Annotated in this window: 56 protein-coding genes (1 of these 56 running past the window's edge); 22 read left to right on the forward strand and 34 right to left on the reverse strand. The window is 46.1% G+C overall.

The window, feature by feature from the left end:
* Positions 1-162 precede the first annotated feature (162 nt).
* From acpS to rpoE, 11 genes are all read right to left on the reverse strand, one after another.
* A complete protein-coding gene (gene acpS / locus AEA42_RS00825) occupies positions 163-546 on the reverse strand; it encodes a holo-ACP synthase (RefSeq protein WP_037415612.1) in 384 nt (127 codons plus the stop codon).
* Complete coding sequence (gene pdxJ / locus AEA42_RS00830; RefSeq protein WP_037415609.1) at positions 546-1,283, reverse strand: pyridoxine 5'-phosphate synthase; 738 nt, start codon at positions 1,281-1,283, stop codon at positions 546-548. Before pdxJ ends, acpS begins: the two co-directional genes overlap by 1 nt.
* Positions 1,284-1,372: 89 nt before the next feature.
* Positions 1,373-2,074: a DNA repair protein RecO gene (recO, locus tag AEA42_RS00835; RefSeq protein ID WP_037427573.1), complete on the reverse strand. Its 702-nt coding sequence runs from the start codon at positions 2,072-2,074 to the stop codon at positions 1,373-1,375.
* Positions 2,075-2,123: 49 nt separating this feature from the next.
* Positions 2,124-3,143 (reverse strand): GTPase Era, encoded by a 1,020-nt coding sequence (era, locus tag AEA42_RS00840; protein ID WP_037427575.1) that lies wholly within the window; start codon positions 3,141-3,143, stop codon positions 2,124-2,126.
* A complete protein-coding gene (gene rnc / locus AEA42_RS00845; protein WP_037427576.1) occupies positions 3,140-3,820 on the reverse strand; it encodes a ribonuclease III in 681 nt (226 codons plus the stop codon). Before rnc ends, era begins: the two co-directional genes overlap by 4 nt.
* Position 3,821: 1 nt before the next feature.
* On the reverse strand, positions 3,822-4,739 hold the full coding sequence (gene lepB, locus AEA42_RS00850; RefSeq protein ID WP_037415598.1) for a signal peptidase I: 918 nt from the start codon (positions 4,737-4,739) through the stop codon (positions 3,822-3,824).
* Between the two features lie 179 nt (positions 4,740-4,918).
* The gene (lepA, locus tag AEA42_RS00855; protein ID WP_037415595.1) at positions 4,919-6,709 is read right to left on the reverse strand and encodes a translation elongation factor 4; all 1,791 of its coding nucleotides are present in this window, start codon (positions 6,707-6,709) and stop codon (positions 4,919-4,921) included.
* A 167-nt stretch (positions 6,710-6,876) separates the two neighbouring features.
* Complete coding sequence (locus AEA42_RS00860) at positions 6,877-7,350, reverse strand: SoxR reducing system RseC family protein (RefSeq protein ID WP_055646698.1); 474 nt, start codon at positions 7,348-7,350, stop codon at positions 6,877-6,879.
* An 11-nt stretch (positions 7,351-7,361) separates the two neighbouring features.
* Positions 7,362-8,294 carry a MucB/RseB C-terminal domain-containing protein gene (locus tag AEA42_RS00865; RefSeq protein ID WP_037427579.1) on the reverse strand — a complete coding sequence of 311 codons (933 nt, stop codon included), beginning with the start codon at positions 8,292-8,294 and terminating at the stop codon, positions 7,362-7,364.
* A gap of 12 nt (positions 8,295-8,306) precedes the next feature.
* The gene (locus AEA42_RS00870; protein WP_055646699.1) at positions 8,307-8,918 is read right to left on the reverse strand and encodes an RseA family anti-sigma factor; all 612 of its coding nucleotides are present in this window, start codon (positions 8,916-8,918) and stop codon (positions 8,307-8,309) included.
* A 41-nt stretch (positions 8,919-8,959) separates the two neighbouring features.
* On the reverse strand, positions 8,960-9,538 hold the full coding sequence (gene rpoE / locus AEA42_RS00875; RefSeq protein WP_037415584.1) for an RNA polymerase sigma factor RpoE: 579 nt from the start codon (positions 9,536-9,538) through the stop codon (positions 8,960-8,962).
* Between the two features lie 189 nt (positions 9,539-9,727).
* On the opposite strand from rpoE, the gene nadB reads away from it, so the two are divergent.
* The gene (gene nadB / locus AEA42_RS00880) at positions 9,728-11,341 is read left to right on the forward strand and encodes an L-aspartate oxidase (protein WP_037415581.1); all 1,614 of its coding nucleotides are present in this window, start codon (positions 9,728-9,730) and stop codon (positions 11,339-11,341) included.
* 115 nt (positions 11,342-11,456) lie between these two features.
* Here the strand turns inward: nadB and AEA42_RS22790 are convergent, their stop codons facing one another.
* The 10 genes from AEA42_RS22790 to rppH all read right to left on the reverse strand — a co-directional run bounded on the left by AEA42_RS22790 (position 11,457) and on the right by rppH (position 20,177).
* Positions 11,457-11,897 (reverse strand): protein YgfX, encoded by a 441-nt coding sequence (locus AEA42_RS22790; RefSeq protein ID WP_082389595.1) that lies wholly within the window; start codon positions 11,895-11,897, stop codon positions 11,457-11,459.
* Positions 11,878-12,126 (reverse strand): succinate dehydrogenase assembly factor 2, encoded by a 249-nt coding sequence (locus AEA42_RS00885; RefSeq protein ID WP_088586970.1) that lies wholly within the window; start codon positions 12,124-12,126, stop codon positions 11,878-11,880. Before AEA42_RS00885 ends, AEA42_RS22790 begins: the two co-directional genes overlap by 20 nt.
* Before the next feature lie 84 nt (positions 12,127-12,210).
* Positions 12,211-13,119 carry a transcriptional activator NhaR gene (nhaR, locus tag AEA42_RS00890; protein WP_037415659.1) on the reverse strand — a complete coding sequence of 303 codons (909 nt, stop codon included), beginning with the start codon at positions 13,117-13,119 and terminating at the stop codon, positions 12,211-12,213.
* Positions 13,120-13,213: 94 nt separating this feature from the next.
* Complete coding sequence (locus tag AEA42_RS00895) at positions 13,214-13,600, reverse strand: hypothetical protein (RefSeq protein WP_037415577.1); 387 nt, start codon at positions 13,598-13,600, stop codon at positions 13,214-13,216.
* Positions 13,601-13,602: 2 nt separating this feature from the next.
* Positions 13,603-14,772, reverse strand: a complete 1,170-nt coding sequence (gene nhaA / locus AEA42_RS00900) for a Na+/H+ antiporter NhaA (RefSeq protein WP_055646701.1) — start codon at positions 14,770-14,772, stop codon at positions 13,603-13,605.
* Positions 14,773-14,889: 117 nt separating this feature from the next.
* Positions 14,890-15,684 (reverse strand): thymidylate synthase, encoded by a 795-nt coding sequence (gene thyA, locus AEA42_RS00905; protein WP_055646702.1) that lies wholly within the window; start codon positions 15,682-15,684, stop codon positions 14,890-14,892.
* Entirely contained in the window at positions 15,684-16,490 is an 807-nt protein-coding gene (gene lgt, locus AEA42_RS00910; RefSeq protein WP_037415571.1) for a prolipoprotein diacylglyceryl transferase, read from the reverse strand. The genes thyA and lgt overlap by 1 nt, the downstream gene beginning before the upstream one ends.
* A gap of 45 nt (positions 16,491-16,535) precedes the next feature.
* A complete protein-coding gene (locus tag AEA42_RS00915) occupies positions 16,536-17,336 on the reverse strand; it encodes a sulfite exporter TauE/SafE family protein (RefSeq protein ID WP_037415568.1) in 801 nt (266 codons plus the stop codon).
* A 58-nt stretch (positions 17,337-17,394) separates the two neighbouring features.
* The gene (gene ptsP / locus AEA42_RS00920) at positions 17,395-19,629 is read right to left on the reverse strand and encodes a phosphoenolpyruvate--protein phosphotransferase (protein WP_055646703.1); all 2,235 of its coding nucleotides are present in this window, start codon (positions 19,627-19,629) and stop codon (positions 17,395-17,397) included.
* A gap of 23 nt (positions 19,630-19,652) precedes the next feature.
* Positions 19,653-20,177 (reverse strand): RNA pyrophosphohydrolase, encoded by a 525-nt coding sequence (rppH, locus tag AEA42_RS00925; RefSeq protein WP_037415562.1) that lies wholly within the window; start codon positions 20,175-20,177, stop codon positions 19,653-19,655.
* A 690-nt stretch (positions 20,178-20,867) separates the two neighbouring features.
* On the opposite strand from rppH, the gene mutH reads away from it, so the two are divergent.
* A complete protein-coding gene (gene mutH, locus AEA42_RS00930) occupies positions 20,868-21,539 on the forward strand; it encodes a DNA mismatch repair endonuclease MutH (RefSeq protein ID WP_037427588.1) in 672 nt (223 codons plus the stop codon).
* 123 nt (positions 21,540-21,662) lie between these two features.
* Positions 21,663-22,730: an adenylate/guanylate cyclase domain-containing protein gene (locus tag AEA42_RS00935; RefSeq protein ID WP_037415556.1), complete on the forward strand. Its 1,068-nt coding sequence runs from the start codon at positions 21,663-21,665 to the stop codon at positions 22,728-22,730.
* Between the two features lie 29 nt (positions 22,731-22,759).
* On the opposite strand, the gene oxyR is transcribed toward AEA42_RS00935, so the two are convergent.
* The 3 genes from oxyR to AEA42_RS00950 form a co-directional block, all read right to left on the reverse strand.
* A complete protein-coding gene (oxyR, locus tag AEA42_RS00940; protein ID WP_050991326.1) occupies positions 22,760-23,671 on the reverse strand; it encodes a hydrogen peroxide-inducible genes transcriptional activator OxyR in 912 nt (303 codons plus the stop codon).
* A gap of 229 nt (positions 23,672-23,900) precedes the next feature.
* Positions 23,901-24,266 (reverse strand): Hpt domain-containing protein, encoded by a 366-nt coding sequence (locus AEA42_RS00945; RefSeq protein ID WP_037415552.1) that lies wholly within the window; start codon positions 24,264-24,266, stop codon positions 23,901-23,903.
* Between the two features lie 185 nt (positions 24,267-24,451).
* Positions 24,452-25,381 (reverse strand): TIGR01212 family radical SAM protein, encoded by a 930-nt coding sequence (locus AEA42_RS00950; protein WP_055646725.1) that lies wholly within the window; start codon positions 25,379-25,381, stop codon positions 24,452-24,454.
* 587 nt (positions 25,382-25,968) lie between these two features.
* Here AEA42_RS00950 and gltB point away from each other — a divergent pair.
* The 8 genes from gltB (at position 25,969) to AEA42_RS00995 (ending at position 35,910) form a co-directional block, all read left to right on the forward strand.
* The gene (gltB, locus tag AEA42_RS00955) at positions 25,969-30,417 is read left to right on the forward strand and encodes a glutamate synthase large subunit (RefSeq protein WP_055646704.1); all 4,449 of its coding nucleotides are present in this window, start codon (positions 25,969-25,971) and stop codon (positions 30,415-30,417) included.
* A gap of 6 nt (positions 30,418-30,423) precedes the next feature.
* On the forward strand, positions 30,424-31,830 hold the full coding sequence (locus tag AEA42_RS00960) for an FAD-dependent oxidoreductase (RefSeq protein ID WP_047537757.1): 1,407 nt from the start codon (positions 30,424-30,426) through the stop codon (positions 31,828-31,830).
* 247 nt (positions 31,831-32,077) lie between these two features.
* A complete protein-coding gene (locus tag AEA42_RS00970; RefSeq protein ID WP_055646706.1) occupies positions 32,078-32,788 on the forward strand; it encodes a 5'-methylthioadenosine/adenosylhomocysteine nucleosidase in 711 nt (236 codons plus the stop codon).
* A 31-nt stretch (positions 32,789-32,819) separates the two neighbouring features.
* Positions 32,820-33,809: a cobalamin biosynthesis protein gene (locus tag AEA42_RS00975; RefSeq protein ID WP_055646707.1), complete on the forward strand. Its 990-nt coding sequence runs from the start codon at positions 32,820-32,822 to the stop codon at positions 33,807-33,809.
* 55 nt (positions 33,810-33,864) lie between these two features.
* On the forward strand, positions 33,865-34,242 hold the full coding sequence (locus AEA42_RS00980; RefSeq protein WP_037415657.1) for a DUF2721 domain-containing protein: 378 nt from the start codon (positions 33,865-33,867) through the stop codon (positions 34,240-34,242).
* Positions 34,239-34,865 (forward strand): trimeric intracellular cation channel family protein, encoded by a 627-nt coding sequence (locus AEA42_RS00985; RefSeq protein WP_037427599.1) that lies wholly within the window; start codon positions 34,239-34,241, stop codon positions 34,863-34,865. Before AEA42_RS00980 ends, AEA42_RS00985 begins: the two co-directional genes overlap by 4 nt.
* Position 34,866: 1 nt before the next feature.
* The gene (locus AEA42_RS00990; RefSeq protein WP_037415527.1) at positions 34,867-35,358 is read left to right on the forward strand and encodes a nuclear transport factor 2 family protein; all 492 of its coding nucleotides are present in this window, start codon (positions 34,867-34,869) and stop codon (positions 35,356-35,358) included.
* Between the two features lie 123 nt (positions 35,359-35,481).
* A complete protein-coding gene (locus AEA42_RS00995; protein WP_037427601.1) occupies positions 35,482-35,910 on the forward strand; it encodes a hypothetical protein in 429 nt (142 codons plus the stop codon).
* Positions 35,911-36,075: 165 nt separating this feature from the next.
* Here AEA42_RS00995 and tyrS read toward each other — a convergent pair whose 3' ends face one another.
* Positions 36,076-37,272 carry a tyrosine--tRNA ligase gene (tyrS, locus tag AEA42_RS01000; protein ID WP_011626902.1) on the reverse strand — a complete coding sequence of 399 codons (1,197 nt, stop codon included), beginning with the start codon at positions 37,270-37,272 and terminating at the stop codon, positions 36,076-36,078.
* 126 nt (positions 37,273-37,398) lie between these two features.
* On the opposite strand from tyrS, the gene AEA42_RS01005 reads away from it, so the two are divergent.
* From AEA42_RS01005 to AEA42_RS01025, 5 genes are all read left to right on the forward strand, one after another.
* Positions 37,399-38,796, forward strand: a complete 1,398-nt coding sequence (locus AEA42_RS01005) for a peptidoglycan DD-metalloendopeptidase family protein (protein WP_055646708.1) — start codon at positions 37,399-37,401, stop codon at positions 38,794-38,796.
* Positions 38,797-38,816: 20 nt separating this feature from the next.
* A complete protein-coding gene (locus AEA42_RS01010) occupies positions 38,817-39,926 on the forward strand; it encodes an anhydro-N-acetylmuramic acid kinase (RefSeq protein ID WP_055646709.1) in 1,110 nt (369 codons plus the stop codon).
* Between the two features lie 407 nt (positions 39,927-40,333).
* Positions 40,334-41,029, forward strand: a complete 696-nt coding sequence (gene aqpZ / locus AEA42_RS01015; protein ID WP_055646710.1) for an aquaporin Z — start codon at positions 40,334-40,336, stop codon at positions 41,027-41,029.
* Positions 41,030-41,185: 156 nt separating this feature from the next.
* Positions 41,186-41,566, forward strand: a complete 381-nt coding sequence (locus tag AEA42_RS01020; protein ID WP_037415505.1) for a DUF2750 domain-containing protein — start codon at positions 41,186-41,188, stop codon at positions 41,564-41,566.
* Positions 41,567-41,585: 19 nt separating this feature from the next.
* A complete protein-coding gene (locus AEA42_RS01025) occupies positions 41,586-42,041 on the forward strand; it encodes a hypothetical protein (RefSeq protein ID WP_037415501.1) in 456 nt (151 codons plus the stop codon).
* A gap of 104 nt (positions 42,042-42,145) precedes the next feature.
* Here AEA42_RS01025 and erpA read toward each other — a convergent pair whose 3' ends face one another.
* Positions 42,146-42,496, reverse strand: a complete 351-nt coding sequence (erpA, locus tag AEA42_RS01030; protein WP_011071517.1) for an iron-sulfur cluster insertion protein ErpA — start codon at positions 42,494-42,496, stop codon at positions 42,146-42,148.
* Positions 42,489-43,295: a DUF6776 family protein gene (locus AEA42_RS01035; protein ID WP_047537771.1), complete on the reverse strand. Its 807-nt coding sequence runs from the start codon at positions 43,293-43,295 to the stop codon at positions 42,489-42,491. The genes erpA and AEA42_RS01035 overlap by 8 nt, the downstream gene beginning before the upstream one ends.
* 74 nt (positions 43,296-43,369) lie before the next feature.
* On the opposite strand from AEA42_RS01035, the gene AEA42_RS01040 reads away from it, so the two are divergent.
* The 3 genes from AEA42_RS01040 to hemL all read left to right on the forward strand — a co-directional run bounded on the left by AEA42_RS01040 (position 43,370) and on the right by hemL (position 47,643).
* Positions 43,370-45,094 (forward strand): chloride channel protein, encoded by a 1,725-nt coding sequence (locus tag AEA42_RS01040; RefSeq protein WP_055646726.1) that lies wholly within the window; start codon positions 43,370-43,372, stop codon positions 45,092-45,094.
* 210 nt (positions 45,095-45,304) lie between these two features.
* Positions 45,305-46,324, forward strand: a complete 1,020-nt coding sequence (locus tag AEA42_RS01045; protein WP_037415482.1) for an aspartate carbamoyltransferase — start codon at positions 45,305-45,307, stop codon at positions 46,322-46,324.
* Positions 46,325-46,350: 26 nt separating this feature from the next.
* Complete coding sequence (gene hemL, locus AEA42_RS01050; protein ID WP_055646711.1) at positions 46,351-47,643, forward strand: glutamate-1-semialdehyde 2,1-aminomutase; 1,293 nt, start codon at positions 46,351-46,353, stop codon at positions 47,641-47,643.
* Between the two features lie 87 nt (positions 47,644-47,730).
* Here hemL and AEA42_RS01055 read toward each other — a convergent pair whose 3' ends face one another.
* Positions 47,731-47,928 carry a hypothetical protein gene (locus AEA42_RS01055; protein ID WP_037415478.1) on the reverse strand — a complete coding sequence of 66 codons (198 nt, stop codon included), beginning with the start codon at positions 47,926-47,928 and terminating at the stop codon, positions 47,731-47,733.
* Positions 47,929-48,460: 532 nt separating this feature from the next.
* On the opposite strand from AEA42_RS01055, the gene nhaD reads away from it, so the two are divergent.
* Positions 48,461-49,708, forward strand: coding sequence for a sodium:proton antiporter NhaD (gene nhaD, locus AEA42_RS01060; RefSeq protein ID WP_037427613.1), 1,248 nt, complete (start codon positions 48,461-48,463; stop codon positions 49,706-49,708).
* Positions 49,709-49,763: 55 nt separating this feature from the next.
* On the opposite strand, the gene AEA42_RS01065 is transcribed toward nhaD, so the two are convergent.
* Positions 49,764-50,876, reverse strand: coding sequence for a general secretion pathway protein GspB (locus tag AEA42_RS01065; protein WP_037427614.1), 1,113 nt, complete (start codon positions 50,874-50,876; stop codon positions 49,764-49,766).
* Positions 50,876-52,543 (reverse strand): AAA family ATPase, encoded by a 1,668-nt coding sequence (locus AEA42_RS01070; RefSeq protein WP_037427616.1) that lies wholly within the window; start codon positions 52,541-52,543, stop codon positions 50,876-50,878. The genes AEA42_RS01065 and AEA42_RS01070 overlap by 1 nt, the downstream gene beginning before the upstream one ends.
* A gap of 174 nt (positions 52,544-52,717) precedes the next feature.
* Between AEA42_RS01070 and AEA42_RS01075 the strand changes: the two genes are divergently transcribed.
* On the forward strand, positions 52,718-53,968 hold the full coding sequence (locus tag AEA42_RS01075) for a multifunctional CCA addition/repair protein (protein ID WP_037427618.1): 1,251 nt from the start codon (positions 52,718-52,720) through the stop codon (positions 53,966-53,968).
* Positions 53,969-54,203: 235 nt separating this feature from the next.
* Positions 54,204-54,470 (forward strand): Lpp/OprI family alanine-zipper lipoprotein, encoded by a 267-nt coding sequence (locus tag AEA42_RS01080; RefSeq protein ID WP_007650000.1) that lies wholly within the window; start codon positions 54,204-54,206, stop codon positions 54,468-54,470.
* A gap of 610 nt (positions 54,471-55,080) precedes the next feature.
* Here the strand turns inward: AEA42_RS01080 and AEA42_RS01085 are convergent.
* The 4 genes from AEA42_RS01085 to folB all read right to left on the reverse strand — a co-directional run.
* Positions 55,081-55,920, reverse strand: coding sequence for a putative RNA methyltransferase (locus AEA42_RS01085; protein ID WP_037427620.1), 840 nt, complete (start codon positions 55,918-55,920; stop codon positions 55,081-55,083).
* A gap of 84 nt (positions 55,921-56,004) precedes the next feature.
* Positions 56,005-56,805 carry an undecaprenyl-diphosphate phosphatase gene (locus AEA42_RS01090; RefSeq protein WP_037415463.1) on the reverse strand — a complete coding sequence of 267 codons (801 nt, stop codon included), beginning with the start codon at positions 56,803-56,805 and terminating at the stop codon, positions 56,005-56,007.
* 18 nt (positions 56,806-56,823) lie between these two features.
* Positions 56,824-57,327: a 2-amino-4-hydroxy-6-hydroxymethyldihydropteridine diphosphokinase gene (folK, locus tag AEA42_RS01095; RefSeq protein WP_037415460.1), complete on the reverse strand. Its 504-nt coding sequence runs from the start codon at positions 57,325-57,327 to the stop codon at positions 56,824-56,826.
* Between the two features lie 48 nt (positions 57,328-57,375).
* Positions 57,376-57,671: the 3' portion of a dihydroneopterin aldolase gene (gene folB / locus AEA42_RS01100; protein ID WP_055646712.1), read on the reverse strand. It continues 55 nt past the right edge of the window; the window shows 296 of its 351 coding nt (coding positions 56-351); the start codon falls outside the window, past its right edge; its stop codon occupies positions 57,376-57,378.

The following is a 57,671-nucleotide window of genomic DNA, read 5'->3' on the forward strand; positions in this document are numbered from 1 at the left end:
AATGCACGGAAATTTAAGCTGGATGGTAAACGGGAAAGGGCATATCCACGAGTCCTTAAAATGAGCAAAAACAAGTTTCCGGTTAGACCAAAGAAAAATGCCGTTCACTCTTAAGTGAACGGCATTAAGCTTAAAGCTCCCTTTTTCGTACAAGGTAAGAGACTAGCGAGACTCGAGGATCACTGTCGCAATGGCATAGGATTTTTCATCTGCGATTGAAATGTGCCCAATCACACCATTGAGCAAAGCTAAACGTTGCAGCGCACCTTCAGTAAAATCAATTGTCGGCGCACCATCAGTCGTATTGCCAATGTGGATATGCTGAAAAGATACGCCACGACCAATCCCCGTCCCCAAAGCTTTAGCGGCGGCTTCTTTGGCGGCAAAGCGTTTAGCTAAATAGCGGCTCGGTTGGCTATGCTGTTGATAGATATCGAACTCAGCCTCTGTCAGTACGCGTTTAGCCAGCTTATCGCCGGAACGTGCCACATGAGCCGTGATACGCTCGATTTCAACTATGTCAGTGCCAAGCCCAACGATTGCCATTATTCGCCTCGACGACCTTCTAACATCAGCGCTTTCATATCTTTAACCGCTGTCGCTAAGCCATCAATGGCCGCACGCGCGACAATGGCATGGCCGATGTTGAGCTCATACAGCTCAGGGATTGCCGCAATCGGCTTAACATTGTGATAATGCAGCCCGTGGCCCGCATTCACCACCAACCCTTTGCCGTGGGCGTATTTTGCCATTTCGCTGATACGCGCAAGCTCTTTGGCCTCATCCTCAGCCGTTTTGGCATCGGCATAGCAACCGGTATGGATTTCGATAAGTGGCGCGCCAGAGGCGACTGCTGCATCGATTTGCGTCTTATCGGCATCGATAAACAGTGACACTTGAATACCATTGGCGGCTAAACGGCTTACCGCGGCAGTGATTTTATCGAGTTGACCAGCCACATCTAAACCACCTTCAGTCGTCACTTCTTGGCGTTTTTCAGGGACTAAGCAAACGTAGGTCGGTTTAACTTCGCAGGCGATGTTGAGCATTTCTTCAGTCACGGCACACTCAAAGTTCATCCGCGTCTTTAAGGTTTTTGCCAGCAGATACACATCGCGGTCGATAATATGACGTCTGTCTTCCCGTAAATGAATCGTGATACCGTCGGCTCCCGCATGCTCGGCAACCGCCGCCGCATGGACAGGATCAGGATAACTGGTGCCACGGGCCTGACGCAGGGTCGCAATATGGTCGATATTAACACCCAATAAGATACGGCTCATCGGGAACTCCTTTATGTTTGTAAGGCTAGAATTAACGCTAATTTGCGCCCTATTGTACTGGGACAGACAGTAAAAAACAGGAGCTAGGGCTAATTATTCCCATCTCTGTTAGAGGCTGTCGCTTGAATAAACAACTGCCGACTCACCAGCGGCTTGTTTCCGAGCAGGGGTTGCAGCATGGACCGCATCAACCGTTTAGCCTCTAAAAACTGCTCTTGCAACAATTGATTATCGTTAAGCGCGGTTAACATCGCCCCTTGATAGGTATGCTTTGCCCTGCTGTTCAACACAAATTGAAAACCCAGTTCTGGCACGAGTTGATAGTAATGTTCAGGGATCAGCGGTTCACCTTGGGTATCGCGAATAAGGGATGGCATGGCCCCAAGTTCCCGCAAAAGCGCTAGCTCAAGGTATCGCAGCTTCGATTCACAAAACTGCGCCGCAAGTCCTACCAAGGCTTGGTGGTAGATGAGAAATAACGCCTCGGCATTATGGTGAACCGACAGAGTACGCATCAGCAACTCATTGATATACATGCCGGCATACAGGCTATAACCCGATAAAGGCACGGCTGGCGCGGCCGCTTCAATTTGGCTGATGTTTTTGAGTTCTGATTTACCGCTAAATTCAAAAATCAGCGGTTGAAAAGGTTGAAGGATACTTTTGATGGAGCGTTTACCGCTCCCGACACGCGCAACGGCATCGACACGCCCAATCCCGTCGACCAGGAGATTGACCAGCGCGCTAGACTCCCGATAGGGGCGATGATGCAAAACATAACCCCGTTTCATCAATCTGCGCGCTCGTTCATGGTCAGGCTAGGCCTATCATCAGTAACTATTAATCGTCACCGTAACCTAAGCTTCGCAGGGCGCGTTCATCATCGGCCCAACCGGATTTAACCTTCACCCAGACTTCGAGGAACACTTTGTTATCAAACAAGGTTTCCATATCGAGGCGCGCTTGTGTAGCGATGGTACGGATGCGTTCGCCTTTGCTACCAATCACCATCCGCTTTTGGCCTTCTCGCTCGACGAGGATCAGGGCGTTAATTTGGTAAACCCCATTTTCCATCATCTTAAACTGCTCGATTTCAACCGTCGCATCGTAGGGCAATTCATCACCTAAAAAGCGCATCAGTTTTTCGCGGACAATTTCAGAGGCCATAAAACGCTGCGAACGGTCGGTCACATAATCTTCGGGGAAGAAGAATGGATTCTCGGGCAGAGACTCTGCCGCCATATCTAAAATGCGCTTAACGTTAGTGCCCTTACTGGCAGAAATCGGCAGGATCTCATCGAAGGGATACTTCTTGGCCACTTCTTCCAAATAAGGGAAAAGGGCTTCTTTGTCTTTGATATTATCGACTTTGTTGATGGCTAAAACGGTTTTACGCTCTTCACCGCCACGGCGAAGTTTGCTTAACACCATCTCATCATCGGCGGTCCATGTCATGCCATCGACCACAAAAATCACCATAGACACATCGGCAAGCGAGCTCGCCGCCGCGCGATTCATCAAACGGTTAATCGCACGCTGCTCTTCAATATGCAGACCCGGTGTGTCGATAAACACGATTTGACGTGGACCATCGGTATGGATCCCCATGATGCGATGACGCGTCGTTTGCGGTTTTTTCGAGGTAATACTGATCTTTTGCCCAAGCAAACGGTTCAGCAGGGTCGATTTACCCACGTTAGGACGGCCAATAATGGCCACCATGCCACAGTAGGTCACATCATAGTGAACAGACGGCGCTGCTGCGCTCGCTGCATTCATCCTTGCCAGTAATTCATCTAAGCTCGGCTCATTGCTCGCGTTAGCGGCATCGACAGCTGGCAAGTCTGTTTTTTTGGTCATTTCTTAAGTAACTCCAATACTTGAGCCGCGGCAATCTGCTCGGCTTTGCGGCGTGAGCTCGCAACGCCAATCACGCTTTCACTCAAGTCATCTATACGACATTCAACGGTGAATGTTTGATCGTGGGCATCGCCTTCTATGTTGATTACTTGGTAATCGGGTAGCGGCTTCTTTAACCCTTGTAAATATTCTTGCAGTAAGGTTTTAGCGTCTTTTTGATTCACACCGGGTTGAATCTCAGATAAACGCTCGGCATACCATTTAAGCAACAGCTCACGGCACACTTCGAGGTCCGAATCTAAGTAAATCGCACCAATAATCGCCTCAACCGCATCGGCCAGAATCGACTCGCGTCGAAAACCGCCACTCTTTAATTCGCCAGGACCGAGGAATAAATAATCCCCAAGTTTAAAGGCTTGAGCAATCAAGGTCAGCGTATCGCCACGCACTAAAGTGGCGCGCATCCGGCTTAAATCACCTTCAGTCGCCTTAGGAAACTGATGATATAAGGCATCCGAAATGACTATCGATAAAATCGAATCACCTAAAAACTCTAAACGCTCATTGTGCTTATTTGCCGCGCTTCTATGGGTCAACGCTTGGGTTAGAAGGTCAATATTCTTAAACTCATAGCCCAATGTACGACACAAACGTGGCAAATTTTTAATCGGTTCCATACTAGTGAATTCCACCTACACGTTCAAAGCGCACACCGCTTGGTACCCAGGTTGGCAGGAAATCGGCTTTTGAACGGTCAAACTCAAAACTGATCCAGATAGCCACCGCTTTGCCGACAAGATTTTCTTCAGGGACAAAGCCCCAGAAACGGCTGTCGGTACTGTTATCGCGGTTATCACCCATCGCAAAGTAATGGCCTTCGGGAACAAGAAATTCACCCGCGGGTAAATTGCCATCACGCTTGAAATAACCCAACATATCAGGACGGCTTGGATTAATTAAAATATCGTGTGCCACTTCACCGAGTTGCTCTTTATAACGCAGTAAAGGCACACCATCTTGGCTGTAATCACCACGGCTGATTTCGGTACGCGCCACCAGTTCTGGCTCAGGGCAATTGGTTTGCTCCGCGCCACAGGCCTTTTGGATCATCAACTGTTTATTGCGGTAGATAATCCTATCGCCCGGTAAACCTACAACACGCTTAATGTAATCAACCTGAGGATTCTCTGGGTACTTAAAGACGATCACATCACCACGTTTGGGCTCGCCCGTTTCAATCAGTTTAGTGCGCCATACGGGATCTTTTAGGCCATAACTAAACTTTTCAACCAGAATAAAATCGCCCACTAACAGCGTTGGCATCATTGAACCCGATGGAATTTGAAATGGCTCATAAATAAACGAGCGCAGGATCAGCACAAAGGCAATCACCGGGAAGATAGAGTGCGCAGTCTCAACCACAGTGGGTTCACGGATAATATTGTATTCGGCTTCCTCAGTTAAATTGGCCTGAGAAGCCTTGGCCAAGGCTAAGCTTTCACGGCGTTTAGGCGCAAATACCAGCACATCGACTAACCAGATCAACCCTGAAATCAGAGTGACTAGCACTAAAATAATGGAAAAATAGGCTGCCATTACGTATTGAACTCCTGCCTTGAAATGTAAAGATCTAAACTCAGCGACTATTGTATTTCGACTCGCGAACTTTAGTTAACTTACCGCATTTATAAAAAAACACCACAAAACATACGATAAGCTAAGTAAAGCGCCGCAAACTGCGGCGCAATAATAGCTAAATTGTGTTATCTCGAGTGTTACTCGTTTAGCTTAAGTACCGCTAAGAACGCCTCTTGTGGCACCTCAACGTTACCAACTTGTTTCATCCGTTTCTTACCCTCTTTTTGTTTATTTAAGAGTTTCTTCTTACGGGAAACGTCACCACCATAACACTTAGCTGTTACGTCTTTGCGTAACGCTTTTACGGTAGAACGGGCAATAATCTGGCTACCGACCGCGGCTTGAATCGCGATATCAAACATCTGCCGCGGAATAAGCTCTTTCATCTTCTCAACCAACGCCAAACCACGGTGACGAATATTCGAACGGTGAATAATCATCGCCAGCGCATCCACGCGGTCGCCGTTGATCAGAATATCTAAGCGCACCATGTCCGCCGGATCGAAGCGGATAAAGTTGTACTCTAATGACGCATAACCACGGCTAGTTGATTTTAAGCGGTCAAAGAAGTCCATCACCACTTCCGCCATTGGCAGATGGTAAGTCACGGCCACTTGATTACCGTGGTAAACCATATTCACTTGAGTACCGCGTTTTTCGATACACAGCGTAATTACGTTACCTAAGTATTCTTTTGGTACCAGAATATTGGCTTCAACAATCGGTTCACGCATCTCTTCGATGTTGTTAATTGCAGGCAAATCTGCTGGATTATCAACATAGATAGTCTCACCACTGGTCATCAGCACTTCATAGACTACCGTAGGTGCGGTCGTGATGAGGTCAAGATCGTATTCGCGCTCTAAACGTTCTTGAATGATTTCCATGTGGAGCAGGCCTAAATAGCCAATACGGAAACCAAAGCCTAACGCAGATGAACTTTCAGGCTCAAAGAACAATGAGGCATCGTTCAGGCTGAGTTTGTTCAGTGCATCACGGAAGTTTTCATATTCATCGGTAGAAATCGGGAACACACCAGCATAAACCTGAGGCTTCACTTTTTTAAAGCCGGGTAATGGCTTATCGGCACCATTTTTAGCCAGTGTTAAGGTATCACCCACTGGCGCACCGTGAATTTCTTTAATACCTGCGATAACGAAACCAACTTCACCAGTTTTTAGCTCAGTTTTATCGGTTTGTTTTGGCGTGAAAATACCGACACGATCTGCGGTATGGTTTTGCCCTGTAGACATCACCTTGAACTTATCACCCTTCTTGAGCACGCCATGTTTAATACGCACTAAAGAAACAACGCCTAAGTAGCTGTCAAACCACGAGTCAATAATGAGGGCTTGCAACGGCGCATCTGGATTGCCTTCTGGCGGTGGAATTTGCTCGACGATAACCTCTAATACATCATCAATACCCACACCGGTTTTTGCAGAACAACGCACCGCGTTCATCGCATCAATACCGACGATGTCTTCAATCTCGGCGGCAACACGCTCAGGATCAGCTTGAGGTAAGTCGATTTTGTTCAGGATAGGTACCACGTCCAGATTCATATCCAGCGCAGTGTAACAGTTTGCCAGCGTTTGAGCTTCAACGCCTTGGCCAGCATCCACCACAAGCAGCGCACCTTCACAGGCGGCTAATGAACGAGATACTTCATAGGAAAAGTCGACGTGACCAGGGGTGTCAATAAAGTTGAGTTGGTAGGTTTCGCCATTTTTGGCTGTATATTCCAACGTAACGCTCTGCGCCTTAATGGTAATACCGCGCTCACGTTCTAAATCCATAGAATCAAGAACTTGTGCATCCATTTCACGGTCGCTTAAACCGCCACAAACCTGAATAAGACGATCTGACAGCGTCGATTTACCATGGTCGATATGGGCAATAATTGAGAAGTTTCTAATGTGTTTCATTATGCTGCTATGACTAATACTGAAAAATGGATACGGTTCAAAGGTGGGAAATTGTACCTGATTGCGGATTCAATACCAATCAGATTCACTCATAGTTGTCTTTATGTCGAAAAATGCCGCCCTCAGCAAAAGTTTATTGTCTAATTGAAATCAATAACAACATGAAATCAAAAAGATAATTTATCTAAACTGATCCCTGTGCCTAAATAAGCTAAAATCACAGGTTGCGAATCTACTTCAAGCTGTTTTGCCTTACGTTTTCCAAAGAACCAAGCGGCTAACGCGCCTAAAGCAGCAAAGCCTATCGCACAGAGATCCGAATTGATTACTAACAAACTAGCAAAAAACTGCCCTAATAATGCACCCGCAAATAAGCCGAAGAGTGGCGTCAAATAAACCAAGGCAGCCGCTTTCAAGATAACACTCTCTGGTAGCCCCAGCTTTAGCAGTTCACCAACCTCACAGGCACGTTCACTCTGAATAGAGAATTGCTGTGTCTTTGCAGAAAAAGCCTGTGCAACAGCAGACGTCCCGCAGGACTCACTGCTACTGCAACTCTTGCAGGTGCTTTTAAGCTCGACCTCAACGGTGAGCCAACCTTGATTATCACAGGCGACAACCCGCGCCACTTCTTCCATCATGATGAACCGCTCTATTTTAACATCAAACTTTTCGCGATACGGGCTAAGGTCTCAGTTGGCACTTTACCCACAGCCACCACTTCAGCATTACCGACTTTTTCTGACACTAAAGATAAGCCATTACGCGTAATTAACTCTTCAGGCAATGGCGTTGCTCCAGCCCGAGCAACATAAATAGAAATATTGGCTAAGCCGTCAGTCAAGGCAATATATTCAACCGCCTCGTGGCTACCAATCAAACGGTGATGATCACGCACTACTACGCTAAATCCAGCGGGGAGCCAAGAAAACTGCCAATTTTGTCCATCTTGACGTTCAGCTTGATCGATCACAGCAGGCCATTCTTGCTTGTAGGCTTCCTGTAGAATCGATGGTGGCTCGCTAAATTCAATTAATTCAATCACCATTAGTTGTTCAAGCAATTGCTTATCTTGAGTCAACATGTCATATCTGAGTGGCAAATAGGTGTCCATATCTAACCAGATTTGGAAACCATATCGGTATTCATCATTAGGCAACAAGCGGATCATTTGCCCTGGGCGCCCAGCAATGCGAGTGCGGCCACCTAATACAAATTGATAACCCACTTCTAAATCGCTCATTTTTGATGAGAAAGCCGCAGGCCACACGCCCTGAATATGATTAGAGATGATACTGTACGCAGGTTGGTCATGTTCGATAAAGGTGACTCTATTGCCCACTCTTACCGCATTTTTGGGAGGACCGTTGAGGTACTCAAGAAAGGCAACTTCTTGATTATTCACCTTACCGTGAAGATAAACCAAAGGCCGAATATGGTCGGCCTGAAGTTGTATAATCGATGCTTTAAATTCTTTCTCTTTTAAAGCCTGGCTCATTTTCTCAAGCCAGACTTTGGCAGGCATATCTTCCTGCGCCACCGCAGGAAATACCAAGGCTAACAAAGCCAACAGGATTAGACGCAAGCTAACTCCTTACTACTGATTGACAGGAACGGGAATAACCTCGCTATTGTCTTCTACAACGGCACCCGTATTCAATCGTTGTTGTAACATATGATCCTGTATATACGTATTAATTCGGCGACGTTGCTCGTTCATTTGGTCATTAGTGTAGCTCTGATTTTGTTGAACAGGCCCCGTCTGTAAGCTCACTGGCGACGCACTACCCATCAGAGGACGAGTAACAAGCACAGGTGATGGCGACGCGGCATCATCAGCTGTTTGGTTAAAGTTCTGTACGCCGACGATGGCAAACATGGCCACAGTAGCGGCAATTGCATACTGACCAAACTGCTTAAATAGTGGCACTACGCGGTTTTTATCCGTTGTAACTTGTTCAGTAACGCCTATCGGAGCCTTGGCTTGGGGCGAGACAATGGCAGGCTCAAGCTCAATTGCAGCAGCAATACTTGCACTAAGGTCTAACGCCATAGTCTGGGGTAATTCACCCCGCATAGCATCACCTATCAAATGATAGTTACGCCATTTATTATGTGAATGCGTATCGGCAGCAAGTTCTGCCATCGTCTGCACATCTGTCTCTCCATCGACAGCGGCTGATACCCATTCTTGACCTAATTTATCCATTGTTCACCTGTCTAAATTTAAGGGTTTCTTAAAATAAGAATTTAGGCTTCCAGCAAAGGCTGAAGCTTTTTATCGATTGCCTCACGGGCTCGGAAAATTCGAGATCTTACCGTTCCAACAGGGCAATCCATGATGATGGCAATATCTTCGTAACTCATCCCATCGAGTTCACGCAATGAAATCGCCATACGTAATTCTTCCGGCAATGTTTCTAATGTTTCGAAAACCACTTTCTTGATTTCATCCGATAACATTAGTCGCTCTGGGGAGGCAAACTCCTTTAGCGCATCACTACCTTCATAATATTCGGCATCCTCGGCATCGACATCATTTGCAGGCGCTCTGCGCCCCTGTGATACGAGGTAATTCTTAGCCGTATTAACGGCTATGCGGTACAACCAGGTATAAAACGCACTTTCACCACGAAAGTTTGGCAAAGCTCGATAAGCTTTAATAAACGCTTCCTGTGCTACATCAGCAACGTCGGCTTGGTTACGCACGTAGCGCGAAATCAAGCTAATCACTTTACTCTGATATTTAAGCACTAACAGGTTAAAAGCGTTTTTATCTCCCCGTTGTACGCGCTCAACTAATTGTTGATCACTTATTTGTCCACTCATCCGAGCCGACTTCTCCCAAATCTAAAATGCTGATTTCTCAGTCGCTCGAATCATATTCACTTATGTAGACTCGCGTGCTTTGAAAAAGTTCTAAGAATTATACAAAAAAAGTAAGGTTAAAAGGAAAGTACCCATAATTCGTCAGTTGGTTTACCATAGATGGTACTCTCAGTCATAGCATGATACCCGATGAAACAAGTAGTTGAACACCAATCTGACATATTAGTCATAGGTAGCGGTGCCGCAGGTCTGACACTAGCTTTGCATCTTGCTGAAAAAGCAAACGTAATTCTGCTTTCAAAAGGCCCTCTCTCGGAAGGGTCGACATACTACGCGCAGGGCGGTATCGCCTCCGTCTTCGATGAAAGTGATACTATCGAATCCCATGTAGCCGATACATTAGTGGCTGGTGCTGGTTTGTGCGATAAAGAGGTGGTGACTTTTACCGCCGAAAACGCCAAGAGTGCAATGCAATGGCTAATCGAATGTGGCGTGGCTTTCGATAAAGAAGAAGCCACGGGGAACAATGCTAAAGATGCCCCTTATCACCTTACCCGCGAAGGCGGCCATAGCCATAGACGCATTCTACATGCTGCGGATGCAACGGGCAAAGAGGTGCAGACCACACTGCAAGAACGTGCCCTCGCCCATCCAAACATTCAAGTTTTAGAGCGCTATAACGCCATCGACCTTATCACCACCCGCAAATTAAATCGCCCCGGTAATCGCGTGTTAGGTGCCTATGTGTGGAACCGAAATGCCGAGCAAGTTGAAACCATCAAGGCTAAGTTTGTCGCTTTAGCCACTGGCGGTAGTTCTAAGGTTTACCAATATACTTCAAATCCCGATGTGGCTAGTGGTGATGGTATTGCGATGGCATGGCGTGCAGGTTGCCGCGTTGCCAACATGGAATTCAATCAATTTCATCCAACCTGCTTATACCACGCTGATGCCCGTAACTTTTTACTCACCGAAGCACTGCGCGGTGAAGGTGCCTATTTGCGTCGCCCTGATGGCAGCCGCTTTATGCCAGACTTTGATGAACGTGCAGAGTTAGCTCCCCGTGACATCGTTGCCCGCGCTATTGACTATGAGATGAAACGTCTCGGTGCCGATTGCGTGTATCTGGATATCAGCCATAAAGATGCTGACTTTGTAATGAAGCATTTCCCGACGATTTACAGTCGCTGCTTAGAACTCGGTATTGATATTACAAAGGACGCTATTCCGGTCGTCCCGGCAGCCCACTATACCTGTGGTGGGGTGATGACAGACTTACATGGTCAAACCGATCTCAATGGTCTCTATGCCATTGGTGAAGTCGCTTATACAGGCCTGCATGGCGCCAACCGCTTGGCAAGTAACTCGCTGCTTGAGTGCTTGGTATTTGCGCGGGCAGCCTCCCAAGATATTGAGAGTCAACTGCATAAAATCCCCTTACCAGGCCCAATCCCCGCATGGGATGAAAGTAAAGTTTCTAATTCTGATGAAGAAGTCGTTATCGCCCACAACTGGCACGAACTGCGCCTGTTTATGTGGGACTATGTGGGTATCGTACGCTCAGATAAACGCTTAGAGCGTGCACTGCGCCGCTGCTTGATGTTGCAGCAGGAAATCCAAGAGTATTACAGCAACTTCAGAGTCAGCAATAACCTGCTTGAACTGCGTAACTTAGTGCAAGTGGCGGAACTCATTATTCGCTGCGCGATGGAACGTAAAGAAAGTCGAGGGCTGCACTATAATATTGACCATCCTGAAAAGTCAGCTTCTCCGCTACCGACCATTTTGCAACCTGAAAAATAAGCGGATAGCTTAACTTAAACGCTTTTAACGGGCTAAATCTTAACAAGGATATAGCCCGTTTGTTATTTAGACGGTGTGAAAGTCGCATCACTCATAGTTCAGATTCAGATTTAGATTAAAGTAGTTCGTGTTGGCTCACCGCCTGAGTTTTAACTTTAAGTAATAGCCTGCACAAGTTGCGATAATCTGTATCACTAAACATATCCGCCCATAGAGGTAAGAGATGCAACTTATTTGCAGATTGATAATAAACCAAGCAGATAAACGGCGTTACCCAAGTTCTGGGCAATACGTGAAACGCCTCCCCCGTTGATAGCCAGCCTTCTCCTTGACCATTAAGCTCAAAACGGCAATGCCATTTCCTCAGTTGCCATAACTGAGAGCACAAGAATCCCAATATTAAGACGGCGAGTATAGCCCTCAGTCCATGTAGTACTGCGGTATCCGTTTCTGGCCAGAGAAGTAAAGAAGTGCTACAGACACAAACAAATACGACCAACGAGAGACGTTGGTCAAAGGAGGCTTTTACACTAAAACTATGGCGCAGCTCGGCCACGGACTTGCACTACCATGCGGGCAAGCTCAGGATCAGGGCAAACTTCATGACCCATAAACCATGCAAATAATTCAGGATCTTCACACTCGAGCAAACGAATAAACAGGACTTTATCTTCATCAGACAAATCCTGATAAACATTCTCAACGAAGGGCTGGAACAAAACGTCTAATTCGAGCATTCCGCGGCGACATGCCCAACGGACCCGTGCAATGTTCATTAACTCCAAGTTAATCTCTCCCAAAACAAAATTCGCCTTAGTCTACCAGTTCAGTCCATGGAGTGTCGATGCAAGCGTTGTTGAAACACAAGTTTAATACTGCTTAACTTGAGTATCTAATCCGGCAAATAAATCACTAAAATCCGTTTCTAGGAGGCGTTTAACAGCAGGATGCTGGATCATCCGTTCGGCAAACATCACATGGTACTCTTCTTTCACATCTAAGGTCTCACCGAGTAAATGCATGCCATGGGAAATCACTTCTTGGGGATAAATCGACGGCATGACAAAGATACCGCGCTTAAGGTAACCAAAAGCCTTCATCATGGCCGCATCATCAAACTCACCTAAAATACTCACCTTAAGATTTTGCTCATCAAACCAACGATATAGTTGCTGACCGAGCGAAGTTCTACGGCCGGGGATCAATAGCGGCCCTTGCTCTAAACAGGCAGGGAAATCCGCACTGTAAGCTTCAGCAGAAAAGAAACTCACACCACACTCACCCAGTTTTTTCGATAGAATTTCGGGATATTTAAGTGACTCGCCCGCACAGTCTGAAAGGATCATATCGAGTTTATGCTCGCGTAAGCGAGACATTAAGCTTTCATGGGTCGCCTCATAACAGGCAAGGTGCATAGAGCCATCATTAGGAACAACCGAGAGCAACACTCTACTTGATAAGGCTTTCGATAAAGCATCAGCAATCCCAACCTCAAATAGAATAGCGTCATCTTTTTGATAGTTAAGTAAATCGAGCATCTCATAACTGAGAGAAAACATTCTATCGGCATAACGAAAGACGAGCTCTCCGAGCTCTGTCGCTTCTAGATTTCTGCCGACACGTTTAAATAAGCTACCGTTTAGCCTGTCTTCTAAGGCGCGGATTTGCCCAGTAATCGTTTGTGGAGCTAAATAAAGGGCTTCTGCAGCTTTTGCCACAGAGCCCTTTTTCTTAATCATCCAAAAATAGTAAAGATGGTTGTAATTGAGATGGAGCATCGCCAATGAGCTTCCTATTAGGGATGCCACAGCATCTATGCTGTGGCATATCGGGTAGCAATGACCCAGCTTAACAAATAATGAGTCAATAACGCTATTTTAAACGCTGGCAATCCAATAAGTTAACAACGATTCCTTGAAGTTGCTCTAAATCTGCGGCAGTACCAGTGCTAACCGCTTCAGTCACCCCAGAGACTAAACTGTCACGATCAGGAATTCGACTAGCACAATAAGTACGGTTTGCTTCTTGGAAACGTTTACCGCCACGGTATTTTAATGCTCTAGACTCGTAACCATTGGTTTCAAGCCTCGCGCCTAATGCCTCAGGTTTAAACATTAATGCCCCATCAACTATCCCCTCAAGATAGCTTTGGCAGGTTTGTGATGCGACATCTTTGTTGCAGGCATCAATTTGCGAAGCCATGGCACTTGAAGATAATGCTAACAATGCAGCAACTCCCACTAATTTCATATTTATCATAGTTATACTCCTTTTTTTGGTAACACTTTTGATAACCAGAAATACCCGATCAAGGCTGCGAGAATTGAGCCAATCAAGGTGCCAAGGCGTGCTAAATCGCCGAACATAGGGTCTGCCTGCTCAAATGCCAACGAAGCAATAAACATCGACATGGTAAAACCAATCCCGCACATCGCCGCCACGGGTGCGATCTGTTTCCAACCGATACCATCAGGCAACTGTGCCAACTTAAGCTTGACAGCAACAAAGCTAAACAGCATCACCCCTATCGGTTTACCTAACATTAATCCCAACGCAATCCCCACTGGCACAGGGGAAATAAGCGTATCTAAGCTCATGTTTCCTAAAGCGACCCCAGCATTAGCAAAGGCAAATACAGGCAGAATTAGGAAGGTGCTCCATGGGTGTAAACTATGCTCTAAATGCTCAGAAGGCGAACTTCCATCTTTTGCCCGAAGAGGAATACAGAAGGCAATAATGACACCCGCTAATGTGGCATGAACACCTGACTTGAGCACTGCAACCCACAGGATAAGCCCTAATACACCATAGGGTGCTAATGAGGTCACCCCTTTACGGTTTAAAGCAACTAAACCAACAATCGCAACACTGGCAATGATTAAACTAATGGTTGATAAATCGGTACTGTAGAAGAGGGCGATAATCACAATAACGCCTAAATCATCGATAATGGCTAATGCCAGCAGAAAGACCTTTAAAGCAACGGGTACGCGGCTACCTAGCAACGCCATGATCCCCAAAGCAAAAGCAATATCCGTCGCTGCAGGAATTGCCCAACCCGCTTGAGTGATAGGATCACCATAGTTAAATAAAAGATAAATTCCCGCAGGCACTAACATGCCACCAATGGCAGCAAAAGTTGGCAGAGAAGCCTGTGCCACACTCGATAATGCGCCTTCGAGTAGCTCGCGCTTAACTTCTAAACCAATCAGCAAGAAAAACAGCGCCATTAGACCGTCGTTAATCCACAGCAACAATGGCTTATGCAGATCGAGTGCACCGACACGCACCTGTACTTCAGTACCGAGAAAACCTTGATAGAGTCCCGCGAGAGGAGAATTGGCCATCAACATGGCAAAGGCAACGGCAATCAATAAAAGGATGCCGCCTGCAGACTCTTGGCTTAAAAAATTTCTAATCGCTTTTTCCATCTTGCACTCCCAAAAATCATAATAGATTGAGTGTAGACGAAGAAAATGAACAAGTATAATCGTTAGTTTCGACAAAACACCTCGGCTATTCCGAGGTGTTGGTCGATTAATTCGCCATTAAACGGCAACAGGCGCTTTGATATGTGGATGTGGATCGTAGTGGGTCAGTTCGAAGTCTTCGAATTGATAATCGAAAATAGAGGCAGGTTTACGCAAAATTGTCATGGTGGGTAAAGATCTTGGCTCACGGGTCAACTGCAACGCAGTTTGCTCCATATGGTTGGAGTATAAATGTGTATCGCCACCCGTCCAAACAAAGTCACCTAAGGCTAAATCACATTGTTGTGCGACCATCATCGTCAGCAACGCATAGCTGGCGATATTGAATGGTAAACCTAAAAATACATCACAACTGCGTTGGTACAACTGGCAGGATAATTTGCCGTCGGCGACATAAAACTGGAAAAACGCATGGCATGGCGCCAGTGCCATTTTATCCAGCTCGCCCACGTTCCATGCAGAGACAATCAAACGGCGCGAGTCGGGTTGCGATTTAATTTGCGCAATGACCTGCGAAATTTGATCGATAGCCTCATCACCTTGGGTCGGCCAACTGCGCCACTGCGCGCCGTACACAGGGCCTAAATCGCCGTTTTCATCTGCCCATTCATCCCAAATACTGACCTTATTGTCACGCAGATAAGCAATATTGGTCTCCCCTTTCAGGAACCACAACAGCTCATGGATAATCGAGCGCATATGGCACTTTTTCGTTGTGACTAAAGGAAACCCCTTACTCAAATCGAAACGCATTTGATAGCCAAACACCGAGCGAGTGCCTGTACCTGTACGGTCTGATTTATCCACACCTTCGGCTAAAATGTGTTTCATCAAGTCTAAATACTGCTGCATTACTGCTTACCCTCTGGACGAAGAATTAAATATAAACCGAAGAGGATCATCGGCACTGAGAGGATCTGCCCCATTGTCATAAAGCCCCAATAGAGGCCTAACTGTGCATCAGGTTGCCTTACCGTTTCGACAATCACGCGGAAAATACCGTAGCCTAGTAAGAACATACCCGATACTGCGCCGACTTTCTTAGTACGTTTACTGAACCAATAAAGGAGCAAGAATAATGCAACACCTTCAAGAGCAAATTGATAGAGCTGCGAGGGATGGCGTGGTTCTGGTCCACCGCTTGGGAACACCATAGCCCAAGGCACATCAGTCACGCGGCCCCATAACTCACCATTAATAAAGTTACCGATACGGCCGGCCCCAAGACCAATAGGCACCACGGGCGCCACCATATCCGCCACGGCAAAGAAGGTACGCTTTTGCTTCCAAGTGATATAAATCATGGCGGTAATCACCCCAATCAAACCACCGTGAAAGGACATGCCGCCTTCTGAAATTTTAAATAAATACATTGGACTAGCGAGAAAATAATCAAAATGATAGAAGAGCACATAGCCAATACGACCGCCTAATATCACCCCTAGGAAGCCATAAAACAGTAAATCGGAAACCTGCTCTCTCGTCCATAAACCATTGGAACGATCAGCCTGGCGATTGAGTAACCACATCGCCGCCACAAAACCCACTAAGTAAGTAAATCCATACCAACGCAGCGCAGGTTCAAAGGTTTGTCCAAAAATATCAAAGGGACCAAACTTCACGATCACAGGATCGATATTGGGAAAATTCAATGCCATAACTTATCCATCAACAGCCTCAAATTGAGGGCTAAAAACTAAAAATCAGCTCAGAATTAATTTGAGACCGACACAAAGGAGTAAAAGTGCAAATATTTTTTTAAGGACTGGGGTGGGCCAAGTGCTTGCAGCCTTCACACCAACCGGAGCCATTAAAATTGAGGTTATGATTAAGCCAAATAACGCCGGTAAATAGATATAGCCTAAGGTACCATAGGGCAATTCAGGGGCATTCATGCCCGCAATAATATAGCCGAAACTGCCAGAAAGAGAGATTAAAAAGCCCATCGCAGCAGAAAAACCTACGGCTTGACGCATCTGTAAACCATAAAAAGTCAAAAATGGCACTATCAGTATACCGCCACCTATTCCTGTCAAACCGGCCAAAACCGCAATCAAAGCCGATACAACAAAAAGCACGACTGAATTAGGTAATTGGCGATTTGATTCGGCTTTTACGGGATAAGCCATTTGAATTGTCATTAAAATCACAAAGATGGCAAAACCTTTCTGTAAAGCATCAGCAGGAATACGCTCAGCAATAAAACCTGAAGCCAGCGCGCCTATAATCAGGCCCGGTAACATTGATTTGAACAATTCCCAAGGCACATTACCGCGCTTATGGTGGGCACGTGCCGATGAAATAGAGGTAAGAATAATGGCGGCTAGCGAAGTGGCAATCGCAATATGGGGTAGCTGAGTAGAGCTAATACCGACCGATGGCAAAATATAAAGCAATGCAGGCACGACAATCAAGCCGCCGCCGATACCTAATAATCCTGCCATAAAACCGACAAACGCACCTAACGCCAAGCAAATAAAGAACACCAACAACAAACTATCCACACGAATACCTACAGCGTGATTAAGTGAAGCCTTAGCTTAAAGCAAAAGGCACGATTAGTTAATTAAGAATTGTGGCTAATCCTTGCTGAGTAAAATATTCTTTAACCAGCTCACGCACTTGGAAACCGTTAGATAGACTTAACGCCTGCGCGAGTAACTGTGCTAAATCATCACCAGAGACTCGGCGCAGCAGATAGTTAATTCGCGCTAAACTGCCTTGGTTCATACTCAATTGGTTGTATCCCATCGCCACAAGCAAGATCGCGCCCATGGGCTCGCCAGCCAACTCACCACAGATACTGATATCAAGATGATGATATTCACAATCTATTCTTGCCTGATGTAAGGCCCGCAAAATCCCCGGATGATAACTGTCAAATAATGAACTGACCCTCGGGTTATTGCGATCGACTGCGAGTAAATATTGGGTTAAATCGTTACTCCCAACTGACACAAAATCCACTCTCTTTGCCACTTCATCTAACTGATATAGCATTGCAGGCACTTCGAGCATTATGCCAATACGCGGCATTTCGATATTGCTGTTGACATCATTTTTGAGTTCAACATAAGCCTGCTCTAGGTAGGCTAACGCTTGATCGATTTCATCTAAATTACTGACCATGGGTAACAAAATGCTTAACTGCTTGCCTTCTGCGCCAGCCTGTAACATGGCCCTTAACTGCACAAGAAACAGCTCAGGGTGATCCAGTGATAGTCGAATACCACGCCAACCGAGGAAAGGATTGTCTTCTTTAATCGGGAAATACGGCAAAGGCTTATCGCCGCCAACGTCTAAGGTTCTCATCACGACAGGGCGACCCGAAGCCGCTGAGAGTACCTGTTGATAAACCTTTACCTGCTCGGATTCACTCGGAAAACGCTGCTGCAACATAAAGGGGATTTCAGTGCGATATAACCCAATACCATCTGCCCCTTCGGCAATTTCCGAGGCGACACCACTGAGTAATCCCGCATTGAGATAGAGTCTAATTCGCGTGCCATCAAGCATCACAGAAGGCAGCGCTAACTCCTGTGCGTATTGGCGCTGCAACGCTTTTTGCGCTGAGATAAGGCTGCGATATTCGCTAACAATAGCAGGCGATGGCGACACCATAAGCTGCCCACGGCTGGCATTGACGACTAACAGCTTTTGATCAATATCAGCGGAAAGCAACTGTTCAACGCCTGTAATCGCAGGTACACCAAGCGCACGCGCTAAAATCGCCGCATGGGAGTTAACGCCACCGAGCTCGGTCACAATCCCGGCTAATTTTTGCCGAGGAAATTCAGCCAACATTGTAGCATCGGCTTCTTTCGTCACTAAAATTACAGGTTTATCAGGTTCATGCTCTAATCGCTCAGGCTCAATCAATTGCCTTAGCACCTTTTGCCCCAAATCGCGGATATCACTGGCCCGCTCCTTGAGATAAGGATCTTCCATCGCCAAAAACTGCTGAATATAACGCAACGAAACCCGGCTCACCGCCGATTCAGCCTCCCAGCCCTGCTGTACTTCACGGGTATATTCACCACCGAGGCTGGCATCATCAAGTAGTAACTGTAAGGCATTGAATATTGAGGCGACCTCCTCATCCTGTTCTCGGTCGAAACGCTGAGATAGCGCACCAATCGCCTCTTTACAACGCCCCATTGCCGCGACTAAACGGCTGGATTCAAGGACAATGTCCTCGCAGCGCACATCGGGCTGTTCGAGGGAAATCTCCCCACCGAGCACTAACGCGTGTGCAATAGCGATCCCACTGGATGCGGATGTCCCTTGGAATAAAATCTGTTGATGGAGTGAACTGACCTGCGCCTTTTGTTTTAATCCTCGGATCGCCATCGCAAGCTGTGCAGCCAAGGTCATTAAAAAGGCTTCTTCGCCTTCACTAAATTGCCGTGCACTAGCTTGCTGCACCACAATCACACCCACAACCGCTTTTTGATAAATAATAGGGACAGCTAAAAAGGCACGGTATTCTTCTTCTGCAACCTCGGGAAAGAGCTTAAAGCGCGGATGTAAACGTGCATCGGCTAAATTCACCGCCTCCTCACGCTCGGCAGCTAAGCCCACCAAGCCCTGAGTTAAAGGCATGCGCACTCGACCGACAGCACTCTTTTCGAGACCATCGGTTGCGGATAAAACGAGTTCTTGCTGCTCTAGGATATAGACCGAGCAACATTGGGTTTCCATCGCAGCCTTGGTCGATGAAACTAGGACTTCTAATGCGGTTTCTAAGCTGTGGGCAGAAGCCACAGCTTGGGTAATATCCCTGAGCGTATTTAACACTGTTTTCAATCCTCTTTTGAAAATCAGCCCGTTGTCTTTTGTCTTACCCGCTTCCTCGGTATTTCCTGGGTTTGGAATGACAATGCCGTTACCGCAAATTCTTTCATGACCTTACGATAAACATCACGCTTAAATGAGACAACCTGCCGCACCGGATACCAATAACTTACCCAGCGCCAATCGTCAAACTCAGGGTGGCCTGAAGAACTTAAATTAATCGCACTATCTTGGCTTTTTAGTTGTAACAGAAACCACTTTTGCTTTTGGCCAATACACACAGGCTTACTGTCCTGTCTCACTAAGCGTTTAGGTAAACGGTATCTTAGCCAAGAGCGCGTCGAGGTTAATATAGTGACATGCTCGGGTTTTAAGCCAACTTCCTCATACAATTCACGGTACATAGCCTCTTCGGCCGATTCACCATCATCTACACCGCCCTGAGGAAACTGCCATGAGTGTTGTCCAAACCGTCTGGCCCACATGACTTGGCCATATCTGTTACAAATTATTATGCCCACATTTGCGCGAAAGCCGTCGCTATCAATCACATGGACTCCAAATAAGGATAAATTTTAATAAAGCGATTGTTTCACAAAGCCCGTCTCTCAGCAAACCTCTATTTTCAGCTTATCTTTGGATAAATAGTTTCAACTTACTACTTTATCAACAACTCATCGAATTAATTTAAGGGGATATCCACATTTTCTGTGGATATCTCTGTTTGAAACTAGGGTAAACTAGGTATATCGTTCAAAAAACAACAAATAGAATATACATCACAACGCATACCACATTAAAAAAATAACCTATAAATCATCAGGATAAACCTTAATAATTTACAAGATATCTATCCAAATACACAAACGCTCACTTTTTAACCTAAAATAAATCCTATTATTTAATTAGAGTAATCCTTAAATGTTATACACAGAGCACACCCAAAATTACCCACATCCCTATTTAAAAATGCCACTTACTACCATTGACTCAAAGATTTTATTCAGTTAAAGGCACACGCATTGTGAGTTATCCATAATATCTGTGGATAAATATGTGAGAAACGCAAGGGAAAGCCGAGAGTAACTTTGAACACTTTAACTGACACTTGCCTAAAATCAGATAAAAACAATAAAAATCATATTGTTAAATACAAAAAGTTAGCAATGCGTTTATTCTTATTTTAATGTTCATTTTTTGACCTTGGTTGCTAAGCAGTTATTTTCCAGTAAAATTCGCCTATGAAACCTATTATTCCCCCTCAAAATCTGAGCGAATTGCTCGAACGCGCTAATATGATGGCCGGCGTATCTTTGGCGCAAATTGCTGCCCATCGCGGTATTCATGTCCCCGTCAATCTGAAACGCGATAAAGGTTGGGTGGGACAACTCATTGAAATGGAATTAGGTGCGATAGCAGGTTCGAAACCCGAACAAGATTTTCTTCACCTCGGAGTAGAGCTAAAAACTATCCCCATTGATCATCAGGGCAAACCACTAGAAACCACCTATGTGTGTGTTGCACCGCTGACCAATATCGAAGGATTAACTTGGCAAGACAGCTTAGTGTGTCACAAGTTACAACGAGTACTGTGGGTACCAGTAGAGGGGGAGCGACATATCCCTGTGGGTGAACGCAGAGTTGGCACACCAATACTGTGGCAGCCCGATCCACAAGAGCAAGCATTACTGCAACAGGATTGGGAAGAAATCATGGAGCTGATTGCTCTTGGTAAAGTCGAAAATCTCACCGCTAGGCACGGTGAAGTTCTCCAATTACGCCCTAAAGCCGCTAATAGTAAGGCATTGACTCAAAGTATTGCCGAGGATGGCAGCCTCAAAATGACCAATCCTCGCGGTTTTTATCTCAAGACCGCCTTTACAGCAATGATATTAAATAAAGTGTTTGGTTAAATTTTTGTAGCTATATAGCGTTGTATTGATCCAGATCACAAATATCACTGGCACTCTAGTGATGATTTTCTATAAACTACGGCATCCTGAAATATATGGCCGTATTCGGATACAAAACCCGTTGTGAGAACTCGTAGACAAGCGAAAAAACTTCTTTTTGCGATATTAGCTTGGGCGATAGCCATGGCTGCATTCGTGTTTTTTCGATATGCCCAATCACCAGAACTGCCGCAATGGGCTGTAGGTTCGGCTGATCTCGCGACACTCGCCGTCTATATGGGGATTATTTTTGGCAGCTTACACTGGATGTCCAATCTGATAGCTGATTTTAGCGCTATCAATCGCCTACCTTATATCTTCTCAGTCATTTTTAAAGGATTGTTCCTGTTATTGGGTGCAACAACCTTAGCTTATATGACCCAATTTCTAAATATGTGGGCCATTGAAAATCACATGTCGACCCTTAGACAAATGCTTACGGCGCATATTCTCTATAGTCCCTCATTCCAAGCCTTAATTGTTTATTTAGTCGTTGTACGAGTGAGCTTAGCCTTTGTTGAGCAGATGGGGCTTTTAGTTGGGCCACGTATTTTACTCAATATTGGTTTAGGTAAATACCATAAGCCAAGATACGAACAGCGTTTATTTCTTTACTTAGATATGGTCGCCTCAACAACTCACGCTGAATCCCTTGGCGATTATCGCTTTAGTCGCCTAATCCAAGATAGTTTTAGCTTACTTTCAGATACTGTGAGTAATAACGAAGCTGAAATCTACCGCTATATGGGTGATGCCGTATTAATCCATTGGCCCTTAGAGGAAGGTGTTGTGCACGACCGCTGCATGAATATCTATTTTGAATTTAGCCAGCAATTAAATTGGCAGAGACGTTACTTTGAAGAACACTATGGTTTTGTGCCTAAATTTAAAGCGGCGGCTCACTGTGGGCAAGTCGTTGCTGCAGTTGTTGGTGTTCAAAAACAAGAAATTAGCTTCTTTAGTGATGTACTAAATACGTTAGCGAGACTGCAGGATCAATGTAATCCCTTAGGACAGCGTATGTTGATCTCTGGCGCCTTAGCGGGACGACTCGATAATCCTAACAGTGAGTATCGTTTGACTAATCTGGGCCCGATTAAATTAAAAGGGAAACAACACTCGATTGAAGTGTTTGGTGTTTCCCCTTTATAAAACTCACCAAAAGCAAAAATACTCAGTGATTATGCGGTTTCGTTAGCTAACAATTTTTGGATCAATAAACCTAGCGTACGGAAAGTTAAAATTCGGCTGGTTGTTTGTCGCCATACTAAACCGATATCGCGATATGGCGCTTCACCTGGCGGAGTCATGACCACCAGATCGGTATCATTCAAGATCCCTGCATCAATCGCCATTTGCGGTAAGAACGTTGTGCCCAGTTTGCTATTTACCATTTGTACTAAGGTATGCAGACTCGTGGCAGCAAAAGGATTGACTTTAGCACTGTCGCCCAACTGACAAGCAGTAATGGCATGGCCAGTAATACAATGCTCGCTCTGCAACAGAAAAATACTCTCATCAGGTAATGTCTGATAATCGATCGGCTGATGAATTCCCCCCACTAAATCTTTGTGGATAACCATCTTAAAGGGATCAATACCTACCTTCATGCTGTGGTAGCCACTGGTATCAACGGGTAGAGCAAGAATGAGTATATCTAACTCCCCTTTACCCAACGCATCGAGTAAGCGCTCTGTTGTATCCTCTTTGAGTAATAGGCTCATCGCGGGATAAGCGTGTTGGCACTGTTTGACAACGCGGCTGAGTAAAAATGGAGCAATGGTAGGAATACAACCTAAGCGGATATCCCCCGTCATAGGCTCACCTTGGTTTTTAACCAATTCAACTAAATCATCTACATCCGTGAGGATTTTGCGAGAACGTTGCACCACTTCCTCACCAATAGCGGTGAACATAAAAGACTTGTGATCCCGTTCAATTAACTGGTGGCCAAGCTGTTCTTCAAGATTCTGAATGCCGCTTGACAGAGTCGATTGGCTGACAAAACACACCTTAGCGGCGCGATTAAAATTCTGCTCTTGATGAAGATTCACCAAGTAATATAGATTCTTAAGGCTAGGTAAATTTTTCATTTTATCGATTGCCACTACGGTTATGAATTAATAAATTTAATCAACTCTACCATAAGTTATCAACTAAAACGCGGCTAAATTACTCAATAGTGTGAGCAAAATCGATTTTCAATCAAGGTAAAACGCTTGAGGCGACTCAGAATAAAGGAGGGAAAAGCAAAAGAGGGGATAAAACGAGAAGGAAGAAGTTATCGAGGTGCAACCTTTACGCCGCACCTCGCAAACCAAACTAGGCTTTAGCCTGTAAGAATTGCTTTAATTGCTGCAGATCGGCACTCGCAAATTCAACAATTTGCGCGACCCAAGTTGCATGTTCAACTTCCCAACGCGCTTCTTCGCCATGCTGCAGTAATTGGGCAATTTGCTGAATACGTTTTAAACCAACTGAACCCGCTGCACCTTTAAATTTGTGGGCCTCAGAACATAAAGTGTCCTTGTCAGCAGCTTCGTTAGCCTTTACTAGATTCCCAACATATTCAGGCATTAATTGCTCAAATAACACCACGCTCTTTAGCAAAGTACCGGCACCAATCGCGCTGCAATACTGTTCTAACGTATTGAGATCTAGAATTGTCTCTAATTCAACTGTGGCCATCTAGGCCTCCCTTAAGTAGTCCAATGCTTAAAACAAATTTATGACATGATACCCACTAAAATTGTCAGTGCAACTTATAGCAGCATTTGTGGTCAAAAGATGTTTTTATTAACAAAAAATCAACTATATCAAATACTATTAGCGATAAAAAATTACCAAATGAATCCATTCAGCAAATATGGACATTATGGTCGCGCTAATGCCGCCCCTTGTCCACCCTTGCTCGCAAGATCCTCAACAATCGCCACTAAGCCATTCCAACGATAACCACACCAATCGGGTGCCAGCAGTATCGGTTTTTTCGCATAGGCGGTCACCCGATGAAATATCACCTCTTTCGGTGTATGCCGAACCAGTTCGCCGACACAAGCCGCATACTCCTCAATACTGAGCAAAGGTAAGCGCCCTGCGCGCCAAGCTTTTGCCATAGTACTGCCCTCAACCACATGTAATGGATGAAGCTTTAAACCATCTACGCCCTGCGTCAGCACGGCCTGAAGGGTCGCCATGTAATCGAGACGAGTCTCACCGGGTAAACCTAATATAAGGTGAGTACACACCTTTAATCCTCGACTTCTCGCCCGCAAAACGGTATCGCAATAACAGGCAAAATCGTGCCCACGGTTAATCTTATGCAAAGTGCTATCATTGGCGGTTTGCAATCCAAGCTCCAACCACACATCAACGCCTTTTTGCTGGTAACTTGCTAGTAAATCTAACACATTATCTGGCACACAGTCAGGACGAGTGCCAACACACAGGCCCACAATCTCACTGTCCTTGACCGCTTCATCGTATTTAGCCATCAACACTTGATATTCATCATAGGTGCTCGTATAGGCTTGAAAGTACGCGATAAATTTATCTGCGTTCAGCTTAGGTTTCGCCTCTTTATAACGGGCTTTCCCCTGCTGTAATTGCTCACTAATGCTGAGCGTTTCCGTCTGCTGATAACTAAAAGAGGCCACATTACAAAAGGTACAACCGCCACGTCCCAGAGTGCCATCACGGTTAGGACAAGTGAATTTGGCATCTATGGTGAGCTTGCGTAATCGCTCACCGTATTTAGCCTTACAAACAGCACCAAATGTGTTTACGTATGCATCGAGCCCCATTAGCTCACCTGCCATATTTCATGTCGTTTCATTAAAAATAACCAAGATAAAATCACAAGAAAGAAGAAATAATGATGTGTAGATAGACGAAAAAACTCATGATAAACAAAGCGACCACACTTTTCTTGGCGGTAAATCAAACTCTCATAATATTCACCATATCCAAGCTAAAAACCTGAGCCGCCCCTCACAGGGCCTTTACATTCTGTGATAGCACTCACAACCAAAAAGAATAACAATTCACTTATTTCATATTTTTATACAAACACTGTATTTGCAATAAAAATCACTATTTCTAAATCAAAAACAATCCGCGCCAATGTTACATTTTGGTAACTTACAAGTTTTTCATTTTTTTAAAATTCTTTTTATTCATAATGTTATACGACACTTTAATCAGTTAACGTTAACGTCAAGCAATTGTGTTTTGTGTATGAAACATGAATTAATACCCATATTTTATGCAAAATTTTGGTTTGACCTTTAGTTAATCTCAGGATAATTTGGGTGGTTCGGGTGCATATCTATAGAAAGTCTTTACATTTCTCCCGAGTAGTAATTTCGTTGAGGTCAAGGGAGGTTTTTGTATGAGCTTATATCATCCCAGTTTTGAGCGGGACAATTGTGGGTTTGGCTTGATTGCACAAATGGATGGCGAAGCCAGTCATCGTATCGTGCGCACAGCTATCCATGGCCTTGATCGCATGAAACACCGTGGCGGTATCGCCTCTGATGGTCGAACTGGGGACGGCTGTGGTTTATTGATGCAGCTACCATTGCAATTCTTTGAGGCCGTAGCCGCAGAAAATGACTGGCACTTGAGCCGCAAATTCGCTGTAGGCATGTTGTTTTTAAGCCAAGATGAGGAATTAGCCGACCAAGCTAAATTCATCCTCGAACGCGAACTGGAGCGTGAAACATTAAGTATCGCTGGTTGGCGTAAAGTCCCTATCAATCCTGAGGTATTGGGTGAGATTGGTAAATCGAGCCTACCGCAAATCTATCAAGTGCTGATTAACGCCCCCATTGGTTGGCGTGAGAAAGACCTTGAGCGACGTCTCTACATGGCTCGCCGCCGTTTAGAGCAACAAATTACTGACGATAAAGACTTTTATGTCGCAAGTCTTTCAGGTCAAGTCATCGTCTACAAAGGCTTGATGATGCCAGCCGACCTGCCCGCATTCTATCCCGACCTTGCCGACATCCGTTTGAAGAGCTCTATTTGTTTATTCCATCAACGCTTTTCAACCAATACGTCACCTAAATGGCCACTCGCTCAACCCTTCAGGTATCTTGCCCATAACGGCGAGATCAATACGATTACCGGTAACCGCCAATGGGCCCGTGCCCGTGCCTATAAATTTAATTCGCCGCTGCTGCCTGACTTACAGCAGGCGGCACCCTTTGTGAATGAAACGGGTTCTGACTCCTCCTCCCTCGACAATATGCTCGAGATGCTGCTCTCTGGCGGGATGGACTTATACCGCGCCATGCGTTTGCTGATCCCGCCAGCATGGCAAAGTAACCCTGAGATGGATGACGAGCTAAAAGCCTTCTATGACTTTAACTCCATGCATATGGAGCCATGGGATGGTCCTGCAGGTATCGTAATGACCAACGGTCGCCACGCCGCTTGCGCGGTCGATCGTAACGGTCTGCGCCCATCTCGTTATGTGATCACCAAAGATCGTATCTTAACCCTTGCCTCAGAAGTCGGCATTTGGGACTACGCCGCCGATGAAGTGATTGAAAAAGGCCGTGTCGGCCCAGGCGAGCTGTTAGTGTTAGATACATTAAATGGCCGGTTATATCAGTCATTCGAAATCGATAACGATCTTAAGCGTCGCCACCCCTACAAAGAATGGATGGCGAAAAACAGTCGTACTTTAATTCCTGCCGAGCAGCTAACGACAGAGCAACATGGCGCCAGTGAATTAAGTCCTGAGCAACTACTGCAATACCAAAAGCAATTTGGTTACACCCGCGAAGAGCTTGAACAAGTGATTTGGGTACTGGCAAAACAAGGCGAAGAAGCGACTGGCTCCATGGGCGATGATACGCCAATGGCCGTATTGTCGAAAAAGTCACGCTCGCTCTATGACTATTTCAGGCAAAAATTCGCTCAAGTCACTAACCCGCCTATCGATCCATTGCGTGAAAAGCACGTGATGTCTCTGGCGACCTGCATTGGCCGCGAACAAAACCTCTTCAACGAAACTACTGGCCATGCCTATCGAGTGATGTTCAACTCGCCGATATTATTATTCAGTGATTTCAATCAATTACTCGGATTAGATAGCACTTACTATCGCGCCAATATCGTCGATTTAAACTACGAGCCGAAAGAAGGCTTAGAACAGGCGATTCGCCGCATCACCTCAGAAGCTGAGCGTTTAGCCCGCAGTGGCACTACGCTGCTGATTTTATCCGACCGCGCAATTGATAAATCGGCGCAGGTGATTCCAGCAGCCATGGCGGTGGGCGCGGTGCAACAAATGCTGGTGAGTAAGAGCCTGCGCTGCGATACCAACATCATTGTCGAGACCGCTTCGGCGCGAGATCCGCACCACTTTGCAGTGCTACTCGGCTTTGGCGCCACGGCGATTTATCCCTATTTAGTGTATGAATCAATCTCAGATCTGGCTAAACGCCATGATTTAACCGATACCACAGCCTTGATGCTCAACTTCCGTTACGGCATCGAGAAGGGTCTACGTAAGATCATGTCTAAGATGGGGATCAGCACCGTCGGCTCCTACCGTTGTAGCCAGCAGTTTGAAGCCATTGGTATCGCCAGTGATGTGATTGAACTGTGCTTTAAAGGTGTGGTGAGCCGTATAGAAGGTGCAAGCTTTGAGGATATCGCCAACGATCAAGCGCTGCTGCATAAAGCCGCTTACCGCGCCCATGTGCCACTGCCACAGGGTGGTTTACTCAAATACGTGGATGGCGGTGAGTACCACTGCTTCAACCCTGATGTGGTCAACACATTGCAGGCATCCTTAATCGACAAAAATTTTGCGACCTATAAGAAGTTTGCCGAATTAGTCGATAACCGACCAGTTGCCACCCTAAGGGATTTGATTGGCATTAAGGCTGACCAAGCTGCAATTGAACTGGATAAGGTCGAGGCTGCTAGTAACTTGTTCCCACGTTTTGACAGTGCGGCCATGAGTATCGGTGCCTTAAGCCCCGAGGCCCATGAAGCATTAGCCATTGCCATGAACCGTTTAGGTGGCCGCTCTAACTCGGGTGAAGGTGGTGAGGATGCTCGCCGCTTTAACACCGAACGTAACTCGGCGATTAAACAAATTGCCTCGGCACGTTTTGGCGTAACCGCCCATTACCTAGTCAATGCCGATGTGTTGCAGATTAAAGTTGCCCAGGGTGCAAAACCCGGTGAAGGCGGACAACTGCCAGGCCATAAGGTGAGTGTAGAAATTGCAGGGCTGCGCCACGCGCGCCCCGGTGTAACCTTAATTTCACCACCGCCACACCATGATATTTATTCTATCGAAGACTTAGCCCAGCTGATTTTCGATTTAAAACAAATCAATACCAAGGCACTGATCTCCGTGAAGTTAGTGTCTGAGCCAGGTGTCGGCACGATCGCCACTGGAGTGGCAAAAGCCTACGCCGATATGATCACTATTTCTGGCTACGATGGTGGCACGGGCGCGAGCCCTATCACCTCGGTGAAATACGCCGGCAGCCCATGGGAACTTGGCCTTGCCGAAGTGCATCAATCTCTGGTGGAAAATGGCCTACGCCATAAGATCCGCTTGCAGGTCGATGGCGGCCTAAAAACCGGAACCGACGTCATCAAAGCAGCCTTACTCGGCGCCGAGAGCTTTGGCTTCGGGACTGTGCCCATGATTGCCTTAGGTTGTAAGTACCTGCGTATTTGCCACCTGAACAACTGCGCTACCGGTGTCGCAACTCAGGACAAGAAACTTCGCGATAACCACTACCACGGCTTACCAGAGCGAGTGATGACTTACTTTGAGTTTGTCGCCGAGGAAGTGCGCGAATGGATGGCAACCCTAGGGGTCAGCAAGTTCGAAGACTTAGTCGGCCGCAGTGAGTGGCTACATACCTTAGAAGGCCAAACCGATAAGCAACGCGGACTCGATTTAGCGCCGATCCTGTATCAGCCGAAGGTCAGGGCCAGCACCTCGCGCACCTGGCAGGAAACCAATCCACCAGCAGATTTAGGCTTACTCAACCAACATTTGCTCAACGAGTGCCAGAGTGCAGTCGATAAGGGCGAGTGTTTCGATGCAGCTTACAGTATCAACAACACTGACCGCTCAGTGGGCGCACGCCTATCGGGCTATATCGCGACCACCCTTGGTGTTAAAGGCACTAAGGCACCGATAAAACTCAGCTTTAACGGCAGTGCCGGCCAAAGCTTTGGGGTATGGAACAGCCCAGGCCTTGAACTCAAGCTCTGCGGTGATGCCAACGACTACGTTGGTAAAGGCATGTCGGGCGGCAAGATTGTGATTTATCCACCGCTGGGTAGCCCATTCCAGAGCGAGCGCAGCGCGATTGTCGGTAACACTTGTCTGTATGGTGCGACTGGCGGACGCTTCTTCGCCGCGGGCCAAGCGGGTGAACGCTTTGCGGTACGTAACTCGGGCGCCATCGCCGTAGTTGAAGGCTTAGGCGATAACGGCTGCGAATACATGACCAGCGGGATTGTGGTCGTGCTAGGTAAAACCGGGGTCAACTTCGGCGCGGGGATGACGGGCGGCTTTGCCTATGTTTTCGACCAATTTGGCCGCTTTAATCGCCGCGTCAATAGCGAACTGGTAGACACCCAAAAGCTCGAATCGCCTATTCATCAGCAACATTTAAAAGGCTTGATTGAGGAGCATGTGGCCGAGACTGGCAGTGAGCACGCGAAGATGATCTTAAGCGACTTTGCCAACTGGTTAGATTGCTTTGTATTAGTGAAACCGAAAAATATCGCCGTTGCAGATCTGCTCAAATTAGAGCAATCGAGCCCGGAACTGGCAGTAAAAGCGGGGTAATAGCAGATGAGTAACGATTTTCAATTTATTGAAGTGGGTCGTAAAGATCCAACTAAACACCCTGCGGCAAAGCGTTCGACTCAGTTTATTGAGATTTATCAGCCCTTTGCACAAGCACAGGTGAGTGAACAAGCGGACCGTTGTCTCGATTGTGGTAACCCTTATTGTGAGTGGAAATGCCCGCTGCACAACTATATTCCCAACTGGCTGAAACTGGCGCAACAGGGCCGAATCATGGAGGCGGCGGACTTAGTCCATGAGACCAATACCCTGCCCGAGATCTGCGGCCGCGTCTGTCCACAGGACAGACTCTGTGAAGGGGCTTGTACCCTAAACGCCGACTTTGGCGCAGTGACTATTGGTAATGTGGAGAAATACATTACCGATACCGCCATCGCCCAAGGCTGGCGTCCGGATATGAGCAAGGTCACGCCCCGTAAAGAAAAAGTGGCGATTGTCGGCGCAGGCCCTGCAGGTTTAGGCTGCGCCGATATTCTTGCCCGTAATGGGGTTAAGGCTGTGGTGTTTGATAAGTATCCCCAGATTGGTGGCCTGCTGACCTACGGTATTCCCGCCTTTAAACTGGATAAAGCCGTGATGGCAACTCGCCGCACTGTGTTAGAAGGCATGGGCATAGAGTTCAAGCTAGGCGTAACTGTGGGTAAGGACGTTGCCTTTAACCAACTGCTTGAGGAATACGATGCCGTCTTCCTCGGCATGGGAACCTACACCGCCATGAAAGCAGGCCTTGAGGGCGAAGATGCCCAAGGCGTGTACCAAGCCCTGCCCTACTTGATTGGTAATACTCATCATCTGATGGGCAGCAGTAATCCAGACACCCCTTACCTCAACCTTGCCGGTAAACGTGTGGTGGTCTTAGGTGGTGGTGATACCGCCATGGACTGTGTTCGCACCGCCGTGCGCCAAGGTGCCAGCAGTGTGATTTGTGCCTATCGCCGTGATGAAGCCAACATGCCAGGTTCACGCCGCGAAGTGCAAAACGCCCGTGAAGAGGGAGTGAACTTCCTGTTTAATCGTCAACCCGTGGCGATTAAAACCCAGGACGGTAAAGTGGTGGGTGTGGAATGCGTTGAAACCCAAATGGGTAAAGCCGATGCGAGTGGCCGTCAACGTGCTGAAGCAATTGAAGGCAGCGAGCAGTTACTCGACGCCGATGCGGTGATTATCGCCTTCGGTTTCCAACCTAGCCCTGCGCCTTGGTTTGCCGATTACGGCATAGAACTCGACCAATGGGGCCGAGTAAAAGCCAGTAAACAGGCTGATAACCCATTCCAAACCACCAATCCAAAGGTATTTGCTGGCGGCGATATGGTCCGTGGCTCGGATCTGGTTGTGACCGCAATTGCCGAAGGACGTGATGCCGCGCAAGGTATTCTTAACTACTTAGATTAATTGTTTTTTGTTGTACCGCTGTACCTGTGAGTCTCGGACTCGTACCCACGAGTCCACCATTTGCTTGTGAATTTTGGCGCACCTTAGGGTGCGCATTTTTTTACCCATTCGCCGTTTAACATTATCCCAATCAAGCAATCGCAATCCCACAATAACGTCAAAGCATAACTGTGGTATATTAGCCGCCATTCTGTTATCCCACTCTTTTAGTGGCATCACACATTCAGTTGAATCAAAAGGGTCTCCCATGAAAATTGGTATTATTGGCGCAATGGAGCCAGAAGTTGCCCATCTTATTGCGGCTATGACAAACGCCTCTTCGCAAACGATTGCGGGTATTGAATTTATCGCTGGCACCTTAGCGGGCAAAGACGTTGTAGTGACGCGCTCTGGTATTGGTAAAGTCGCCGCTAGTATTGCCACCACGCTGCTGATTGATAAATACGCCCCCGATGCGGTAATCAACACAGGTTCTGCGGGTGGTTTTGTCGATTCACTGTCGATTGGCGATATCGTGATTTCATCCGAAGTGCGCCACCACGATGTGGATGTCACCGCATTTGGTTACGAAATTGGCCAAATGGCGCAGCAACCTGCGGCATTTATTCCGGCGCCATACTTAGTCGAAGCCGCCAATAAGGCCATCGCACAATTAGGCGAAGTGAAAGCGATTGAAGGCTTAATCTGTACTGGCGATAGCTTTATTTGCGATCCAGTACGTACCAAGACCATGTTGGAGCACTTCCCAACCATGGCGGCCTGTGAGATGGAAGGCGCGGCAATTGCTCAAGTGTGCCACCAATTTGGCGTGCCATTTGTGGTGATTCGCTCGCTCTCTGACAACGCCAACAACGACTCGCCCGTCGATTTTGATTCCTATATTGTGAAAGCGGGCTACCATTCAGCGCTGATGGTGATGTTGCTACTTGAGCAATTAGATACAAACTCAGTACAGTAATAAACAAAAGCATATTTGTGGAAAGTACCTGATGAAAAGCTCTTTTTATCAACAACTTGTCGAAATTGATGGCGCTTTGTTTGAATGCTTCTTGGTACTTTTCTTAGCTTTATTACTGGCGCGTTTAGCGCCATTACCCAGAGAAATGCAGCCACTGATTTGGTTTAGTCACTTAGCCAAACAACTCGCAGCCAAAGTCAATCGCCCCGGGCGCGCGCCCAGCCAACAGGCAACCGCTGGCTTTTTAGCCATGTTGTTACTGGTATTCCCCTTCTGGGCGATTATTACTTTTTTGCTCGAGCTCGCAGCCTTCCCATGGTTTTTTGAGTTTTTAGTGCTGTATCTGTGTTTGAGTGATGCGGGCTTTAGCCAAGTGGCCGACGAAATCGCTAAAGCATTAAACCGCGAGGATAATGCCAGCGCAAAAAAGCTATTACAGCCGTGGGTTGTCCGTGATACGGATAACCTATCGGAAGTGGGCTTAACCAAAGCGACGATTGAAAAATTGGCTACAGCGCCAATTTACGGTACGGCTTCGACTATCTTCTTCTTTGCGATCGCGGGTGCGCCTATGGTGCTGGCGGTCAGAATGATTAAACAACTCGAGCTCAGCTGGCCACCTATACAACCTAAATATCAGCATTTTTGCAGTACTGTGAATATTATCTCAACGGTACTACTGGCAATACCCGCTTGGTTATGGAGCCTGTCTATTGCGATTCAGGGTGGCCCTAAAGCCTTGGCATTGCTGTTTCGCACCTCTAAAAATCATCCCGCCCTACGGGGTTATGTGATGAGTGTGTCCTTAGTGGCGAATATTTTACGGATTGAATTAGGCGGACCGCAGAAGTTTTCGGGGCAACGCATTGATGTAGCAAAGATAGTCTATGGCCCACAGCCGCACCATGAGAGTATTACCCCCGCAGTAAAACTCACCTCACGCGCCTGCGCAATTTGGTTTAGTTTTATCACGCTTCTTCCCTTCCTTTGGGCGGGTTTACGCTGGCTACAAACCCTGTGATATGATGCCTCTCATCTTAACATTAGGTTAAAGGCTGACTATCTTGTTCGAAAACATGCATGTCTCATTAACAACTCCTGCGTTGTTATTTCCGGCAATTTCTTTGCTATTACTTGCTTATACCAACCGATTCTTTGCACTGGCAGCATTGATCCGTCAGTTAAGTAACGGCGACAAACCCGTGCATCAGGATCAGATTAAAAACTTAAGTCAGCGGATCAGGATTATTCGCCGCATGCAGGAAGCTGGTGTATCGAGTTTTGCCCTGTGTGTGCTCTGTATGATTTTTATTTATATCGGTTTTAACAAGACTGGCTCCATCATCTTTGGTGCCAGCTTGTTACTCCTACTTTATTCACTGATTTTATCTGTCATTGAAATTCGTATTTCTGTGGATGCGCTGAATATCCATATCAAAGAGATGAGTAAATGAACCATTGGATTTACTTCTTCGATTTATGTGGCACAGCAGTATTTGCCCTTTCCGGCGCCTTAGCAGCAGGACGTCATCGCATGGACCCCTTTGGGGTGATAGTGCTCGCATCGGTCACAGCTGTAGGTGGTGGCAGTATCCGTGATGCGCTGATTGGCGCCACACCCGTGTTTTGGATCCGCGACCCGAACTACATCATAGTCATACTCGCCACTGTCCTAGCTTGTTTGCTGTTAGTACGCCGACCACGCAAGATGCCGGAGTATACGCTCCCCGTAGCTGATGCCTTAGGTTTAGCCCTGTTCACTGTGATTGGTGCAGAAAAAGCCCTCAATATGGGGCTAAGTGGCATGATTGCCGTCGTGATGGGCTTGATCACGGGCGTAGGAGGAGGCATTATTCGAGACTTACTGTGCCGACAAATCCCTATGGTATTGCGCACAGAAATCTATGCCACGGCCTCTATTATCGGCGGTATTGGTTATACCGTAAGCTTAGCCTTGGGTATGGGCGAAAAAACGGCACTGTTTTTAGCCATGACCAGTGCATTAATGATCCGCCTATGCGCCATCAAATGGCATTTGTCGTTACCCGCCTTTGATCTCAAAACCAAGAGGGAATAGTTTGCGAATATTGTGTCTTTTAGTCTGCCTTATGTTTATTCCGGCGCTGTTTCCTGTGTCTGTACATGCAAACTCAGGGGAAATGCCTGCGGAACAACAGTTAGCCATCAAATATATGAACGCGCTCACTGAACACGACTATAAAACACTCGGCAAATTCTATAACCGCGATAGTATTTTCTTCGATAAAACTGCCAATCGTAAATACACGGGTGGTCGTTTTATTATCGACTTTTTCGAGCGCGCCCATGAGGGAGTGCTCGAATATGATTTTAATATCGAGCATATGTATAACGCGGGCTCATTAGTGGTGATGATTGGTAACTATCACTTTAAGGGGCCAGGGGAGCAATTTGGTAAGCCCGGCAAAATCATTGATGTCGCTATCCCTGGCGTGACTAGCCTTAAACTTGATATGCGCAACCATAGAGTCGCAGAGCATGTGGATCTGATTGACTATCAGACCATGTCAGACCAATTAGCGATGCAATAATCACAAAATTTCGCTTTGATTGAAACTTGAGCCCTAAAAATGAGTCGAAATCTACAATGAGTCATGCGACCGAACCATGGCGCTGAATGCCTAATTCGTTCGTTTAGTTTCAATGAGGTTTGTATGAAGTTTTTTGGACTGATTGCCCTGCTCGCCCTAAATGCTTTGATACTCGTGCCCAACGCACAAGCGCAGCAGCCGATTATTGTTTCCTATGCGGTGCAACCTGTAAGCCATTTCAATCAACAACTGCGTGTTGCCCAAGCACAACATCAAGCTTGGAGTGAAGATCCCAAAACCATAAGTAACCAATACGCGGGGCAAAAGTTCACCCTAGTTCGGACCCAGCCGACAAAGTATGGAATATTGACCTATCAAGTGAGTGAAATATCTAAACAACATCCACAAATGCTGTTGATTTTATCACTCAAAAAAGATGCCCAACGCTGGCAGGTCGATTCAGCTCAACTAGCTTGGAAGTGTCGTGATGGCCAGCATTTTGGCACCGACAGATGTAATATTGGTGAACATGAGGCCAGTACGGCACCTTAAGCCTGCATCTCACATGTAGCCAGCACCAGATAAAATGCAGATATAAAAAGAGCGCCCTTAGTTAGGCGCTCTTTCTTCTTACTTGGTAAGTACTTATTAACCGTAATAAGCACTTATTCACTGTACTCGAGTCGTGATATTCGATTCAAGCTAAACTCAGATTGGTTAAACCAAAGTCACTTTAGCAAACTTACGCTTACCGACTTGGAATACGGCAACCGTGCCAGCGCTTAAGGTCATACGGCTATCGTCAACCTTCTCACCGTCCATCTTCACCGCGCCTTGCTTGATCATACGCATCGCATCGGAAGTCGACCCCACTAAGTCGGCATCTTTAAGTAAGTTAGCAATCGCTAAGCCTTCACCCGCCGCTAATTCAACCTCAGGGATATCATCTGGGATAGCGCCCTTTTGGAAACGGTCGATAAAGGCTTGATGGGCACTCTCCGCCGCCGCTTGGTCGTGGAAGCGCGCGATAATTTCCTTCGCGAGCGCAATCTTGGTATCACGCGGGTTAGCACCGTTGGCGATATCTTGTTTGAACTGTTCAATCTCGGCCAAAGGACGGAATGACAGCAGCTCAAAGTAACGCCACATTAATTCGTCAGAAATCGACATGATCTTGCCAAACATTTCATTGGCGGGCTCACTCACACCAATGTAGTTGTGCGCCGATTTAGACATTTTCTTCACGCCGTCTAAACCTTCGAGCAGTGGCATCATGATCACGGCTTGTGGTTTTTGGCCTTCGGCTTTTTGTAACTCACGGCCCATCAACAGGTTGAACTTTTGGTCGGTTCCGCCTAATTCAACGTCGGCCTTCAGGGCCACTGAGTCATAACCCTGTAAAAGTGGGTACATAAATTCGTGGATAGCGATCGACTGACCCGAAGCATAGCGCTTCTTAAAGTCGTCACGTTCCATCATACGAGCAACGGTTTGCTGCGAGGCTAAACGGATCATCCCAGCCGCGCCTAATGGCTCTAACCAGCTCGAGTTGAACTCGATACGCGTTTTTGCAGGATCAAGGATTTTATAGACCTGCTCTTTATAGGTCTCGGCATTGGCTAACACTTGCTCACGAGTCAGTGGTGGACGAGTGCTGTTTTTACCACTTGGATCACCCACCATACCGGTAAAGTCACCAATTAAGAAAATGACCTCATGACCTAACTCTTGGAATAATCTTAACTTATTTAAAATTACTGTGTGTCCAAGATGGATGTCCGGTGCGGTAGGATCTGCGCCTAACTTGATACGAAGTGGACGTCCTTCTTTGAGTTTTTCCAGCAGATCCGATTCGAGTAGGATCTCGTCGGTACCACGTCTAATTTCTGCTAATACTTGGTCTAAATCAGCCATCTCGGCGGGGACTCCTAAGGCCATAGTCATAAAATGAGGAGACTTATGTTACTTGTTAGCCACCACAATTGAAAGTGTGTACACTAACGGGATTATTCAAGCCTTAGGTTATCGGTATCGGCGTCAATGGGAAAGGTTATAACGTTATTTAAATTGTTGCCTAAAAAGCATCAAATTCTCCTCAGCATTCTTTCTGTTATCACAATGATAACCTTGCTCTTTCCATCTGAAGAAGCCCAAGCTTCAAGACAAACTCAAGGTATTGCAGATCATCAAGTCAACACCCGTTACGATGTGCCCTTAGCCTTTCGCTCACCAGAGCGTCCAGAAGGCATTGAAGGACAAACACAGGATGAGGCAAATCAAGCCACAGCCTTGTCTTCAGTAGACGCGTTAGCTGCGGGTAATCATTCAGCCCCCGAAACCCTAGAGAGCGCCCACCATAGGGATGTTGAGCATTTTAATGTTAAGAATGGCGATACTTTAGCCGCCGTTTTTGAGCGAGCAGGACTCACCAGCAAAGATGTATATGAAATCACTCAGTTACCGCTCGCCAAGCAGAATCTATTAAAAATCATTCCCGGCGAAGAAATTGTGATCTCTAAGGACGTCAATGGTGATTTAACCGAAGTGCGCTACCGTGTTGATGCGATATCAACCTTAGTGATCACTAAAGATCACGACAGGTATTTTGAAAAAATCACCGAAAAAGACATTGAAATTCGCACTCAATTCACCAGCGCGAAAATTAAGAGTAACTTCTGGAACGCTGCCGTAGATGCGGGCTTAAATGCTAACCAAATTATGCAACTCTCAACCGTATTTGGTTGGGATATCGACTTTGCCTTAGATTTACGCGAGGGCGATAGCTTCGCCATTATCTATGAGCAAGAGTATGCCGAAGGCGAGTTTTTACGTAATGGCAATATCTTAGCTGCGGAGTTTATTAACCAAGATGAGCGCTACACTGCAGTGCGCTACACCGACGGTAACTACTATTCCGAAAATGGCACAAGTATGCGTAAGGCATTCTTACGCTCACCGGTTGACTTTAAATATGTCAGTTCAAACTTTAATCCTAAACGCCTGCATCCAGTGACAGGACAAGTTAAAGCTCATCGTGGTGTTGACTATGTTGCCGCAATTGGCACCCCCATTAAAGCGGCAGGCAATGGACGAGTTATCGAATCCGGCTACAATCAATTTAATGGTAACTATGTGTTCATTAAGCACAACGATACCTACACGACCAAGTATTTACATTTGACCAAGCGTAATGTCAGCAAAGGGGCTAGCGTTAAGCAGGGGCAAATTATTGGCACATTAGGCAAAACAGGACGCGTCACGGGTGCTCACCTACACTATGAATTTATCGTCAATGGGGTGCACCGCAATCCAAGAACAGTGGATTTGCCCAAAGCCGAATCAATCGCCCGTAAAGAAAAATCTCAATTCGATACTATCAGCAAACAGTTGATGGCAAGCATTTCACAGAACAAGCAAACCCAATTGGCGATGCAATAACGACGGATGGATTCCATCAAATGAACAAGGCTTATTATATTGGACTGATGTCAGGCACCAGTATGGATGGTGTCGATGCTGTGCTAGTCGACTTTGCGGGCGAACAGCCGCAGCTGATTGCAACGCATACCGAGGCGATCCCGAGCCATTTGCTCAAAGGATTACAACGCCTGTGTCTGCCAGGCAATGATGAAATTAACCGCCTTGGCCGCCTAGACCGCAGTGTTGGCAAATTATTTGCTCTTGCAGTCAATAACTTGCTCGCCAAAGCCCTGATAGCAAAAGAAGACATCATAGCCATTGGTAGCCATGGCCAAACTGTGCGCCATATGCCAAACCTTGAGGTAGGCTTTACCCTGCAGATTGGCGATCCCAACACCATAGCAACCGAAACGGGCATAGATGTGATTGCCGATTTTCGCCGCAAAGACATCGCCTTAGGCGGCCAAGGCGCGCCATTAGTGCCCGCATTTCACCAGCAAACCTTTGCCCAAGTCGGAAAAAAACGCATCATCCTCAATATTGGTGGTATTGCCAATATCACCTATCTGCCGGGTAATAGCGATGAAGTCTTAGGCTTTGATACTGGGCCGGGCAACACCTTAATTGATGCCTGGATTCAGCAAGTAAAGAATGAACCCTATGACAAAAATGGTACTTGGGCAGCATCGGGTAAAACCGATCAACAGCTACTCGCGCAATTGTTGTCGCACCCTTATTTCTCCCTTGCTTATCCAAAGAGTACTGGGCGAGAACTATTTAATCAGGCCTGGTTAGAGCAGCAATTATCGGCGTTTAATCAATTAGATGAAGAAGATATTCAATCGACACTGCTCGATTTAACCTGTCACAGTATTGCCCGCGACATCCTTAAACTCGCCCAAACAGGGGAATTATTTGTCTGTGGTGGTGGCGCTTTCAATGGCGAGCTAATGCAGCGTTTAGCAGAGTTACTGCCGAATTATCATATCGATACCACCTCAGCACTCGGAGTCGATCCTAAATGGGCCGAAGGCATCGCCTTTGCGTGGCTTGCTATGCGTCACCATTTAGGTTTGCCCGCCAACCTGCCCGCCGTCACTGGCGCCTCCCGCGAAGCCGTTTTGGGTGGACGTTTTAGCGCTAAGTAACATTAATGGACACAAATGCTCTCGAGTATTTGTGTCCTGATGATTCTCTTCTTCTATCGACTAAATCACTTTTAATAAAGCCAATTCAAAAACACTGCCAACAACCAATATCCCCTCACATTAAAGTTATCTTTGTCTTTGATATTAATCTAAATACTTAAAACCCATCTATGCTTGATCACAGTTGTGTCATACAAACTTGCTAAAGTGGTTGTTAACTAAGCCGTAAATACGCAAAGCTCAGGTTGTGATGGTCTATAGAGATCCGAACAATCTGCAGACATAACACTTCAATTAAGGGAATGGTTATTTATCTAGCTACACTTAACCAGCAAGATAAACAATGGTTTATGCAATGGCGTCAAAAAGCCATACCGACATAAATCGACTGAATAGGAAATCAATCAATGAATATGTCACAAAAAATGGCGGCAGAATTTTTGGGCACTTTGTGGCTGGTGCTCGGCGGCTGTGGCAGCGCAGTACTGGCCGCAGCTTTTCCTGAGGTGGGGATAGGCTTACTCGGAGTGTCACTCGCCTTTGGCTTAACCGTTCTCACTATGGCCTTCGCGATTGGTCATATCTCAGGTTGCCACCTCAACCCGGCGGTATCATTTGGACTCTGGGCTGGCGGACGTTTTCCTGCATCAGAACTGTTGCCTTATATCATTGCCCAAGTTGCGGGCGGTATTGTCGGTGCTGGCGTGTTGTACGCAATCGCCTCTGGGCAAGAAGGTTTTAGTCTCGCGGCAGGTTTTGCTTCTAATGGCTTTGGTGAACATTCTCCAGGCGGCTATAGCATGATATCGGTAATGATCTGCGAAATTGTAATGACCTTATTTTTTCTACTCGTCATTTTAGGCTCAACCGATGAACGAGCGCCTAAAGGCTTTGCCCCGATCGCTATTGGTTTATGCTTAACCCTAATCCACCTCATCAGTATTCCTGTATCTAACACCTCAGTAAACCCTGCCCGCAGCACTGGCCCAGCGCTATTTGTTGGTGATTGGGCCGCATCACAATTATGGCTATTTTGGGCAGCTCCGATCATTGGTGCCATTTTAGCGGGCGTTATCTACCGTTATTTCAACGCTGCCAAGTAATCCCTCTATGCCAACAGCGCTTTGGCTGCGCTGTTGTGCTTTTTCAAACCCCGCTCTAATGTTACCATCTTGGCAACTGGTGAGTTTTGCTGTGCCCACGTTTTTACTTTTGTGGCACGACAGGCTTCGCCCTATTCACGCATAAGAGATATTTTCATGAGCAAGACTGTTAAAACCTTTGCAGAAGCCGCTGGCATGACTCCAGAAGCGCGTTACGACTACCTTGTTGAACAAATCAAGCAACATAAAGTGTTATGGACGCTTCAAGATCAAGATGGTTGCGTAATGCTAACCACTGAAGATGAAGACTGTATCCCAATGTGGCCAACCGAAGAAGCGGCTGAATCTTGGGCAGTCGATGATTGGAGCGACTGCCAAACCTTAGCGATTCCCTATGATGAATGGCATGAACGATGGGTACCAGGCATGGAAGATGACGATCTGTTCGTTGCCGTATTCCCTGTACAGGACGACTTAGGTGTGGTGATCCCACCCTATGAATTAGATCAACGTTTAGTCACTAAACAAAGCCACTAATCCACAAGGGCAAACCACAATGTCGCTGAGCGAGCAAGAATCCTCTTTGGCAACGCAGGCTACGCCACCCTTGGCAAAAGCCCGTTTACCTAAACGCTTAATTGCTTTGCTGCTACTTTATGTCGCAGCATCGGTAAGCGGTTTAATCGCCAAACAAGGGGTACTTTTCTGCCTGTTAACCCTATTGATGGTGCTTGGGATTATAGGTCGCCAAAAGGCTGGGCTAATTATGCTAAGAGGTTATACCTTAGTGCAGTTAGCATTAGTAAGTATGCTGCCAGTACTGTTATACGATCCTGACAACCTCGTCGCAGGACCAACCACAGTGCACCTTGGCCAGTGGCAGGGGAAACTACCTGACTATGTGATTTTTACTGTGTTGATTGTCTTATCTTTATTGCAGGTTTGGATCGCATTCGATAAGGACGTTAAAGCTTGGTTTAAGCCCAAGTTAAACCTCAATATTATGAACTAACGGCCTATACCAACGCAGCTCAGTAGATCATTACCAATAAAAAAGCCGTCTTGTCGACGGCTTTTTTATTTTCTATATCAGCTAACTACATTTGTAACACAAGCTTATACAGAGAAACTTGCACCACAGCCACAGGTGGTTGTGGCATTAGGGTTCTTCACAAAGAAACGCGAACCTTCGAGACCTGAAGTGTAATCCACTTCACCGCCAACGAGGTATTGTAAGCTCATGGGATCGACGACCAATTGGACGCCTTGTTTCTCAACAGTGAAGTCGCCTTCATTGACCTTTTCATCAAAGGTAAAGCCGTACTGAAATCCAGAACAACCACCGCCAGTAACATACACGCGTAGCTTAAGTGCAGGATTTTGCTCTTCTTCCAACAAGCCTTTTACCTTAGCGGCTGCCGCATCGGTAAATTTAATTGGCATTGTTGCGTCAGCTTGATCAGTCATTACTACCTCTTACATCAGTTTTCTGGGGCAAATTATCCGTTACCTGACTATTTTGTTCAAGTATTACCCGCGGTTCTTTTTCACCCTGTAATAATTCAGGGACACTATAGACATGTTCTGTCTGCGAATTTTTAGTCCAGCGGCTCGAAGGCACCACCACTTTCACTTTGACTTGCACCACATTAAAGCCAGCTGGCACAGTAACTTTGGTATCTATGACCTGAAAATAGCGAAAATCAAATTCAAGCTTAGAACCCGTGAGTTTGTTCACACTTAACTCAACAGATTTACCATCTTGCACACCAATAAGCGTGATTTCGGTGCGGCCTTGAATCGCCTGCTTACGTTTTTGCAGCTGAGTCAAAATCAGTTTGAAATTATATTCATCAACCAAGGCCCCAGGCGTCATTTCTAGGCCATGGATAGCCACACCTTCAGCGTTGTCATCTGGTGACATAATACTGCGATAAAAGGCTAATTCGTGCTCTAGCTCTTTTTGTTTTTTCATCTGCTGTGCAAACATATCTTGCATTTGCGCATTGGCTTCGCGTTCGACAGATAGCTCTAAATTGCGGGTAGCGAGTTCCTGGGTTTGCAACTCAAGTTCAGCGGTAACACGTTGTAATTTACCCCCACCAATGTGCTTCACGACAGCTTCATCACTGTTTAATACAATAAAGCTCACCCAAGCGCCCAATAAAAATGCTACAAAAACTAATAGCAATAAATACTTGGTCGATGGACGATACTTTAAATCCATGACTTGCAGCCGGTCTAGCCAACGATGATAATTTGGCATTAGGTAACAGCCCCTTATATAAAATACAATCAACTCAAGAACGAGTTCGATACAATACAACTCAGGCCAATGCAGTGCAATTAACGATAAATAAAGCCGCGATTCAAGACGCTATCAGCACAGCTAAAAAGTACTTAACTAACGAGCTACGTGATCATTTATCTCAAGCCAAGATCAGTGCGCAGCTGTGCTTACTGGCCTTGTTATTCGCCATCTTCGCCTCCTGCGTGATCCTGTTGTTTCGACTCTTGCTCCTGTGGGCAAACCATTACACCCAAATCGAGACGCAGGATTTTACGGGTAACATCACCGACTGGCGAGCATTGTTGCCACTTTTTGGCGCCTTGTTGATCTGGATTGTCGCCAAACTCGGCTCCAAACGTTACAAGCGCATGGGGATTGCCTATGTATTACATAGGGTTAAATTGCACTATGGCAAAATTCCGCTGCAATCTGCCGCAGGGCAATTTTTTCAGGCCTTGTTTGCCTTAGGGACTAATTTTTCGGTGGGCCGTGAAGGCCCCGCCATTCACCTTGGCGCCGTAAGTGCCAGTGTTCTAGCCGAAAAATTTAATCTTCCCGACAATAGTGTGCGAATTATGTGCGCCAGCGGCATTGCAGCAGGGATTGCCGCCACCTTTAACGCGCCGCTAGCAGCAGTGATTTTTGTACTCGAAGTGATCGTGCGCGAGTACAAAGTGCATTACTTCTTCCCGATTATGCTATCCGCCATTTGCGGCGCGGTTTCCAGCCAACTGGTGTTTGGTAATGTGCACGAGTTTGATCGTATTCAGGTGATCCATATTCCATTGGATCACTATCCGATTTTAGCCCTTGGCGGTATTGCACTAGGCTGCGCCGCCGCCTTCTTCAATTACACGCTCCTTAAAGTCACTGCCACGGGGCAAAACTGGCCACTGATTTATCGGCTCTTGCTGGCGGGAGGTATCACCACCCTGATTGGCTTAATCTTGCCGCAGGCGCTGGGCACTGGAGATTTAGCGATCAGTGAAGCCATTAGCGAGCATCCCAGTTTATTGCTGTTAATCGCCCTGCTTGCCGCAAAGATTATCGCCACCATTGCGGCAATAGGGCTTGGGATCCCGGGCGGATTGATTGGCCCGCTCTACGGCATCGGCGCCTTAATCGGTGCCATCTTAGCCTTAGTCAGTGCGATGTTATTCCCTTCGATTGCGCCTTACGTTGGCCTCTATACAGTGATAGGCATGACTGCCATGATGGGCGTTTGCCTAAGTGCGCCGCTCGCTGCATTAGTCGCGCTGCTCGAAATGACCAACGATGCCAGTATTATTCTGCCCGCGATGTTTGTCACAGCTCCCGCATTTTTGATTGCCTATCAAGGTTTTAAAACTAACTCGATCTTCTTCAAACAGTTAGAAATTATGGGCTTAGGCTATAAAGTGGCCCCCGTGAATCTGGCGCTACAGAAAAAAGGCGTACGAGCCTTGATGGATAAACGCTTCGTTATCGTCAATAACAACGACGAGCTGCTGCTCGAGGTGTTAAAACGCGCCGAAGGTCGCCCTGTGTTAGTACGTAATGCCGATGGGCTAATAGAAATGCTCAGCCTTGAGATGCAATCCTTTGATGACAACATCACCCTCTCACGTCATCCCATGCAGGGACTAAGTGATACCAAAACCTTAGATGAGGTCTATTCAATACTGTCACCCAAGCGCAGCGGTGAAGTCTTTATCTATCAAGACACGCCAGATAACGTGGTAGGGGTGATTAGTTGGTCGAACCTACAGCAAGAAATTCGCTCAGGCCAAGTCTAAGCCAAATCACAGACTAAACAGTCAACCAAGAGTGGATTGGATTCACAAAATCCTGTTGTTTCACGGTAAAAATACATTACAGAGGCAAGGGTGCTATTTCGCTGCCTTGGTGCATCTGTTACAATCGCGCCTCAGCCACCCTACATAACATTAGGGCTACGAGCGCAATATCTGCACTTGAACGCCCCCTAGCAATTGGAAAACAGGCTGATGAACCAGTTCGAAGGATCCCACATCCTCTCCGTAAACCAGTTAGATCTTGATTCAATCCAAACTATTTTTAATGTCGCCCACCGCATGATGCCCTATGCACTTCGTGAGAAGCGCACAAAAGTGCTCGAAGGCGCCATTTTAGGTAACCTGTTTTTCGAGCCAAGTACCCGTACCCGCGTCAGTTTTGGCTGTGCCTTTAACTTACTCGGCGGCCATGTGCGTGAAACCACTGGTATGGCCTCTTCGTCCTTATCTAAGGGTGAATCCCTGTACGATACCGCCCGCGTACTCTCAACCTATTCCGATGTGATTGCGATGCGCCACCCTGACTCATACTCTGTCAAAGAGTTTGCCGAAGGTAGCCGCGTCCCCGTAATCAATGGCGGTGATGGTTCGAACGAGCACCCAACCCAAGCATTGCTCGATTTGTTTACCATTCAAAAAGAGTTAGGTCATGCTGGCCGAGGTATCGATGGCATGCATATCGCTATGGTCGGTGATTTAAAGTTTGGCCGCACCGTGCATTCATTGTCGCGCTTGCTGTGCATGTATAAGAACATCAGCTTCACACTGATTTCACCAGCTGAATTAGCTATGCCTGATTATGTGATCTCAGACATTGAAAATGCTGGCCATAGCATCAAAATAACAGACCAGCTTGAAGGCCATTTAGATAAAGCAGATATTCTTTATCTGACCCGCATTCAAGAAGAGCGCTTCCCATCCCAGGAAGAAGCAAACAAATACCGCGGTAAATTCCGTTTGAATCGCAGTATTTACACCCAACATTGCAAATCTAACACAGTGATCATGCACCCGCTGCCACGGGATTCGCGTGCGCAAGCTAATGAGTTAGATAATGATTTAAACAGCCATCCTAATCTCGCTATCTTCAGACAGGCGGACAATGGACTGTTAATTCGTATGGCACTGTTTGCATTGACACTCGGGGTTGACACACAACTCGAAAAATATGAGTGTCCCGTTAATTGGTATTCACGTAAAGCCGATCGCTAATCGGCTACATACTTTAAGGACTTAACATGACCCGTTCCGAAGCGCTATTTGAACAGGCTAAAAAAACCATCCCCGGCGGTGTTAACTCTCCGGTTCGTGCATTTAACGGTGTAGGTGGCTCACCCCTGTTTATTGAAAAAGCTGATGGCGCTTATATTTACGATGCCGATGGTAAAGCTTATATCGACTATGTAGGCTCTTGGGGCCCGATGATCCTCGGCCACAACCATCCGAAGATCCGTGAAGCCGTATTGGCTGCGGTACATAATGGTCTGTCTTTTGGCGCGCCAACTGAGCTTGAAGTGCAAATGGCTGAGAAAGTGATCGCCATGGTACCTTCTATCGAGCAAGTCCGTATGGTGAGCTCAGGTACTGAAGCGACCATGAGTGCAATTCGCTTAGCGCGCGGTTTTACTAATCGTGACAAGATCTTAAAATTTGAAGGCTGTTACCACGGCCACGCCGATTGCCTATTAGTGAAAGCAGGTTCCGGTGCATTAACCTTAGGCCAACCCAGCTCTCCTGGTATTCCTGAAGATTTCGCAAAGCACACCTTAACTGCTGTGTATAACGATCTGGATTCTGTTCGTTCGCTGTTCGAGCAATATCCAACTGAGATTTCTTGCATCATCATCGAGCCCGTTGCTGGCAACATGAACTGCATTCCACCTATCCCAGGCTTCCTCGAAGGTCTGCGTAGCCTGTGTGATGAGTTTGGTGCGCTGCTGATTATCGACGAAGTGATGACAGGTTTCCGTGTATCAAGAAGTGGCGCTCAAGGTCACTATGGCGTTACACCAGACTTAACCACACTCGGTAAAGTCATCGGTGGCGGTATGCCTGTAGGTGCATTTGGTGGCCGTAAAGATGTGATGCAGTTTATCGCACCAACTGGCCCTGTATACCAAGCAGGCACGCTTTCAGGTAACCCTATTGCGATGTCAGCGGGTCTAGCACAAATGGAAGCTCTGTGTGAAGAAGGTCTGTACGAAGCGCTGAGCGCTAAAACCAAGCGCATCGCCGAAGGCTTTAAAGCGGCGGCGGATAAGCACGGCATCCCAATGGCGATCAACTATGTTGGCGGCATGTTCGGCTTCTTCTTTACTGAGCAAGAGCAGATCACTCGCTTCGACCAAGTGACTAAGTGCAATATTGAGCACTTCCGCACTTTCTACCATGGCATGTTAGATGAAGGCGTTTACTTAGCACCGAGTGCTTATGAAGCTGGCTTCCTATCGATGGCCCATGGCGAAGAAGAATTGCGCCTCACGCTTGAAGCGGCTGATCGCGTATTAGCTCGCATGAGAGCGGCAATGTAAGCGAGCGCTTAAAATATCAAGGGACGCATTAGCGTCCCTTTTTCTTACTTAGCTTTTGAAAGTAATATTGTGCAAATCTTAGCCCAATCAATAGCTATCGGACTTTTTTGAACCTAAGGCCGACTTAAAGATAATCGCTGCGACTAAGGCTTGTAGAGTTAACGTGATGTGATCAATCACTAAGCTAGGATTGTGGAATATACCCAAAGCAAGTAATTGTTTACCACTGTAGATCAGCCAAACCAAAGAGCCTAAGAGTAAGAGACTCCGGAGTACAAAGTTCATTTTGCATCATCCTCAAAATACAACATCCAGTGTCCTAACGATAAAAGAGGCACAAGATACCGCTCACTTTCTGTTCGGTCAATATTTCGACGTGGCCATATCTGTGACTCACTCAGCACATTCCGTACAATTGTCGGTAATAAACTCAAATCCAGCATCTAATTTGAACCATTGAATTTTCAATCAGAATTTTCTCTCTAAAGAAAAATTAATTGCAGGATCGATAAAATAACGGCTTAGACTTTAATCGTAGATCTTACTTTACACTCAATAACCAACCCAAAATAAACAACATAAAAAACCAACAAAAAACCACAAGACAGTATTTAAAACTAAAAACACACCAAAACAACTGAGATACACATCACAAAGCAACGCAAAACTGAGTTACAGCTAACAGTTGCGTTATTCGCGCCATTATGTTCTGATCCGCACGCGTTAACACGGCAAACTTAATTAAGCCTTGATAATGCCACTCAATAGCTCGCCTTTGGCCTGCCACGACATTAAAACAGCAGTTGGAATTGCAGTTATGCTATATACCTTTCTGATCATACTGGCACTGCTTGCATTGCTCAGTATTATTTTTGAAGAAGTAACCCACCTTAATAAAGCAAAAACCACCTTATTCTTTGGCTGTATTTCATGGGTAGCACTATTCATGGCTGCTGGAGATCCTAGCCATGAGAAGTTAGTTGCTCATCAACTCAATGAAAACTTGCTTGAAATTGCCACCTTGTGGCTATTTTTAATGTCGACAATGACCTTTGTGGCCTATCTTAACGCCAAAGGTATGATTCAAATCATGGTGCAGAAGCTCTTTCCACAAAAGGTTTCTGTTCGGTTATTGATGATACAAGTCGCATTATTCTCGCTAATTCTGTCCGCCTTTTGTGATAACGTCACCGCTACATTGGTTTCTTTGGGCTTATTAACCACCTTCAAACTCGATAAACAGATGCGTCGCAGAATGGCGGTGTTGATTATTTTCGCAGTGAACTCAGGTGGTGTAGCATTGATCACTGGTGACGTCACCACGCTGATGATCTTCCTCGCGGGTCACGTACATATCTCCGAACTGTTAATGCTGTTCATCCCATCAGCCGTGAGTGTCGTTTTACTGGCAACGCTCTTTTCGCTAAAAGCTGAAGGTATCGTCTCAACAACCCCAATTAAACATAGTTATCAAACGGTTGATCTACTGATTGCCCTCGTGTTCTTCTGCACGATTTTAATGACCATGTTACTCAACATTTTGTTTGGCATCCCTCCAGTACTGACCTTCTTAACCGGTCTGTCCATCATGTTCCTGATTGGTCATACAACGCGCAGCGATAAAGAAGAAATCAAGATCCTTGAATATATCCGCCAAGTTGAATATGACACTTTGTTATTCTTCTTAGGGATTTTATTGCTAGTTGGCATGCTTAAAGAAATCGGCACCTTAGATATGCTGACCGAGGCCTATGCCCTATTTAATCCAAATATCTCAAACTTTGTCACAGGCATGGGTTCAGCTCTTATCGATAACGTGCCACTCACTGCTGCCCTATTAAAAGCAGAACCTGTACTCAACACTCCAGAATGGTTAGGCTTAACCTACAGTGTGGGCGTAGGTGGTTCATTGTTAGTGATTGGTTCGGCTGCGGGTATCGTGGCCATGAGCAAAGTAAAAGAGCTCACTTTTGTAAGCTACTTGAAATATGTACCTGCACTATTCCTATGCTACTGTGTTGGCTATGGCTTAACTTTATTCCTCGCATATAACTTCTTTGCTTAATTTAAAACGATAAACAAAAGGCGCCAACAGGCGCCTTTTGTCTTAAGAGAATGCCTTACATCGCCGGAACCCTAAACTGTGTTCCTTGAATGTCTAAAACGACATCCCGCGGACGAATGGCAATGATCTTTAACTTACCACCAATCATATCGCCTTCCTGTAACTCGGCACCGTCAACGTTTAACCAACGCTGACTCGCATCCGTCGAATAAACATGGGCAACAATATTAAATTCCGGTACTTGTAGTTGTAATCCCGCAGGCAGTTGCCCGTATTTAGGAATATCGCCATTTTCCGTTTTAGGGATAGGATCAAGCTTAGGCTCAGTCACAGGTGTTTTAGCCGCTTTGACATATTCCACCTCTTTCAGTGCATCTTGGAAGGTCGCGACCAATTCATCATCTTGACGACTCTGCGCCGTATCCAAGCCAACATCCGTCGCCGCAGCATTAACTTGTTGACGCAGCGCCTCAAGTGTTGCTAACCCTTGACGATTAGCATTCGCGCCCAACATTATTGGTTCAGGATCGGCAAACTCTTGCGCCAGCTCCCCATTTTCGGCCGGTGATGGCTGGGCGCGAGTTGTTTCATCTAAGGCTGCTGACGTCGCAAGATAGTCATCATAACTAGGATCAGCATTTGAGGAAGTATTTGTAGCGACAACCTGAGACGAATCTACGTTCGGATAAGCTTGTGCGCTTAAAGGCACATCATTTAATACCTGCTCCCTGGGCAAAGCGACTTTCCCAGCTAATCGAAATCCTGCGGCGTTCCCCTGAATAACAGTATCTTCCTGCGTGGCAACCGTAGTGGCTGCACTTACTGGGTCATTTAAGGATGCGTTCCGGTTAGCCTGACTCGTTGAGACAGAGCTATCAGAACCTGTATTTGAAGCATGCTGAGTTATCACTGTGCCCGTTTGAAGATCACTTCTATTATCATCATTAGCCTTCAAGGGCATCATTGAATTGACCTGTTGCCAATGCGCAACGCCCCATGCCACACCGATACCAAGAGTAATCGCAACGGCAAGCAGCGACAATTTTGCAGCAGGGAAAGAAGCCTTGCGTGGCGCAGGATAACTTGCCCTCGGCGTTAATACCGCATCGGGTAAAGGTGAAGCTTGCTGTTGTTTATTACGGGTTACCGCGTCGAGTAAGATAGACATTAACTCTGGGCTCCATTATCGGTTAGGCGCGGCCCTTGATCACTTAAATACAAATTCAGTCTCACTAACGTTTGATTGCCTGCAATACCGTCAGCCTTCAACCCATGTTGGCTTTGAAAGGCTTTAAGATCATTCTCCAACTTAAGATCAAATTGGCTGACTCGGCGTGAAGGTCGTTTAGCCACATGGGCAAGCGCATTCTCCAGCCACTGTAATTGCCCAGGGCTCGATTTTTGGCTAATTTCCAGCATAGGTAAATTGGGGGCCTGCCAGAGAATTTCAAAGGTGCCGCTAAAGTGTTGATTGAACCAAGCTCTATCAACCCAAAGCTGCTGCTCGCCCAATTGCATCAATAGCTGATCACCATCAACTGCAATGACAGCACCATAAAAATCTTGTTGATTATCATCAACTAAATATACAACGGCAGGATAATTTAGCCGCGTAATCGACATCCAATTTCCCTGCTGTTGATAACATGACAGCCCCTGCTCCCGTGCAGACTGACAGGCTGTGAGGCCTTTAAATGGGACTTTGCCCCACACATTAAAAAGACCTGCAAAGGCGGTATCAATACTTCGACTTTGTTTGATAGCCTCCTGTAATACCCGCAGACTGGGGTCAGCCGCCACAACAGTATTTTGCACTTGAGTGAGTGCTGGTACAGTATTATTTACTGGCGTTTGGCTTTGCTGAACAGAATTGTCAGCTACAACTGTTTGTTTGTCGTGGGTCACAGGCTCGGTCGTCACATTGGCAACAGCAAGTTTATCCGTAAACAACCAATAGGATACTCCAAAAGCTAATACCAATGCGGCGGCGATAGCACTTGGCCACAGATACTTATGCTGCTGTGGTTCTTCTTCGCCTAATACTTCAGCCGCAGCTTGTCTCACCATATGGTGATCAATGGGCACCTTAGATTGTGCGTAACCCGCCATCAAAGCACGTTCACACAGCAAGTTAATTAATCGCGGAATGCCGCCACTGTATTTGTGCAGCACTTTAATGGCTTTACGGGTAAATAGCGGTTCAAAACGACCCGCCACCTGTAAACGGTGCAAAACGTAAAGGGCAATTTCATCTTCATTTAGCGGCAATAAATGATAACGAGCAGTGATCCGCTGGGCTAATTGCCGCAGTTCTTGTCGTTTGAGTAGCAGCTGCAGTTCAGGTTGGCCAATCAAAATGACTTGCAGCAGTTTTTTCGTATCGGTCTCGAGATTGGTGAGCAACCTTAATTGCTCTAATACTTCGGCACGCAGATGCTGCGCCTCATCGATGATGAGAACGGTATTGCGGCCTTTCTCATGATTGGCCAGTAAGAAACGACTCAGATGGTCAGTGAGCTGTTTAAGGGTTGGGTTTTCACCATAGCTAATCTTCAATTCATCACAGAGTGTAGCGAGTAATTCCAACTCCGTCAGCGAAGGATTTAAGATAAACGCCGTATCGGTATGATCGGGTAATTGCCCAAGCAAACAACGAGATACTGTTGTCTTCCCTGTGCCGACCTCTCCCGTTAGTAACACAAAGCCACCCGTCTCACCCAACCCGTAGGTTAAATGGGCTAAGGCTTCTCTGTGTCTGTCACTCAAGAATAAATAATGTGGATTGGGTGCAATCGAAAAAGGGTTATCACTGAGTCCATAAAAGGCCTTGTACATACCACCAATCATCCTAAGCTAAAAATAACGCCCCACGTTAAAACGTCCAAAGGATATTGTCAAAGCATCAGCAATATGGATGTGACATTCTAATAAATATCTACACTCTAGTTCGCCTTGCAATGGCATCATCATGATAAGCTATGCCTATGGCACACTCGCTAGAATAATCCTGTGAAAATTTACTTAGTTGGCGGCGCTGTACGAGACAGCCTGCTAAACCTTCCAATAAAAGATAAAGATTATATGGTTGTCGGCGCCACTCCTGAGCAAATGCAGCAATTGGGCTATCGCCAAGTAGGTAAAGACTTCCCGGTCTTTTTACACCCTAAAACCCAGCAAGAATATGCGTTAGCGCGTACGGAGCGTAAAGTGGGTTTGGGTTATGGTGGTTTTAGCTGTTATGCCAGTCCCGATGTTACCCTAGAGCAAGATTTGCTAAGACGCGATCTCACTATTAACGCGATTGCCCAAGATGAAGAAGGCAATTTGTATGATCCCTATAATGGTGTCGCGGACATACAGGCACGGCAACTGCGGCATGTGTCAACAGCCTTTGCAGAAGATCCTTTAAGGGTGTTACGAGTGGCACGCTTTGCCGCACGTTTTCATAGTTTAGGTTTCAAGATTGCTACAGAAACCATGTCCTTGATGCAGCATATGAGCCAAACCGAGGAATTAACGGCGCTTACGCCTGAGCGCGTTTGGCAAGAAGTCGATAAAAGTCTCGGCGGCCCCAATCCAGAGATTTTTTTCCAAGTGCTGCGGCAATGCGGTGCATTGAAAATCCTATTCCCCGAAATTGATGCACTTTTTGGTATCCCACAACCGGAAAAGTGGCACCCTGAGATAGATACAGGTCTGCATACTCTGATGGTGTTAACACAGGCAACATTACTGACTCAAGACAAAGCGGTACGCTTTGCAGCTTTAGTGCACGATCTGGGTAAGGCATTAAGCCCCAAAGAACACTGGCCTAAACACCATGGCCATGGACAAAAAGGATTACCCGTCATTAAAAAACTGTGTGAACGGTTACGAGTCCCTAACGAGTATCGCGACCTCGCTCTATTGGTTAGTGATCTGCACCAAAACGTACACCAAGCATTTGAATTAAGAGCCGAGACAATTGTTAAAGTCTTCGATAAAGCCAATTTTTGGCGTAAACCAGACCGACTAAATCAACTCCTATTGGCTTGTATCGCCGATATGCGAGGGCGCACAGGCTTCGAGCATCAAGCCTACCCGCAAAGTGACTACCTTAATGCGTGTTTTTTAGCCGCTAATAATGTGGATATAAAAGCCATCATCGCAGCAGGATTTCAGGGAGGACAGATAAAACAAGCGCTCAATTTGAGGCGGATTGATAACGTCGAGCAAGTGAAACTCAACTGGCCACACCAACAAGCCAAACTGACGCCATAAAATTGTAATTTTTTTGTAAACACATAAACACTTTCTAGTAAATGGGACACCATTTTTCGATGAGAAATGACGATATAACCGGGAAAAAACGCTTTTAAAAAAAAATTTATATGTCTATAGTGGTTAAACGCATTAATATTCGTAGCAAATTAAAATAGCTATGTCATAATTAGGCAGTTTCGATTACCAAGTGACGAAACATTCAAATCCAACCTATTTTAAGGGATTTTTTACAATGAACAAAAAAGTACTGATGATTGCTGGTTTAGCAATGACTGCCCTACTAGGTGGTTGTGCAAACACTACTGCTCTGGAAGAAAGCGTTGCAACTCTGGGCAACAAAGTTGATCAATTGTCAGCTGATGTTGGCTCTCTGAAATCAGAGCAAAGCAAACTGTCTGCAGACGTTAAAGATGCTAAAGCAGCAGCTATGGACGCACAAGCAGAAGCTAAACGCGCTAACGACCGTCTAGACAACGTTGCTTCTCGTTACAAGAAGTAATGATAGGTAATTAACCTGTAATTCATCAGGTTAAGATCAAAGGCTTGAGAGAGATGAAAGCGAATAGCACATCGATCCAAGCCTTTTTTTATGGTTGATTGTCAGCTTTCACAAGCTAATTCCGTAATAAGCCAAGCTGTGTTGAATAACTGAAATTTAGCTAATGCTTATTAGCTTCACAAACCAAACTCTCAGCTTGACATCAAGATAAACTCTTATCGAAAGAAAACGACTTTCCAGTATTAATCATTCTTAAACTGGTATATCCATCGTAAAATCGATTTTTCACTTTTCATAATCCTCTCCCCTGTTCTCACTAAAAACGTTATTTTTATTAAATCTCTTAACGGGTATTTTAATGAAAGTACAACAGCGCAAACTCAAGCAATTTGCGAGACAAAAGCAGTTAAGAGGTTATATCTGTAATGAACGACGGCTGAATAAATACAAACTCCAAGGCATGCAGTCTTGGATTAACATAAAAGCAACATAAAAGCTCGATTATTATCATGCACTTGCATTATTCACTCTACAGAAGCATCAAGAAATAGAATACCTAAGCTTATGAATAGGTTAAAAAACATCCAATAGGATTATTTATTTTAGCGAGTTAAGCTCTGATTAAAGACTTTTGCGCTAAGACTAAAATAAAGTCAATTTCTAGATTATTGAATACTTGAGTCCGAATAAGGTGTTTGACTTTATCCGATGCACGCCACGCATAAGGTGTCATATCAAGCAATACCAAAACTTGTTCACCTGTTATCGATAAACTAAATTGCACTCGCTGCTGCTCTTTTACGATTAACCCAGTAGGTAAATTTATTTGGACTGATTTTTCAATGAGTTCTGGATAAATGAGCGTCTTGAGTTGCCATAAATGCCGAGCACCTGGGATCACCTGCAACATAAGCCCTTGCTCTTTAAGCACGCGGACGCATTCTTTTCCCTTCAACGGCTTATCGACAACAGTAATAAAATCGAAGCAATTATCTGCAAAGGGTAACGCTTTGGATGTACTGAGATAGAGCGATGCTGGCGTTTGCGCTTTAGCTGCAGCAAAAATAGTATTTTCTGCATCCGAAACGCCACTGTAGTGGACGTTCATCCCATTTGTCAGCCTTGACAGCAACGAAGATAACGCACGTAAATAAAAGCCCTCAGCACACTCGTAGTCCAACAAACAATCATCAGCCTGTAAATGCGCAGCAATCATCTCACCCATTTTGTCGATTAAAGGCGTAAAAATCCCTGACTCGAGTAAGAACCGTTTAGCTCTGACCTGTTGACGACTATCCCCCGTCGGCTTTTGACGAGCAGGCTTAGTGAACACCCAATATCCAGCTTCATTCTTATCAAAATGGTGCTTATTCGCACAATAAAAACCTTGGGACGCCTGATGTTGCATCAGTGGCAAACTACAGGTAGGACATTGATATTGAAGGCTCATAAACAACTCCAAATACGAAAATTCATGCCTAAAAACACAAAAATCGGGTACTTGACCCGATTTTTTGGCAAAAGAGCGAGTGCATTATAAGAAGATAAATCCACACAACACAGCACCAAGGGCAAGACGATAAATAACGAAAGGCGTCATACCCATGCGGCTAATGATTTTCAAGAAATAATGTATACACAGATAAGCCGCAGCGAAAGAAATCACAGTGCCTAGTGTAAGCGCTTGATAGTCAATGGGAAGCGGGCTTTCAGCCAAATCTTTACCCACTAAAATAGCCGCGCCTAAGCTGACAGGTACAGACATCAAGAACGAGAAACGCGCAGCAGCATCGCGGCTAAGACCTAACATCAGCGCCGCGGTCATCGTCGCACCTGAGCGAGATGTCCCCGGGATTAACGCCAGCGCCTGAGCAAAACCAATTAATAATGCCTTGCGCCACCCCGTTTGATAAACCGTCAAATCACGGCGTGACATCTTATCCGCCCACCAAAGCAGCAAACCAAAGACCACTGTTGTCACAGCAATAACGCCGGCATTGCGTAAATGGGTTTCGATAAAGTCTTTGGCCATAAAACCAAAAAATACCGCAGGTAAAGTAGCAAGAATAATCCACCATGCCAGTTTGCTATCGTCAGAATGCTGACCTTTAACCATGCTGGCAATCCACGCCTTAAACATAGCCCAAAGTTCATGCCTAAAATAAATCACTACGGCAAACAATGAACCTGTATTAACGGCAACATCGAAGGATAACCCTTGATCTTCCCAGCCTAAAAGCTGTGCAGGTAGGATAAGGTGCGCCGAACTTGAAATGGGGAGGAACTCTGTTAATCCTTGAATTAACGCTAAAATAATTACCTGAAACGTATCCATGACAATCCTATCAATCAATTAAAAAGTCAGTCCAAAAGGCCATTCAAAGGCCACCGGCCACAGCTTTTGTGACGTTTTATCATATTCATCCCACATTGCAGCATAGGTTTTTAGCTGCAATGGGTGAATCAAATTGGGGGCGATTTCCGCTAAAGGCCAAAGCACAAAAGCATTACTGACAATTTCGGCGCGGGGCAGTACCACAGGGGTCTGACAAACGACATCATCGTAGAGCAATAGGTCAATATCTAAGGTTCTTGGACTAAACTTTTTGGCCCCCACCAACCGGCCGTGATTTTGCTCGATTTGCTTAAACTGCGCAACTACCTCAGCAATATTCAGACTCGTTTGTGCACAGACCACCATGTTTAAAAAGTTGGTACCATTAAATCCAACCGCTTCACTCTCGTACATTGAGGAGAGTTGCAGCGGGCCAAAGTATTCCCGTAAGGACAGCAAGCCCGCCTTAAGGTAGCGAGTGGGTTCTATATTACTACCTAAACTAATGTATATACGTGCCATACGAATGTCCGAACCGTCCAAACCGAAAACCCGAATCTAAAGATTCAATTAACGTGAGCGCTCAATCTCAACCCCAACAGAAGCGGCTGAAGGGACAGCACCTGGCTTCATCACCACCACTTTTACCCAACTCACCTTAAACTCGGTCAGCAAACACTGGGCAATCCGCTCGGCAACCGTCTCAATCAACTCAATGGGCTTTTCGGTAATGAGCTGAGTCAGGCGATTCGATACCGTCTCATAGCAGAGCGCGTATTGATAATCGTCTGTTACCGCTGCGGCCTTATTATCCCAAGCCATATCCAGATCTAAAAACAAGCTTTGGTGAATTTTCTTTTCCCATT

The organism is Shewanella sp. Sh95, assembly GCF_001308045.1.
GTDB lineage: Bacteria > Pseudomonadota > Gammaproteobacteria > Enterobacterales > Shewanellaceae > Shewanella > Shewanella xiamenensis.

Bases quoted from the DNA above. Each gene is read 5' to 3' on its own strand.
- acpS (WP_037415612.1), bottom strand. From the start codon at position 546: ATGGCAATCGTTGGGCTTGGCACTGACATAGTTGAAATCGAGCGTATC.
- pdxJ (WP_037415609.1), bottom strand. From the start codon at position 1,283: ATGAGCCGTATCTTATTGGGTGTTAATATCGACCATATTGCGACCCTG.
- recO (WP_037427573.1), bottom strand. From the start codon at position 2,074: ATGAAACGGGGTTATGTTTTGCATCATCGCCCCTATCGGGAGTCTAGC.
- era (WP_037427575.1), bottom strand. From the start codon at position 3,143: ATGACCAAAAAAACAGACTTGCCAGCTGTCGATGCCGCTAACGCGAGC.
- rnc (WP_037427576.1), bottom strand. From the start codon at position 3,820: ATGGAACCGATTAAAAATTTGCCACGTTTGTGTCGTACATTGGGCTAT.
- lepB (WP_037415598.1), bottom strand. From the start codon at position 4,739: ATGGCAGCCTATTTTTCCATTATTTTAGTGCTAGTCACTCTGATTTCA.
- lepA (WP_037415595.1), bottom strand. From the start codon at position 6,709: ATGAAACACATTAGAAACTTCTCAATTATTGCCCATATCGACCATGGT.
- AEA42_RS00860 (WP_055646698.1), bottom strand. From the start codon at position 7,350: ATGATGGAAGAAGTGGCGCGGGTTGTCGCCTGTGATAATCAAGGTTGG.
- AEA42_RS00870 (WP_055646699.1), bottom strand. From the start codon at position 8,918: ATGGATAAATTAGGTCAAGAATGGGTATCAGCCGCTGTCGATGGAGAG.
- rpoE (WP_037415584.1), bottom strand. From the start codon at position 9,538: ATGAGTGGACAAATAAGTGATCAACAATTAGTTGAGCGCGTACAACGG.
- nadB (WP_037415581.1), top strand. From the start codon at position 9,728: ATGAAACAAGTAGTTGAACACCAATCTGACATATTAGTCATAGGTAGC.
- nhaR (WP_037415659.1), bottom strand. From the start codon at position 13,119: ATGCTCCATCTCAATTACAACCATCTTTACTATTTTTGGATGATTAAG.
- AEA42_RS00895 (WP_037415577.1), bottom strand. From the start codon at position 13,600: ATGATAAATATGAAATTAGTGGGAGTTGCTGCATTGTTAGCATTATCT.
- nhaA (WP_055646701.1), bottom strand. From the start codon at position 14,772: ATGGAAAAAGCGATTAGAAATTTTTTAAGCCAAGAGTCTGCAGGCGGC.
- thyA (WP_055646702.1), bottom strand. From the start codon at position 15,684: ATGCAGCAGTATTTAGACTTGATGAAACACATTTTAGCCGAAGGTGTG.
- lgt (WP_037415571.1), bottom strand. From the start codon at position 16,490: ATGGCATTGAATTTTCCCAATATCGATCCTGTGATCGTGAAGTTTGGT.
- mutH (WP_037427588.1), top strand. From the start codon at position 20,868: ATGAAACCTATTATTCCCCCTCAAAATCTGAGCGAATTGCTCGAACGC.
- oxyR (WP_050991326.1), bottom strand. From the start codon at position 23,671: ATGAAAAATTTACCTAGCCTTAAGAATCTATATTACTTGGTGAATCTT.
- AEA42_RS00945 (WP_037415552.1), bottom strand. From the start codon at position 24,266: ATGGCCACAGTTGAATTAGAGACAATTCTAGATCTCAATACGTTAGAA.
- AEA42_RS00950 (WP_055646725.1), bottom strand. From the start codon at position 25,381: ATGGGGCTCGATGCATACGTAAACACATTTGGTGCTGTTTGTAAGGCT.
- gltB (WP_055646704.1), top strand. From the start codon at position 25,969: ATGAGCTTATATCATCCCAGTTTTGAGCGGGACAATTGTGGGTTTGGC.
- AEA42_RS00960 (WP_047537757.1), top strand. From the start codon at position 30,424: ATGAGTAACGATTTTCAATTTATTGAAGTGGGTCGTAAAGATCCAACT.
- AEA42_RS00970 (WP_055646706.1), top strand. From the start codon at position 32,078: ATGAAAATTGGTATTATTGGCGCAATGGAGCCAGAAGTTGCCCATCTT.
- AEA42_RS00975 (WP_055646707.1), top strand. From the start codon at position 32,820: ATGAAAAGCTCTTTTTATCAACAACTTGTCGAAATTGATGGCGCTTTG.
- AEA42_RS00980 (WP_037415657.1), top strand. From the start codon at position 33,865: ATGCATGTCTCATTAACAACTCCTGCGTTGTTATTTCCGGCAATTTCT.
- AEA42_RS00985 (WP_037427599.1), top strand. From the start codon at position 34,239: ATGAACCATTGGATTTACTTCTTCGATTTATGTGGCACAGCAGTATTT.
- AEA42_RS00995 (WP_037427601.1), top strand. From the start codon at position 35,482: ATGAAGTTTTTTGGACTGATTGCCCTGCTCGCCCTAAATGCTTTGATA.
- tyrS (WP_011626902.1), bottom strand. From the start codon at position 37,272: ATGGCTGATTTAGACCAAGTATTAGCAGAAATTAGACGTGGTACCGAC.
- AEA42_RS01005 (WP_055646708.1), top strand. From the start codon at position 37,399: ATGGGAAAGGTTATAACGTTATTTAAATTGTTGCCTAAAAAGCATCAA.
- AEA42_RS01010 (WP_055646709.1), top strand. From the start codon at position 38,817: ATGAACAAGGCTTATTATATTGGACTGATGTCAGGCACCAGTATGGAT.
- aqpZ (WP_055646710.1), top strand. From the start codon at position 40,334: ATGAATATGTCACAAAAAATGGCGGCAGAATTTTTGGGCACTTTGTGG.
- AEA42_RS01020 (WP_037415505.1), top strand. From the start codon at position 41,186: ATGAGCAAGACTGTTAAAACCTTTGCAGAAGCCGCTGGCATGACTCCA.
- AEA42_RS01025 (WP_037415501.1), top strand. From the start codon at position 41,586: ATGTCGCTGAGCGAGCAAGAATCCTCTTTGGCAACGCAGGCTACGCCA.
- erpA (WP_011071517.1), bottom strand. From the start codon at position 42,496: ATGACTGATCAAGCTGACGCAACAATGCCAATTAAATTTACCGATGCG.
- AEA42_RS01035 (WP_047537771.1), bottom strand. From the start codon at position 43,295: ATGCCAAATTATCATCGTTGGCTAGACCGGCTGCAAGTCATGGATTTA.
- AEA42_RS01045 (WP_037415482.1), top strand. From the start codon at position 45,305: ATGAACCAGTTCGAAGGATCCCACATCCTCTCCGTAAACCAGTTAGAT.
- hemL (WP_055646711.1), top strand. From the start codon at position 46,351: ATGACCCGTTCCGAAGCGCTATTTGAACAGGCTAAAAAAACCATCCCC.
- AEA42_RS01055 (WP_037415478.1), bottom strand. From the start codon at position 47,928: ATGAACTTTGTACTCCGGAGTCTCTTACTCTTAGGCTCTTTGGTTTGG.
- nhaD (WP_037427613.1), top strand. From the start codon at position 48,461: ATGCTATATACCTTTCTGATCATACTGGCACTGCTTGCATTGCTCAGT.
- AEA42_RS01065 (WP_037427614.1), bottom strand. From the start codon at position 50,876: ATGTCTATCTTACTCGACGCGGTAACCCGTAATAAACAACAGCAAGCT.
- AEA42_RS01070 (WP_037427616.1), bottom strand. From the start codon at position 52,543: ATGTACAAGGCCTTTTATGGACTCAGTGATAACCCTTTTTCGATTGCA.
- AEA42_RS01080 (WP_007650000.1), top strand. From the start codon at position 54,204: ATGAACAAAAAAGTACTGATGATTGCTGGTTTAGCAATGACTGCCCTA.
- AEA42_RS01085 (WP_037427620.1), bottom strand. From the start codon at position 55,920: ATGAGCCTTCAATATCAATGTCCTACCTGTAGTTTGCCACTGATGCAA.
- AEA42_RS01090 (WP_037415463.1), bottom strand. From the start codon at position 56,805: ATGGATACGTTTCAGGTAATTATTTTAGCGTTAATTCAAGGATTAACA.
- folK (WP_037415460.1), bottom strand. From the start codon at position 57,327: ATGGCACGTATATACATTAGTTTAGGTAGTAATATAGAACCCACTCGC.